The sequence below is a fragment of the Nonomuraea polychroma genome (assembly GCF_004011505.1).
GTDB lineage: Bacteria > Actinomycetota > Actinomycetes > Streptosporangiales > Streptosporangiaceae > Nonomuraea > Nonomuraea polychroma.
Genome location: NZ_SAUN01000001.1, coordinates 7,462,065 through 7,517,781, shown reverse-complemented (window position 1 = coordinate 7,517,781; position 55,717 = coordinate 7,462,065). Strand labels below are relative to the sequence as shown.

Annotated in this window: 55 protein-coding genes and 3 tRNA genes (2 of these 58 only partly in view); 37 read left to right on the top strand and 21 right to left on the bottom strand. The window is 70.1% G+C overall.

Features of this window, described 5'->3' with window-relative positions:
- Positions 1-43 carry the 5' portion of a DUF1707 and FHA domain-containing protein gene (locus EDD27_RS34290; RefSeq protein WP_127936074.1) on the bottom strand. It extends 512 nt beyond the left edge of the window, so only the first 43 of its 555 coding nucleotides appear in the window; it begins with the start codon at positions 41-43; its stop codon lies off the left edge, out of view.
- Between the two features lie 88 nt (positions 44-131).
- Between EDD27_RS34290 and EDD27_RS34285 the strand changes: the two genes are divergently transcribed.
- The 3 genes from EDD27_RS34285 to EDD27_RS34275 are packed head-to-tail and all read left to right on the top strand — an operon-like array spanning position 132 to position 3,912.
- Positions 132-647 carry a PadR family transcriptional regulator gene (locus EDD27_RS34285; protein ID WP_127936073.1) on the top strand — a complete coding sequence of 172 codons (516 nt, stop codon included), beginning with the start codon at positions 132-134 and terminating at the stop codon, positions 645-647.
- A complete protein-coding gene (locus EDD27_RS34280) occupies positions 644-1,327 on the top strand; it encodes an ABC transporter ATP-binding protein (RefSeq protein ID WP_127936072.1) in 684 nt (227 codons plus the stop codon). The genes EDD27_RS34285 and EDD27_RS34280 overlap by 4 nt, the downstream gene beginning before the upstream one ends.
- Positions 1,324-3,912 carry an ABC transporter permease gene (locus tag EDD27_RS34275; protein ID WP_127936071.1) on the top strand — a complete coding sequence of 863 codons (2,589 nt, stop codon included), beginning with the start codon at positions 1,324-1,326 and terminating at the stop codon, positions 3,910-3,912. The genes EDD27_RS34280 and EDD27_RS34275 overlap by 4 nt, the downstream gene beginning before the upstream one ends.
- Here the strand turns inward: EDD27_RS34275 and EDD27_RS34270 are convergent.
- Together EDD27_RS34270 and EDD27_RS34265 are read right to left on the bottom strand one after the other, a co-directional pair.
- Entirely contained in the window at positions 3,872-5,233 is a 1,362-nt protein-coding gene (locus EDD27_RS34270) for an MFS transporter (RefSeq protein ID WP_127936070.1), read from the bottom strand. The two genes, EDD27_RS34275 and EDD27_RS34270, sit on opposite strands and share 41 nt — an antisense overlap.
- A gap of 98 nt (positions 5,234-5,331) precedes the next feature.
- A complete protein-coding gene (locus EDD27_RS34265) occupies positions 5,332-6,186 on the bottom strand; it encodes a hypothetical protein (protein WP_127936069.1) in 855 nt (284 codons plus the stop codon).
- Between the two features lie 243 nt (positions 6,187-6,429).
- Between EDD27_RS34265 and serA the strand changes: the two genes are divergently transcribed.
- Positions 6,430-8,019, top strand: a complete 1,590-nt coding sequence (serA, locus tag EDD27_RS34260; protein WP_127936068.1) for a phosphoglycerate dehydrogenase — start codon at positions 6,430-6,432, stop codon at positions 8,017-8,019.
- Positions 8,020-8,433: 414 nt separating this feature from the next.
- Here serA and EDD27_RS34255 read toward each other — a convergent pair whose 3' ends face one another.
- Complete coding sequence (locus EDD27_RS34255) at positions 8,434-9,165, bottom strand: class I SAM-dependent methyltransferase (protein WP_277750847.1); 732 nt, start codon at positions 9,163-9,165, stop codon at positions 8,434-8,436.
- A 241-nt stretch (positions 9,166-9,406) separates the two neighbouring features.
- Here EDD27_RS34255 and EDD27_RS34250 point away from each other — a divergent pair, with 241 nt between their 5' ends.
- Together EDD27_RS34250 and EDD27_RS34245 are read left to right on the top strand one after the other, a co-directional pair.
- Entirely contained in the window at positions 9,407-10,453 is a 1,047-nt protein-coding gene (locus tag EDD27_RS34250) for a 3-isopropylmalate dehydrogenase (RefSeq protein WP_127936067.1), read from the top strand.
- Positions 10,454-10,674: 221 nt separating this feature from the next.
- Entirely contained in the window at positions 10,675-11,772 is a 1,098-nt protein-coding gene (locus tag EDD27_RS34245) for a branched-chain amino acid aminotransferase (RefSeq protein ID WP_127936066.1), read from the top strand.
- Between the two features lie 4 nt (positions 11,773-11,776).
- Here EDD27_RS34245 and EDD27_RS34240 read toward each other — a convergent pair whose 3' ends face one another.
- Positions 11,777-12,421: an O-methyltransferase gene (locus tag EDD27_RS34240; RefSeq protein ID WP_127936065.1), complete on the bottom strand. Its 645-nt coding sequence runs from the start codon at positions 12,419-12,421 to the stop codon at positions 11,777-11,779.
- 26 nt (positions 12,422-12,447) lie between these two features.
- On the opposite strand from EDD27_RS34240, the gene EDD27_RS34235 reads away from it, so the two are divergent.
- The gene (locus tag EDD27_RS34235) at positions 12,448-13,080 is read left to right on the top strand and encodes a DsbA family protein (RefSeq protein WP_241564874.1); all 633 of its coding nucleotides are present in this window, start codon (positions 12,448-12,450) and stop codon (positions 13,078-13,080) included.
- Positions 13,081-13,265: 185 nt separating this feature from the next.
- Positions 13,266-14,840, top strand: coding sequence for a citramalate synthase (cimA, locus tag EDD27_RS34230; protein WP_127936063.1), 1,575 nt, complete (start codon positions 13,266-13,268; stop codon positions 14,838-14,840).
- Between the two features lie 64 nt (positions 14,841-14,904).
- Here cimA and EDD27_RS34225 read toward each other — a convergent pair whose 3' ends face one another.
- Complete coding sequence (locus tag EDD27_RS34225; protein ID WP_241564410.1) at positions 14,905-16,536, bottom strand: heparinase II/III domain-containing protein; 1,632 nt, start codon at positions 16,534-16,536, stop codon at positions 14,905-14,907.
- Positions 16,537-16,676: 140 nt separating this feature from the next.
- Between EDD27_RS34225 and EDD27_RS34220 the strand changes: the two genes are divergently transcribed.
- Complete coding sequence (locus tag EDD27_RS34220; RefSeq protein WP_241564409.1) at positions 16,677-17,285, top strand: HD domain-containing protein; 609 nt, start codon at positions 16,677-16,679, stop codon at positions 17,283-17,285.
- A gap of 4 nt (positions 17,286-17,289) precedes the next feature.
- Here the strand turns inward: EDD27_RS34220 and EDD27_RS34215 are convergent, their stop codons facing one another.
- Together EDD27_RS34215 and EDD27_RS34210 are read right to left on the bottom strand one after the other, a co-directional pair.
- On the bottom strand, positions 17,290-17,673 hold the full coding sequence (locus EDD27_RS34215) for an antibiotic biosynthesis monooxygenase family protein (protein ID WP_127936062.1): 384 nt from the start codon (positions 17,671-17,673) through the stop codon (positions 17,290-17,292).
- 86 nt (positions 17,674-17,759) lie between these two features.
- Positions 17,760-17,948, bottom strand: coding sequence for a hypothetical protein (locus EDD27_RS34210; RefSeq protein WP_127936061.1), 189 nt, complete (start codon positions 17,946-17,948; stop codon positions 17,760-17,762).
- 132 nt (positions 17,949-18,080) lie between these two features.
- Between EDD27_RS34210 and EDD27_RS34205 the strand changes: the two genes are divergently transcribed.
- The 3 genes from EDD27_RS34205 (at position 18,081) to EDD27_RS54735 (ending at position 20,572) form a co-directional block, all read left to right on the top strand.
- Positions 18,081-18,857: a fumarylacetoacetate hydrolase family protein gene (locus tag EDD27_RS34205; protein ID WP_127936060.1), complete on the top strand. Its 777-nt coding sequence runs from the start codon at positions 18,081-18,083 to the stop codon at positions 18,855-18,857.
- On the top strand, positions 18,850-20,229 hold the full coding sequence (gene gltX, locus EDD27_RS34200) for a glutamate--tRNA ligase (RefSeq protein WP_127936059.1): 1,380 nt from the start codon (positions 18,850-18,852) through the stop codon (positions 20,227-20,229). The genes EDD27_RS34205 and gltX overlap by 8 nt, the downstream gene beginning before the upstream one ends.
- A 118-nt stretch (positions 20,230-20,347) precedes the next feature.
- The gene (locus EDD27_RS54735; protein ID WP_164903912.1) at positions 20,348-20,572 is read left to right on the top strand and encodes a hypothetical protein; all 225 of its coding nucleotides are present in this window, start codon (positions 20,348-20,350) and stop codon (positions 20,570-20,572) included.
- Here EDD27_RS54735 and EDD27_RS34195 read toward each other — a convergent pair.
- The 4 genes from EDD27_RS34195 to EDD27_RS34180 all read right to left on the bottom strand — a co-directional run bounded on the left by EDD27_RS34195 (position 20,570) and on the right by EDD27_RS34180 (position 22,848).
- A tRNA-Glu gene (locus EDD27_RS34195) sits at positions 20,570-20,642 on the bottom strand. The two genes, EDD27_RS54735 and EDD27_RS34195, sit on opposite strands and share 3 nt — an antisense overlap.
- 21 nt (positions 20,643-20,663) lie before the next feature.
- Positions 20,664-20,739, bottom strand: a tRNA-Glu gene (locus tag EDD27_RS34190).
- Between the two features lie 160 nt (positions 20,740-20,899).
- Entirely contained in the window at positions 20,900-21,520 is a 621-nt protein-coding gene (locus EDD27_RS34185) for a response regulator transcription factor (protein ID WP_127936058.1), read from the bottom strand.
- Positions 21,517-22,848, bottom strand: coding sequence for a sensor histidine kinase (locus tag EDD27_RS34180; protein ID WP_164903911.1), 1,332 nt, complete (start codon positions 22,846-22,848; stop codon positions 21,517-21,519). The genes EDD27_RS34185 and EDD27_RS34180 overlap by 4 nt, the downstream gene beginning before the upstream one ends.
- Before the next feature lie 108 nt (positions 22,849-22,956).
- Here EDD27_RS34180 and EDD27_RS34175 point away from each other — a divergent pair, with 108 nt between their 5' ends.
- Positions 22,957-23,880: an alpha/beta hydrolase gene (locus EDD27_RS34175; RefSeq protein ID WP_241564408.1), complete on the top strand. Its 924-nt coding sequence runs from the start codon at positions 22,957-22,959 to the stop codon at positions 23,878-23,880.
- A gap of 36 nt (positions 23,881-23,916) precedes the next feature.
- Here the strand turns inward: EDD27_RS34175 and EDD27_RS34170 are convergent.
- A tRNA-Gln gene (locus EDD27_RS34170) sits at positions 23,917-23,988 on the bottom strand.
- A 164-nt stretch (positions 23,989-24,152) separates the two neighbouring features.
- Between EDD27_RS34170 and EDD27_RS34165 the strand changes: the two genes are divergently transcribed.
- Complete coding sequence (locus EDD27_RS34165; RefSeq protein ID WP_127936056.1) at positions 24,153-26,138, top strand: M3 family metallopeptidase; 1,986 nt, start codon at positions 24,153-24,155, stop codon at positions 26,136-26,138.
- Positions 26,139-26,205: 67 nt separating this feature from the next.
- Here EDD27_RS34165 and EDD27_RS34160 read toward each other — a convergent pair whose 3' ends face one another.
- Complete coding sequence (locus EDD27_RS34160; protein WP_127936055.1) at positions 26,206-27,930, bottom strand: hypothetical protein; 1,725 nt, start codon at positions 27,928-27,930, stop codon at positions 26,206-26,208.
- A gap of 58 nt (positions 27,931-27,988) precedes the next feature.
- On the bottom strand, positions 27,989-28,705 hold the full coding sequence (locus EDD27_RS34155) for an IclR family transcriptional regulator (protein WP_043618626.1): 717 nt from the start codon (positions 28,703-28,705) through the stop codon (positions 27,989-27,991).
- Positions 28,706-28,772: 67 nt separating this feature from the next.
- Here EDD27_RS34155 and leuC point away from each other — a divergent pair, with 67 nt between their 5' ends.
- From leuC to EDD27_RS34135, 4 genes are all read left to right on the top strand, one after another.
- Positions 28,773-30,158, top strand: coding sequence for a 3-isopropylmalate dehydratase large subunit (gene leuC, locus EDD27_RS34150; RefSeq protein WP_127936054.1), 1,386 nt, complete (start codon positions 28,773-28,775; stop codon positions 30,156-30,158).
- 12 nt (positions 30,159-30,170) lie between these two features.
- Positions 30,171-30,758 (top strand): 3-isopropylmalate dehydratase small subunit, encoded by a 588-nt coding sequence (gene leuD / locus EDD27_RS34145; protein WP_127936053.1) that lies wholly within the window; start codon positions 30,171-30,173, stop codon positions 30,756-30,758.
- Positions 30,737-30,964: an SCO5555 family protein gene (locus EDD27_RS34140; RefSeq protein ID WP_127936052.1), complete on the top strand. Its 228-nt coding sequence runs from the start codon at positions 30,737-30,739 to the stop codon at positions 30,962-30,964. Before leuD ends, EDD27_RS34140 begins: the two co-directional genes overlap by 22 nt.
- A 99-nt stretch (positions 30,965-31,063) precedes the next feature.
- On the top strand, positions 31,064-31,363 hold the full coding sequence (locus tag EDD27_RS34135; RefSeq protein WP_127936051.1) for an HU family DNA-binding protein: 300 nt from the start codon (positions 31,064-31,066) through the stop codon (positions 31,361-31,363).
- Between the two features lie 112 nt (positions 31,364-31,475).
- Here EDD27_RS34135 and EDD27_RS34130 read toward each other — a convergent pair whose 3' ends face one another.
- Both EDD27_RS34130 and cofC read right to left on the bottom strand, forming a co-directional pair.
- Positions 31,476-31,682 (bottom strand): hypothetical protein, encoded by a 207-nt coding sequence (locus EDD27_RS34130; protein WP_127936050.1) that lies wholly within the window; start codon positions 31,680-31,682, stop codon positions 31,476-31,478.
- A 47-nt stretch (positions 31,683-31,729) separates the two neighbouring features.
- Positions 31,730-32,371, bottom strand: a complete 642-nt coding sequence (gene cofC, locus EDD27_RS34125) for a 2-phospho-L-lactate guanylyltransferase (protein WP_127936049.1) — start codon at positions 32,369-32,371, stop codon at positions 31,730-31,732.
- A 74-nt stretch (positions 32,372-32,445) separates the two neighbouring features.
- On the opposite strand from cofC, the gene EDD27_RS34120 reads away from it, so the two are divergent.
- The 3 genes from EDD27_RS34120 to EDD27_RS34110 are packed head-to-tail and all read left to right on the top strand — an operon-like array spanning position 32,446 to position 35,326.
- Positions 32,446-33,156, top strand: coding sequence for a lysophospholipid acyltransferase family protein (locus EDD27_RS34120; protein WP_127936048.1), 711 nt, complete (start codon positions 32,446-32,448; stop codon positions 33,154-33,156).
- A gap of 4 nt (positions 33,157-33,160) precedes the next feature.
- Positions 33,161-34,171, top strand: a complete 1,011-nt coding sequence (locus EDD27_RS34115; RefSeq protein ID WP_127936047.1) for an NAD(P)H-dependent glycerol-3-phosphate dehydrogenase — start codon at positions 33,161-33,163, stop codon at positions 34,169-34,171.
- A 60-nt stretch (positions 34,172-34,231) separates the two neighbouring features.
- On the top strand, positions 34,232-35,326 hold the full coding sequence (locus EDD27_RS34110) for a D-alanine--D-alanine ligase family protein (protein WP_127936046.1): 1,095 nt from the start codon (positions 34,232-34,234) through the stop codon (positions 35,324-35,326).
- Here EDD27_RS34110 and EDD27_RS34105 read toward each other — a convergent pair.
- The gene (locus EDD27_RS34105; RefSeq protein ID WP_127936045.1) at positions 35,309-35,740 is read right to left on the bottom strand and encodes a DUF3515 family protein; all 432 of its coding nucleotides are present in this window, start codon (positions 35,738-35,740) and stop codon (positions 35,309-35,311) included. The two genes, EDD27_RS34110 and EDD27_RS34105, sit on opposite strands and share 18 nt — an antisense overlap.
- Positions 35,741-35,753: 13 nt before the next feature.
- Positions 35,754-35,987, bottom strand: a complete 234-nt coding sequence (locus EDD27_RS34100) for an Lrp/AsnC family transcriptional regulator (protein WP_127936044.1) — start codon at positions 35,985-35,987, stop codon at positions 35,754-35,756.
- A gap of 68 nt (positions 35,988-36,055) precedes the next feature.
- Here EDD27_RS34100 and EDD27_RS34095 point away from each other — a divergent pair, with 68 nt between their 5' ends.
- The 3 genes from EDD27_RS34095 to thiD all read left to right on the top strand — a co-directional run bounded on the left by EDD27_RS34095 (position 36,056) and on the right by thiD (position 39,977).
- Positions 36,056-37,003, top strand: coding sequence for a thiamine-phosphate kinase (locus tag EDD27_RS34095; RefSeq protein WP_127941143.1), 948 nt, complete (start codon positions 36,056-36,058; stop codon positions 37,001-37,003).
- Between the two features lie 125 nt (positions 37,004-37,128).
- A complete protein-coding gene (locus tag EDD27_RS34090) occupies positions 37,129-39,165 on the top strand; it encodes a hypothetical protein (protein WP_127936043.1) in 2,037 nt (678 codons plus the stop codon).
- Positions 39,166-39,173: 8 nt separating this feature from the next.
- On the top strand, positions 39,174-39,977 hold the full coding sequence (gene thiD / locus EDD27_RS34085; protein ID WP_127936042.1) for a bifunctional hydroxymethylpyrimidine kinase/phosphomethylpyrimidine kinase: 804 nt from the start codon (positions 39,174-39,176) through the stop codon (positions 39,975-39,977).
- Between the two features lie 228 nt (positions 39,978-40,205).
- On the opposite strand, the gene rpmB is transcribed toward thiD, so the two are convergent.
- A complete protein-coding gene (gene rpmB, locus EDD27_RS34080) occupies positions 40,206-40,391 on the bottom strand; it encodes a 50S ribosomal protein L28 (protein WP_049556934.1) in 186 nt (61 codons plus the stop codon).
- Between the two features lie 275 nt (positions 40,392-40,666).
- Here rpmB and EDD27_RS34075 point away from each other — a divergent pair, with 275 nt between their 5' ends.
- From EDD27_RS34075 to mutM, 8 genes are all read left to right on the top strand, one after another.
- On the top strand, positions 40,667-42,211 hold the full coding sequence (locus EDD27_RS34075; protein ID WP_127936041.1) for a DAK2 domain-containing protein: 1,545 nt from the start codon (positions 40,667-40,669) through the stop codon (positions 42,209-42,211).
- Positions 42,212-42,260: 49 nt separating this feature from the next.
- On the top strand, positions 42,261-44,453 hold the full coding sequence (gene recG, locus EDD27_RS34070) for an ATP-dependent DNA helicase RecG (RefSeq protein ID WP_127936040.1): 2,193 nt from the start codon (positions 42,261-42,263) through the stop codon (positions 44,451-44,453).
- A gap of 755 nt (positions 44,454-45,208) precedes the next feature.
- The gene (rsmD, locus tag EDD27_RS34065) at positions 45,209-45,775 is read left to right on the top strand and encodes a 16S rRNA (guanine(966)-N(2))-methyltransferase RsmD (protein ID WP_127936039.1); all 567 of its coding nucleotides are present in this window, start codon (positions 45,209-45,211) and stop codon (positions 45,773-45,775) included.
- Between the two features lie 14 nt (positions 45,776-45,789).
- A complete protein-coding gene (coaD, locus tag EDD27_RS34060) occupies positions 45,790-46,266 on the top strand; it encodes a pantetheine-phosphate adenylyltransferase (RefSeq protein ID WP_127936038.1) in 477 nt (158 codons plus the stop codon).
- 72 nt (positions 46,267-46,338) lie between these two features.
- Entirely contained in the window at positions 46,339-46,890 is a 552-nt protein-coding gene (locus EDD27_RS34055) for a YceD family protein (RefSeq protein ID WP_127936037.1), read from the top strand.
- 1 nt (position 46,891) lies between these two features.
- The gene (gene rpmF, locus EDD27_RS34050; protein ID WP_082535183.1) at positions 46,892-47,071 is read left to right on the top strand and encodes a 50S ribosomal protein L32; all 180 of its coding nucleotides are present in this window, start codon (positions 46,892-46,894) and stop codon (positions 47,069-47,071) included.
- A 214-nt stretch (positions 47,072-47,285) separates the two neighbouring features.
- Positions 47,286-48,005, top strand: coding sequence for a ribonuclease III (gene rnc, locus EDD27_RS34045; protein ID WP_127941142.1), 720 nt, complete (start codon positions 47,286-47,288; stop codon positions 48,003-48,005).
- An 83-nt stretch (positions 48,006-48,088) separates the two neighbouring features.
- Positions 48,089-48,943, top strand: a complete 855-nt coding sequence (gene mutM, locus EDD27_RS34040; RefSeq protein ID WP_127936036.1) for a bifunctional DNA-formamidopyrimidine glycosylase/DNA-(apurinic or apyrimidinic site) lyase — start codon at positions 48,089-48,091, stop codon at positions 48,941-48,943.
- Here the strand turns inward: mutM and EDD27_RS34035 are convergent.
- Positions 48,882-50,033 carry an MFS transporter gene (locus EDD27_RS34035; protein WP_127936035.1) on the bottom strand — a complete coding sequence of 384 codons (1,152 nt, stop codon included), beginning with the start codon at positions 50,031-50,033 and terminating at the stop codon, positions 48,882-48,884. The genes mutM and EDD27_RS34035 overlap by 62 nt on opposite strands.
- A 91-nt stretch (positions 50,034-50,124) precedes the next feature.
- Between EDD27_RS34035 and EDD27_RS34030 the strand changes: the two genes are divergently transcribed.
- The 5 genes from EDD27_RS34030 to ftsY form a co-directional block, all read left to right on the top strand.
- The gene (locus EDD27_RS34030; RefSeq protein WP_127936034.1) at positions 50,125-51,027 is read left to right on the top strand and encodes a LysR family transcriptional regulator; all 903 of its coding nucleotides are present in this window, start codon (positions 50,125-50,127) and stop codon (positions 51,025-51,027) included.
- A gap of 18 nt (positions 51,028-51,045) precedes the next feature.
- Positions 51,046-51,333, top strand: coding sequence for an acylphosphatase (locus EDD27_RS34025; protein WP_127936033.1), 288 nt, complete (start codon positions 51,046-51,048; stop codon positions 51,331-51,333).
- Between the two features lie 190 nt (positions 51,334-51,523).
- Positions 51,524-51,718, top strand: coding sequence for a hypothetical protein (locus tag EDD27_RS57085; protein WP_090938435.1), 195 nt, complete (start codon positions 51,524-51,526; stop codon positions 51,716-51,718).
- Between the two features lie 159 nt (positions 51,719-51,877).
- Positions 51,878-55,561 (top strand): chromosome segregation protein SMC, encoded by a 3,684-nt coding sequence (smc, locus tag EDD27_RS34015; protein ID WP_127936032.1) that lies wholly within the window; start codon positions 51,878-51,880, stop codon positions 55,559-55,561.
- Between the two features lie 103 nt (positions 55,562-55,664).
- Positions 55,665-55,717: the start of a signal recognition particle-docking protein FtsY gene (gene ftsY / locus EDD27_RS34010; RefSeq protein ID WP_127941141.1), read on the top strand. 1,150 nt of this gene lie beyond the right edge of the window; the window shows 53 of its 1,203 coding nt (coding positions 1-53); it begins with the start codon at positions 55,665-55,667; the stop codon falls past the right edge of the window.

Genomic DNA, 55,717 nt, shown 5'->3' with positions numbered 1-55,717 from the left:
GTTCCCCGTCGGATGCGCGAAAGGGTGGGTGCGTCGAGCTCATGTAGCGAGTATCGGCCTGAACCTCGCCCCCTGTCCAGAAAACGCGGATCAGTTGCGGTGGGCATACTCAGTATGCATACTCAGTATCCATGTCGATCAGACACGGGCTGCTCGCGTTGCTGAGCAGAGGACCGCGTTACGGCTACCAGCTGCGGGTGGAGTTCGAGGCGTCGACGGGGGCGACCTGGCCGCTCAACATCGGCCAGGTCTACACGACGCTCTCGCGGCTGGAACGTGACGGCCTGGTCGCGCCAGGCGGCGCCGACGAGCAGGGGCGAGCGGTCTACACGATCACCGAGGCCGGTCGTACGGAGCTGGAGCGATGGTTCAGCACCCCCGTCGCCCAGGACGACCGGCCTCGGGACGAACTGGCGATCAAAATCGCGATGGCCGTGGCCGGCGGCGACGTCGACGTGGCCGAGGTCATCCTGACCCAGCGCATGGCCACCATGCGCGCCTTGCAGGAGTTCACCCAGGCCAAACGGGCCGCCACCGGAGGGCTCGCGCAGCGGCTGGTCCTCGATTCGCTGATTTTCAAGGCCGAGGCGGAGCAGCGCTGGCTGGACCACTGCGAGGCCGTGTCCAAGGAGAAGAAGAACGCATGACTGTGGTGAGTAGTTTGCGCGACGTGACCCGCGAGCACGGCCCGGTGCACGCACTGAGGGACGTGAGCCTGGAGGTGTCGAGCGGCGAGCTGGTCGCGGTCATGGGCCCGTCGGGCTCGGGCAAGTCGACCCTGCTCAACCTGGCCGGCGGGCTGGACCGGCCCACGTCCGGCATCGTGACGATCGAGGGCCGCGACCTCGCCCGGGTGAAGGACCTGGCGGCGCTGAGACGCCGCAGCGTCGGCTACGTCTTCCAGGACCTCAACCTGATCCCGTCCCTGACGGCCGCCGAGAACGTGATGTTACCCAGGGAGCTCGACGGCGTACGTTCGGGCCGGGCCCGCGCCGAGGCGCTGGCCGCGCTGGCCGACGTGGGAGCCGAGGAGGTCGCCGACCGTTTCCCCGAGGAGCTGTCCGGCGGCCAGCGCCAGCGCGTGGCCATCGCCAGGGCGTTGACGGGTGAGCGGCGGTTGCTGCTGGCCGACGAGCCGACCGGCGCGCTGGACACCGCGACCGGTGACGAGATCCTGCAACTGCTGCGTTCCCGCTGCGACGAGGGAGTGGCGGTGCTGCTCGTCACGCACGAGCCGCGCTACGCGGCCTGGGCCGACCGCGTGGTCTACCTGCGTGACGGCCTGATCGCCGAGGCGAACGCCGTGCGGCTGGAGAGCGCACGATGAGCGCGTTCCGGGCCGCGCTGCGGATCTCGCGCAGGGACGCGCTGCGCTTCAAGGGCCGCACCGCGCTCATCATGGTGATGATCGGCCTGCCCGTGCTGGTCATCACGGCGGCGCTCACCTCCATCGCCACGACGCAGCTCACCCCGCAGGAGAAGGTGCCCTCCCTGCTGGGCTCGGCGGACGCACGACTGATCACGCTCCCTTTCCGCACGCCCGTCAAGCAGAATTACACCGGCGAGGCACACGAGCAGCGGCAGGCGCGGCGCTCCGACCGGGCCTGGACGCCCGCGGAGATCAACACGCTGCTCCCTGGCCGCCTGCTCCGCTACCAGAGCAGCGTCGTGGAGGCGCGGCTGGCGGACGGCTATGACCGGGTGGACGTGTTGGAGGTCGACCTGCGCGACCCGCTGACGAACGGTATGCGCCACCTCGTCGAAGGAAGGTTGCCGGCCGCGCCGGGCGAGGTCGCGGTCTCTCCCGAGATGATCGATCGGGGCGTGCGGATCGGCGGCACGGTACAGGTATGGCGGCCGGATCGCGCCGTGCGCGTGGTCGGCGTCGTCCAGCACCCGAACCGTCCCGGCCTGCGGGAGATGGTCGCTCTGCCGGAGGGCCTGCTCCAGCACCAGAACGACGGCAACAGCAGCGGCTGGCTTGCCGACACCTCCGGCCCCGTCCAGCGGGCGGACATCCGGCGCCTGAACCAGGCGGGTCTGGCGGTCAGCTCCCGCGCCGTGATCGAGAACCCCACGCAGGCTGAGCTGAGGCGTAAGAGCTTCGACCCGGAAGGGCCCGTACGCGGGCTGGTCTCGCTCGGCATCGCGGTCGTGCTCATCGTCATGGAGACCGCGCTGCTCGCCGGGCCATCCTTCGCGGTCGGGCTGCGGCGCAGGCGCAGGGAACTGGCGGTGATCGCCGCCCAGGGCGCCTCCGGCCCGCACCTCCGGACCATCGTGCTGGCCGACGGGCTCGTGCTGGGCGGCGCGGCCGTGCTGCTCGGCGCCGCCTTCGGCATCGGGGCGGGCGTGCTGGTGGAGTCGGTTTCGGCCCGCACGCTGGACTGGACGCACGGTCCCGTGGACGTCCCGTGGTTGCAGGTGGCGGGCGTGGCCTTGCTCGGCGTGGTGAGCGGGCTGACCGCGGCATTGGTGCCGGCGGTGCAGGGGAGCCGGCAGAGTCCTGTCCACGTGCTGGCCGGACGGGCCGCCGTGGACACGCACGGGCGCACGGGCCGCCCCCTCCTCGGGTCCGCGCTCGTGGCTCTGGGCATCGGTGGGAGCTTCGTCGCCGTGCGCCACGGCGTGCTCTCCGTCGCGGCCTCCGCGGCGATCCTCGTGCTCGGCCTCGTCGCGCTGATGCCGTGGCTGGTGCGGAGCACGGGACTGCTCGCCGCGCGGCTGCCGCTCCCGCTGCGGCTCTCCGTACGCGACGGCTCCCGCCACCGGGTCCGTACGGCCTCCGCCGCCGCGGCCGTCATGGCGGCCACCATGGCCGCGGTCACCGTCGGCATCGGTCTCAGCAGCTCCTACGCCCAGCGGGAGGAGATGAGGGCCACCGTGGTGCCTGCGGGAACCGTGACCATCGGCAGGTACGACGTGGACGATCAGCAATGGTCCACCATCCGGACGGCGGTCACCCAGGCGCTGCCCGGCGTGGAGCTGGTCCCCGGGCAGACGGCCATGAACCAGCACGAGAGCACGAACCTGAGGGTCACGTGGGATCCCCAAGCCTGTGGGAAGAAGAGGTGCGCCCCGCCCGACGCCCACTCCATGCCCCTGCCGATCGGGGACGAGCGCTTGCTCGCGCTCCTCCAGGGACGCCATGACCCGCAGGCCGCCGCCGCGTTGAAGGCGGGCAAGGCCGTGGTGTTCGACGCCGAACTGGTGCGAGACGGGACGCTCGAGCTGGTGGCCGAGTCGTCGGATCTGAACGGGGCCACGCGCAACAAGAAGTTCAAGGTGCCGGCGGTCGTGTCGAGGGCGGCCGAGCCCGCGCAGACCGGTGCGCTGCTCCCGGCTTCGGCCGCGACGGCCGCCGGGTTCACGGTGGCCGAGCGCCTCCTCTACGCCTCTTATGTGCCCGACGACGAGGAACGCCTGGACCGTGACCTCAGCGTGGTGGGCGGAGGCGTCTTCGTCAGCGTGGAGAAGCGGTTCGACGACTTCCTCCCCACCGTGCTCCTGATGCTGCTCGGCGCGGCGCTCGTCCTTGTGCTCGGTGGCACGTTCGCGGCCACCGGCCTGGCCGCGGCGGACATGCGCCAGGATCTCGACACCATGTCGGCGGTCGGCGGGGCGCCAGTGGTGCGCAGGCTCGTGGTGGCGGCCCAGGCCGCGTACATCTCGGGCCTCGGCGCCCTGACGGGGCTCGCCGGAGGCCTGGTCAGCGGCGTCGCGCTCACCTGGCCGATGACCCGGACCGGCTACCGGGAGCCGGGGGCCGCCTTCTTCGACCCCGGGCCCACCACCATCGACATCCCGTGGTGGTTCCTGGCCGGGATCGTGGTCGGGCTGCCGCTGCTGGCGGCCTTGGTGGCCGGGGCGTTCACGCGGACGCGTCTGGTGCTGGCGCGACGGGTGGCGTGAGGCGGTATTTCAGCACCATCAGCACCGACGTGAAGATGATCACAGCGGGGACCGTGGTCTGACCTATGAGGACCGCGGTCACCGCGCTCTCCGGCTGCTGGACCGGGTTGCTCGGCTCGGACTCGATGAAGCCGCCGATCGACAGGATCACGCCGAAGATCAGCGCGCCGAACGAGCTGACCCCACTCTCGATGGCCGTCCACAACCCGGTCAGCACGCCCGCCCGGCGCTTGCCGGTCCGCGCCGCGTCCGCCGCGATCACGTCGGCCAGCATCGAGAACTGCAGCAGTTGCAGCCCCGCGTACCCGACGCCCACGAGCGCGACCATCACATGCGCCCACACCGCGCCGAACAGCGGCGTCGCCATGGTGGCCGTGGTGCCGCCTGCGAACAGCAGCGTGCCCATGAGCATCGCGCCGCGTTTGTCGAACCGCTTGGACAGCCGCACCCACAGCGGCATCGTCAGCAACATCGGGCCCACCAGCGCGGCGAAGAGCGTCTGCGTGGCCTTGGGAGAGCCGATCGTGTAGGTCGCGAAGTACGGCGCCCCGGCCAGCATCATGCTCACGGCCAGCATTTGCGTGCAGGACAGCACGGTCAGCCAGAGGAACGCCGAGTTGCCCTTGATCGCGGCGAACTGCTCGCGCCATCCGCCATGATCCGCATCGGGGGCGCCGGCCATGGGGGCGCGGGCGGTGCCGAAGAAGGAGCCCAGCATGGCGGCGAGCATGATGACCGCGATCGTGGCCGCCATCAGCCGGTAGCTGCCCAGGGTGCCGTTCCCGCCCTCGCTGGTGGCGATGGCCGGCGCCAGCACGCCGCTGATCGCGGTGGCCGCGCCGATGAACACCATCCGCCACTGCAGCAGCGACGTGCGCTCGTGGTAGTCGTGGGTCATCTCGCCGGGCATCGCCTTGTACGGGACCTCGAACAACGCGTACGCCGTCGCGGTCGCAAGGAAGCACACGCCCACGTACGCGGCGGCCGGCACCCCGGTCAGCGGCGGCCCCGCGAACACCAGGAAGAACGCGATCGGCAGCGTGCATGCCCCGGCCAGCAGCCACGGCCGCCGCGGGCCCCATCGCGAGGCGGTGCGGTCCGACCAGCGCCCGACCAGCGGGTTGAGCACGAGGTCCCAGACCTTGGGCGCGGTGACCACCACACCGGCCAGCCATGCGGGCACGGCCAGGAAATTGGTCATGTAGTAGAGCAGGAGCAGCCCCGGCACGGCGTTGACCGTGGCCGTGCAGAAGGAGCCCACCCCGTAGCCGAGGCGCACGCCCCTGGGGACCGTGGGCGTGCTCACCATCGGTGCGATCATGAGCCCATTGAAGCCGAGCGAGAGCTTGTTTGGGGAGGCCTAGTTTCCGCGCACGCGGCGAGGGGCCCGGTCGCCCGGGCCCTCGGCCGTATCGTCCGTCAGTCGCTCACGTCCGCGCACACCACGTGCGCGCCGATCTCGATCATCCGGCGCTCGCTGCGCGCGTCCGCCACCCTCGCCATGAGGATCGGCGCGCCGCTGGCCGCGAACTGCGGCAGCCGCGCGCGCACCAGGCGGTGCAGGTCGCGTACGACGTCCTCGGCGGCCGACATGTGCACCTTCACGTGCAGCATGATCCCCGGCACCCCGGACGCCGTGCGTGCCTCCGAGATCCAGACGTGGTGCACGAGCGGGAAGTCCATGAGCAACTGCCCGATCGCCTTGCGCAGGGCGGGCAGGATCGGGTGCGTGCACCGCCGGTACCCCGGATCCACCTGCTGCATCGGCCCCGACAGGTGCGGCCGCGGCGCGGGCACCCACGGGATGGCCGGCGCCTGCGGAGCCGGGGCGGCCACCTGGGCCAGCGCGGCACCGCGCGACACGGTGGCCATCGCGCCCGTCGCGTAGGCGGCGGGCACCGCCCCCGACAGGACGGGCGTGGGCCCCGTGCGCGTCGTGGTGAGGAAGCGCTGGAGATCGTCGATGGGCACGGCCGCGGCGGCTGGTCCGGCCGCGTCGATCACGATCTCCCGCACGCCGGTGACGCGCTGGATGTCCAGGATGGTGTCGGCGTCGCAGGCCGACAGGGAATGGCTGCCACGGTGCCTGGCGTAGGTTGTCGGGCTGGTGTAGCCCAGCAACACGCGGTCACCGGCTTGAGTCGTCCCGAGGACGACTGAACGATCTGGTCGCACTGCCACCAGGACACCGCCGTCGGCGAGAGCGCTCAGCAGACGGTGGGGCGTGCCATGCTGGGCGAGCACGTCGGCAAGCGCAGGATTCCCGATGCTCATATGACGAACCATAGGTAGTTGGCCACGGCTTATCAGGCTAATGGGCAAGAAATCTTCCGATCAAGACAAAGATGGGCGCGAAGTGGATGAGTTTGCGGCCAGCTGGGTACGGCGGAGGCTGTCTCACATCGTGGGTCCCTCGTGAACACGTTCACAAGCGGCGGATAGACTCGGTGGGACAACGGGGGATCCATGGACGTGTCCCCCGAAGACCCGTCGCAAAGCCCCTAAGGATCCACACCCGTGAACAAGCCCGTCGTTCTGGTCGCAGAGGAGCTGTCCGAGGCTGGCCTCGCCGTGCTCGGTGCTGATTTCGAGGTCCGCCACACCGACGGCGCCGACCGTTCCCAGTTGCTGCCCGCCCTCGCCGACGTTGACGCGCTGATCGTCCGCTCCGCCACGCAGGTGGACGCCGAGGCCATCGCCGCGGCGCCCAAGCTGCGCGTGGTGGCCCGAGCCGGCGTCGGACTCGACAACGTCGACGTCGAGGCCGCCACCAAGGCCGGTGTCATGGTGGTCAACGCGCCGACCTCCAACATCACCAGCGCCGCCGAGCAGACCGTCGCTCTCATCCTGGCCAGCGCGCGCAACACGGCCCAGGCCCACGCCGCGCTGAAGAACGGGGAGTGGAAGCGATCCAAGTACACCGGCGTCGAGCTCGACGAGAAGGTCATCGGCATCCTGGGCCTGGGCAAGATCGGCCAGCTCGTGGCGCAGCGGCTGCAGCCGTTCGGCGTCGAGCTGATCGCCTATGACCCCTACCTGCCGCCGGCCCGCGCCGCGCAGATGGGCGTCAAGCTGCTCAGCCTCGAGGAGGTGCTCAAGCAGGCCGACTTCATCACCGTGCATCTGCCCAAGTCCAAGGAGACGCTCGGGCTGATCGGCGACGCGGAGCTGCACAAGGTCAAGCCGAGCGTCCGGATCATCAACGTCGCCCGTGGCGGCATCGTGGACGAGGCCGCGCTCTACTCGGCCATCAAGGAGGGCCGCGTCGCGGGCGCGGGTCTCGACGTGTTCTCCAAGGAGCCGTGCACCGACAGCCCGCTGTTCGAGCTCGACCAGGTCGTCGTCACGCCGCACCTGGGCGCCTCCACGCACGAGGCGCAGGAGAAGGCCGGCACCCAGGTCGCGCGGAGCGTGAAGCTGGCGCTGGCCGGCGAGTTCGTGCCGGACGCGGTCAACGTCCAGGGCGGCGCGGTGGCCGAGGAGGTCAAGCCGGGCCTGCCGCTGGCGGAGAAGCTGGGCCGGGTGTTCACCGCGCTGGCCGGCGAGGTCGCCACCAAGCTCGACGTCGAGGTACGCGGCGAGATCGCCTCCCAGGACGTGCGGGTGATCGAGCTGGCCGCGCTCAAGGGCGTGTTCGCCGACGTGATCGAGGAGCAGGTCACCTACGTCAACGCGCCGCTGCTGGCCAAGGACCGCGGCATCGCCGTCGAGCTGGTGACCAGCTCGGAGAGCCCTGACTGGCGCAACGTGGTGACCGTGCGCGGGGTGCTCGCCGACGGCCGTCAGGTCTCGGTCTCGGGCACGCTGTCCGGCCCCCGCCAGATCACGAAGATCGTCGAGGTCAACGGCTACGAGATGGAGATCGAGCCGACGGCCCACCTGGCGTTCTTCACCTACACCGACCGGCCCGGCATCGTCGGCGTGGTCGGCCGCCTGCTCGGCGAGCACGGCGTCAACATCGCCTCGATGCAGGTGGCCCGCGCCACCAAGGGCGGCACGGCGCTCATCGCGCTGACGGTCGACTCGGCGATCCCGGCCGACGTGGTCGAGCAGATCGTGGCCGAGATCGGCGCGGAGAGCGGCCGCTCGGTGGACCTGGAGGACTGAGCCACATCGTCCGGCGAAGGCCGCCGCCCGTACGGGTGGCGGCCTTTGTTGTCTCAGCATGCGAGATACTAGGACATCCAACGAGATGCGTCGGGTATCGTAACGACAAATGCGCCAGGTGCTCGTACTCATTACCTGCCGCGGCGAGGCCTGTTAGGGCAGGTCGACGACTCGCCGCGGTGAGCGGCGTTGTGTCGGCCGATAAGTCCCTTCCACCGGTTCGTGATCCGGACCGACGAGATCAGGCCCGGTCGGGTTCGCGACCGGAATCCGAAGTCCTTTTGGAACGCGCCCGCGAAACGAGATGAGAGACATGTACGAGATGGATGCCTGGAACCGTGCCGAGGAATACACCGACGAGGCCGCGGAGGCCGTGCAGACCGCCCTGGACCGCAGGGACAACGGCGGCGCCCCTCAGAACTCCAGCCGGTAGAACACCGCTGTCCGCTTCATCCCCGGCATGAGCTCGACGATCCGGGCCACGATGCGATGGGGCGTCGACAGGCGGTCGAAGCCGTCGATGTCGAACGCGCTCGTCGCGTCCCGGCAGCGCAGTCTAGGGTGGAGCGCCTCCAGATCGGCCGGGCCCTCGACGCTCCAGTGGAGCGTGGCTTTGGCCTTCTGGACGGGCCTGTTGAGCTTCTGCATGCGCAGCCCTCGGCGGTTCATGGCGTCGAACACGAACTGGCCGCCGGGAAAACGCTCCACGATCGCCCGCAGCAACGCGGGGGCCTCATTCGGGTCGAGGAGCGGCGAGTAGGCCCCGGAAGCGGCAGCCTGCGTAACCAAGACGGGGCCGTTGGGAGCGCGACCATAGGCACAGTAGTAGAGCAGTCCTTCGGCGACGACCAGCACAGGCCGGTCGGCGGGGACCTGGTCGAGCCACGTCAGCTCGGTGACCGACGAGCCGATCATGGTGTAGCCCGGCCGCTCGGGGAACAGCCGCCCGCGCAGCTCGACGACCTCCGGGTAGTCGACGTCATACCAGCGCACGGTCGGCGGCGGGGCAAGCCTGTGGAAGCGGGTGTCGAGCCCGCAGCCCAGGTGCAGCACCGTGGCGTCGGGATGCGTGGCCAGGAACTCGGCGGCCCACCGGTCGATGAAGCGGGCCCTGAGCGCCACGGCCGGCGCGGTGCGCGCGGTGATGCCGGTTTTTACGGAAATCGTGGTCGATCCGCCCGACCACCTCGGCGGCGAGCTCGTCGCCGAGTATCGGGCTCGGCGACCTGGCGTCGAGCGCCCTGCCGTACAGGGTGGCGAGGAGAGTGGCCTTCTCCTCGGTGAGGTGCACCTTCTCGGGTGACATGCATCTCACGGTACGCCACAGTTTGTCCAAATCATGAGATCATGTGTTCGTCAGTCGAGACGAGCCGGTAAGGTACCGCCCATGGAGTCGCGTAACATCCGCTTGGCCGTCATCCCCGGGGATGGCATCGGCATCGAGGTCGTGGCCGAAGGACTCAAGGTCCTGGAGGCCGTCGGCACGAAGATCGAGCAAACCCACTACGACCTGGGGGCAGCACGCTACCACCGCACCGGTGAGACGCTGCCGGACTCGGTGCTCGAGGAGCTGCGCGGCTACGACGCGATCCTGCTCGGCGCCATCGGCGACCCCAGCGTGCCGCCCGGCATTCTCGAGCGCGACCTGCTGCTCCGCCTCCGGTTCGAGTTCGACCACTACGTCAACCTGCGGCCGGTCAAGCTGTTCCCCGGCGTCGCGACCCCGCTGGCCGACACGCCGGCCGAGGACATCGACATGATCGTCGTCCGCGAGGGCACCGAAGGCCTCTACGCGGGCACCGGCGGCACCATGCGGCGCGGCACGCCCCACGAGATCGCCACCCAGGAGTCGCTCAACACCGCCTACGGCGTCGAGCGCGTGGTGCGTTACGCGTTCGAGAAGGCCAAGACGCGGCCGCGCAAGAAGCTCACGCTCGTTCACAAGACCAACGTCCTCACCTACGCGGGCGACCTGTGGCAGCGCACGGTCAACCGGCTGGCGGAGGAATACCCCGAGGTCACGACCGACTACTGCCACATCGACGCGGCCTCGATGTTCTTCGTGACCCAGCCGGAGCGGTTCGACGTGGTCGTCACCGACAACCTGTTCGGCGACATCATCACCGACCTCGGCGCGGCCATCGCCGGCGGCATCGGCCTGGCCGCGAGCGGCAACATCAACCCTGAGCGCACCACGCCCAGCATGTTCGAGCCGGTGCACGGCAGCGCGCCCGACATCGCCGGGCAGGGCAAGGCCGACCCGACCGCGACCATCCTGTCGGTCGCCATGCTCCTCGACCACCTCGGCCTGCACGAGCAGGCGGCGAAGGTCGAGCAGGCGGTCGCCGACGACATCGTGGAGCGCCTGGCCGGCTGGGCGGGCCGCACCACCCAGGAGATCGGTGACGACATCACCGCGCGAGTATCCGGCTAGGGCCGCCTAGTTCGAACGCGCCTGGCGGTCCGAGAAGGGCTGCCAGGCGCTTTTTCATGTCCAAGTGGGATGAAACACCCCATCAGCCGCTTGCCATCCCATATAGCGAGACAATAGGAAGTACGGACTGCCTGCGGGCAGTGCTGCCACCACCCTCGCGGATCCGCAGGTCCGCAGGATTCGGTAGATTTCGCAGAATCGCAGAGAGAAGGACCGACGTCATGACCATCGCTCAGAAGCTCAGCTTCGACGTGCAGCTATCCGACCACGCTCGCACCGCGGCGGAGCGCGAGCAGGTACTGGCGAACCCCGGTTTCGGTCAGGTCTTCACGGACCACATGATCTCGATCGACTACACCGAGGGCCAGGGGTGGCACGATGCCAGGCTCATGCCGTACGGACCGCTCTCTCTCGACCCCGCCACCTCGGTCTTCCACTACGCGCAGGAGCTGTTCGAGGGGCTGAAGGCCTATCGCCAGGTCACGGGCTCGATCGTGATGTTCCGCCCGTACGCGAACGCCGCCAGGTTCAACCGCTCGGCCGCCCGCATGGCCATGCCGGAGCTGCCCGAGGAGACGTTCGTCGAGTCGCTCGAGCTGCTCGTCGAGACCGACAGGGAGTGGGTGCCCACCACCGAGGGGCACAGCCTCTACCTGCGGCCCTTCATGATCGCCACGCAGGCCGGGCTCGGGGTCAACTATCCGTCGAAGACGTACAAGTACATGGCGATCGCCTCGCCGGCGGCCTCGTACTTCACGGGCGGCATCAAGCCCGTCTCGGTTTGGCTGTCCACCGAATACACCCGCGCCGCCCCCGGCGGCACCGGCTTCGCCAAGTGCGGCGGCAACTACGCGGCGGCGTTCGTCGCGCAGCGGCAGGCGGTCGAGCAGGGCTGCGACCAAGTGGTGTGGCTGGACTCGGGCGCGCACCAGTACGTCGAGGAGATGGGGGGCATGAACCTGTTCTTCGTCTTCGGCAACAAGCTCGTCACCCCCGCGCTGACCGGCACCCTGCTGCCCGGCATCACCCGGGAGTCCATCCTGGAGCTGGCCGGTGACCTCGGCCTGGAGACCGAGGAGCGGCTCATCTCGGTCGACGAATGGCAGTCCGGCTGCGAGTCTGGCGAGCTGACGGAGGTCTTCGCCTGCGGGACGGCGGCTGTGGTGACCCCGGTGGGATCGGTGAAGGGCGCCGACCGCGCCTGGACCATCGCCGACGGCACCCCCGGCCCGGTGACGATGCGGGTGCGCGAGGAACTGGTCGGCATCCAGTACGGCGCCCGCCCCGACGCCCACAACTGGATCCACAAGATCGCCTAGTCCGTCACTTCTTCCTGATCAGCGTCATCCCGTCCGCGACCGGCAGCATGAGCACGGTGACCCGGGGGTCCTCGATCACCAGGTCGTTGAACTCCCGGATCTCCACGGTCGTGACCTCGTCGTGGGCGGGATCGGCCACGTGTCCGCGGCGCAGCGTGTTGTCCGCGATCAGCAGCCCGCCGGGCCGCATACGGTCGATCAGCAACTCGTAGTAGCCGGGGTAGTTGCCCTTGTCGGCGTCCAGGAAGGCCAGGTCGATGGTCTGGTCGAAGGCGGCCAGCGTCTCCATGGCCGGTCCCAGCGTGAGCGTCACCCGGTCGGCCACGCCGCCCTCCGCCCAGTAGCGGCGCGCGATCGAGGTCCACTTCTCGCTCACGTCGAAGCAGTGCAGCCGGCCGCCCGACAGCCCACGGGCGATGCACAGGGACGAATAGCCGGTGAACGTCCCCACCTCCACGGCCACGTCCGGCGACATCAGCTGGGTGATCATCGTGAGGAAGAGGCCCTGGTCGGGGGAGATCTGCATGCCCGCGAAGTCGCCCGCGGCCTCCATGGTCTCCTTGGCCAGTTCCTCCAGCAGAGAGTCGGGCCGGGTGGAGTGCTCAAGGACGTACTGCGCGACGGCGGGAGTGATGAGGTCTGCCTTCATAGGGCCACGATAGGGTCTCGCAAGTGATGAAGCGGTTTGCGGCCGTTGTGGTTGCGTGCGTGGTTCTGTCCGCGTTGTGGTTCGCCCAGCCGGGCAAATCATCCAATGGGGTACAGCTGAGCCGGCAGGCGGACGGCTCGATGGTGCTGGCGGACCTGTCGAGCGACGCCCCCGTGCTGGACGTCTTCGAGGACTACGACTGCCCGGTCTGCAAGGACATGCATGCCAAGGTCGACTCCACGATCCAGCGGCTGGCCCGCGAGGGCAAGGTCAAGGTCGTCTTCCACCCGGTGACGATCTTCCAGGACGAGCCCATGCGTTCCAACTCCATCCGCGCCGCCGCGGCCGCCCGGTGCGTTCCCGAGGCGAACTGGCTGGCCTTCCGCGACGAGCTGTACGCCATCCAGCCCGCGCCGCACGGCGTGGCGTCCGGGTTCACCGTCGAGGAGCTGGTCAAGGCGGCCAGGAAGGCGGGGGCGGAGGTCGACGACTGCGTGACGTCGCAGTCGTACGCGAAGGCCCACCTGGAGCAGAGCGCCAAGATCCAGCTGGAAGGCACGCCGACCCTGGTCCTGGACGGGCAGCTGCTCGGCAACGAGGCGTTCGACGCCGCCGCGCTCGAACGGGCCATCACCGGGGGCACAGGAGTCGTGGTGTGACACGGAAATCCCAGAGGGTGAGACCGGTGTGCTGAATGGTGAATCCCTATGGCAGACTGGTGAGCACCATGTTCTACGGTCTGCTCATTATCGGCAGGCGCGCTGGCTGACATAGGGACACCGCCAGCGCGCAGACCTCTCACGTCCGTGAGGGGTCTTTTTGTTTTCACGGAAAAGAGAGGCTCATGGCCGACGACCGCTTCCACGTATACGACACGACCCTGCGAGACGGCGCACAGCAGGAAGGGCTCAACCTGACCGTCGCCGACAAGCTCGCCGTCGCGCGTCACCTGGACGGGCTGGGCGTCGGCTTCATCGAGGGGGGCTGGCCCGGCGCCAACCCCAAGGACACAGAGTTCTTCAGGCGCGCTCAAACAGAGCTGGACCTGAAGCACGCGCAACTCGCCGCGTTCGGTGCGACCCGCCGGGCCGGTGTGAAGGCAGCCGACGACCCTTTGGTAGCCGCTTTGCGCGAATCCGGCGCGCCGGTCGTGACCCTTGTCGCCAAGAGCCACGACCGGCACGTGGAGCTGGCCCTCCGCACGACTCTCCAGGAGAACCTCGCGATGATCCGCGACACGGTCTCCCACCTCCGTGCGGAGGGACAGCGGGTCTTCCTCGACGCCGAGCACTTCTTCGACGGCTACAAGTCCAATCCAGCCTACGCGCTGGAGGTCCTCAGGACCGCCGCCGAGGCCGGGGCCGACGTCATCGCCCTGTGCGACACCAACGGTGGCATGCTCCCCGACGAGCTGGCCGACATCGTCCACGAGGCCGTCCAGGCCGGCGCCCGCGTCGGCATCCACTGCCACGACGACACCGGCTGCGCGGTCGCCAACACGCTGGCCGCCGTCAAGGCGGGCGCCACCCACGTGCAGGGCTGCGCCAACGGCTACGGCGAGCGCTCCGGCAACGCCAACCTCTTCACCGTCGTCGCCAACCTCCAGCTCAAGCGGGGCTTCGACCTGGTGCCGCAGGCCGCGCTCGCCGACATGACGCGCATCGCGCACGCCATCACCGAGGTCACCAACGTCACCCCAAACTCCCACGCGCCCTACGTCGGCATGTCCGCCTTCGCCCACAAGGCCGGGCTGCACGCCAGCGCGATCAAGGTCGACCCCAACCTCTACCAGCACATCGACCCGGCCGCCGTCGGCAACGACATGCGCATGCTGGTCTCCGACATGGCGGGCCGCGCCTCGGTCGAGCTCAAGGGCCGCGAGATGGGCTACGAGCTGACGCCCGAGCACACCAAGACGCTGGTCGAGCGGGTCAAGGACCTGGAGTCCAAGGGCTTCACGTTCGAGGCCGCGGACGCCTCCTTCGAGCTGCTGCTGCGTGACACCGTGGCCGGGGAGCGCAAGCGGCACTTCGAGGTGGAGTCCTGGCGGGTCATCGTCGAGCGGACGAAGGGCGGCGAGCTCGTCAGCGAGGCCACCGTCAAGGTGCACGCCAAGGGCGAGCGCATCGTGGCCACCGGCGAGGGCAACGGCCCCGTCAATGCTCTGGACAAGGCCGTGCGGCTGGCGCTGGAGCAGCTCTACCCCGAGCTGGCCAAGCTGGAGCTGGTCGATTTCAAGGTCCGCATACTGGAGGACACGCACGGCACCGACGCCATCACCCGCGTCCTGATCACCTCCAGCGACGACACCGGCGAATGGGCCACCGTCGGCGTCGCGGAGAACATCATCGACGCCTCCTGGCAGGCACTGGAGCAGGCGGTCACCTACGGCCTGCTGCGCGCCGGCCGCGACTGCTGACAATCGGTCGTCGAGGCGGCCGGCACGCGGCCGCCTCTAGAACAGGCCGGTCAGAACAGGCCGGTCAGAACAGGCCGGCCGGGAACGAGACGCCGTCGACCGTGACCTTCCCGCTCGAGCACGACACCTTCGGCGACTCCGCGCCCGGCACGATCACGGTCAGCAGCGACTTCGCCGCCGGTGACACGACCACGTTGGTCGGCTTCTTCGACAGGTACGTCGGCGACACCCAGCCGAGCTTCCCGCCGCGCTCCACCTTCTGCCCGCCGACCCGGTCGCACGAGGCGGAGAACTGCACCAGCGTGACCTTGAACTTGCCGTCCTCCAGCACCACCTTGCCGCCGTCGTTGGAGACGACCTTGAGCGAGGGGGCGAACCGCCACACGTTCCTGATCTTCTTGCCGCCCGAGGCCGTGTCCAGCACGGCCATCACGTCCTCGCCGTGGTTCACCAGCACGGACCGGGTCCGGCTCACGCCGTACGCCTTGTCGGTCAGCCGGAACGACTGCCGGTCCGAGCCGTACTTCGCCTCCGTGAGCTGGGAGGACGTGCGCGGCCTGAACCGTGCCCCGACCACCGTCGGGACGTTGTGCGCCTCCGGGGACATCGTCCAGTAGCGGTAGGAGCTCTTCTCATAGGAGTGGAAGCCGCCGTCGACGAGGATGTCGCGGCCCTGCGCGTAGTACGTGACGCCCAGGTGATCCTCATGCCCGTGGAACTTCATGCCAGGGCCGTATCTGATCGAGTAGTACGCCGAGTCGGACTTGCCCCAGGCGGTCCGGCCGAACACGTAGCCCGCCCGGTAGGCCTTGACCTTCTGCTTCGGCGTGCCGGTCTCCATCTTGGGCTCAGTCTCGGCGCTCCCGTCCCCGAGGGGCACCATGTAGCCGTTCGGCATCGTCGCGTGGGCGATGAAATCCTTCAGCGCCTCGGCCCGCGAGGCGATCGTGCCCGGCACCTTGCGGTCGCAGGACCTCATCGTGGTCATCGCGAACTGCAGCCGGCTGTAGACGTAGACCGCGTACCGCGGCGCCTGCTCCATCAGCGCGCCCTGGGCGTCCACGTCGATCGCCACCGTGCCCGTGAGGCGCCTGGAGGCGAGGTCCGCCCAATCCTTGCGGCCGTACCTGCAGCCGATGCCCATGAGCGCGATGTCCTGGTCGATGCCGTGGTTGTGGCCCTTCTTGTACAGGCGCGAGTCCGACAGGAGCCTGGCGTGGACGGCCAGGCTGTCCTTCAGCCAGCTCTCCTTGACGTGCATGCTCAGGCACAGCAGCGGCTGGGTGCGCAGCGAGACCGGGTGGTCCTTCCACACGTACGGCTGGGTGCCGCGGGCGCCGTACTTGTTGTTCGCCACCCAGTCCTTGGCGATCTCCTCGGCGCGGTTGAGGTAGCTGCGCTCGCCGGTGTTCTCGTACTCGACGACCAGCGTGCCCATCCAGCGCAGCGACTGGAAGACGAACTCCCACGAGCGGTTCTTGTACGGGCTCGCGTCCCAGTTGATCTTCTTGCCGAGCTTGTAGGCGGGCAGGCCCACCAGTGAGATCTCGCCCCGCATGACGTCGTCGGCCGTCGGCGTGCCGGGTAACCAGTCGCCCTGGCACTGCGCTGTACGCGCCACTTTGTCGGCTTGAGCGGGGCTCACGAGCCCGCCGAGGGCGAGCATGAGGGCAAGAGGTATCGCGAGCCGGCGCACGCCAGTTCCTTTCGGGACAAAAAGATGGATAAGGGAGCGGAGCTCCCGAGCAAATAAGAGCGGCGGAACATGCTGTCCGAATCACGATCAAGTGGTCAAGTCAAGTGCCCGATTCGTTAACCGTGCGATGCTCCACTGGCATGCTGGTGTTCGTGAAACTCGACGACCTCGTGATCCCGGACACCCCCGCCTGCCGCGGCGCGCTCGAACTGGCCGGCCGCTACCACTCGCCGTCGCTGCTCAACCACTCGATCCGCGCCTACCTGTGGGCGGCCGCGTACGCGCAGGTCAACGGCATCGCGTTCGACGCCGAGCTGCTCTACGTGTCGGCCATGCTGCACGACATCGGACTGGTCGCCGAGTTCGACAGCCATACGGTGCCGTACGAGGAGGCGGGCGGGCACGTGGCCTGGGCCTTCGCCGCCGGGGCCGGGTGGTCGCCGGAGCGCAGGTCACGCGCGGCCGAGGTGATCGTCCGGCACATGTGGGACGAGGTGCCGGTGGCGGAGGACCCCGAGGGGCATCTGCTGGAGCTGTCCACGGGCATGGACATCTCCGGCCGCCGTACCGAGGAGATCCCCGCAGAGGTGCGGCGGGAGGTGCTGGAGCGTCATCCGCGGCTGGCGATCGCCAAGGAGTTCGCCGTGTGCATCTCCGAGCAGGGCGCGCGCAAGCCCGAGAGCTTCGCCGGCCGGTTCGTGGCGGGCGGCATCCTCGACCGCATCGCGCGCAACCCGCTGGACGCGTAGAGCTCTACTCCTTGGGTCCCGCGGTCTCGGCGACTTCGAAGGTCCACACCTCGGAGCCCGTCGCCGCGGGGCCCTGCCCGTGCCCGTGCCCGTGCCCGTGGCCCTGGCGCTGGCCCTGGCGCTGGCCCTGGCCCTGGGCGGCGGACGCGGCCGCCTGTGCGTGCCCTCGGGCGAACGCCTGGCTCGACTGCCACTTCTGGAAGTCCTCTTCGCTGCGCCAGCGCGTATAGACGAGGTACTGCTCTGTCCCCTCGACGGGCCTGAGCAGCTCGAACCACTCGAACCCGTCGGCCGACTCCACCATCCCGGCCCGGTTGGAGAAACGCTTTTCGAGCTCCTCCCGCATGTCGGCGGGAACGGTGAGCACGTTGATCTTCACCACGGACAACGGGAACCCCTCTCATACGGCGCAGCTGAGGACACGCACCGTCCTCGACCACCGGCAGGTGCCGCAAACCATCAGGGTAACGCGGGTCACTTGCGCCTGAGAGACAGGCCCAACACGTTCACCTCGCCGGTCTCGGCGATCCGCCCGGCCAGGAAGCCGACCACGCCGAGCGCGAGCACCAGCAGGAACGCGCCGAAGCCGCCGAACGCGCCGACCACCCCGAGAACGATGCCGACGGCCATGCCGGCCATCGGCGTCCACTGGACGTTGTTCATGCCGCCACAGCTAACCGCAGCAACGCGGGTAATGCGCTGCAACACAGACTTCAGCCGCATTAATGGACGGTTCATGACTTCACGGATGTCGCGATGGGCGGACCCCTGTGGCGGCGGCGATAGCCTTGTCGGGTGCGTATTGCGAGGTTCTCCACAGGCGACGGAGTGACGTTCGGCGTGGTCGAAGGCGGCCCGGGCGAGGAGGTCGTGTCCACGATCGCCGGCCACCCCTTCAGCCAGGTGCAGTTCACCGGTGATCGGTTCCCGCTCAGCCAGGTGAAGCTGCTGGCCCCGATGTTGCCGAGCAAGGTGATCGCCATCGGCAGAAACTACGCCGAGCACGCGCGCGAGATGGGCAACGAGGTGCCCGACGAGCCGCTCATTTTCATGAAGCCGTCCACCTCGGTGATCGGCCACGGCGAGAACATCGCCTATCCCACGTCGCTGTCCGACCGCGTCGACTTCGAGGGCGAGCTGGCCGTGGTGATCGGCAGGCTCTGCCGCGAGGTTCCGGTCGAGCGGGTCAAGGACGTGATCTTCGGCTACACCTGTGCCAATGACGTCACCGCCCGCGACCTGCAGAAGAAGGACGTGCAGTTCACCCGGGCCAAGGGGTTCGACACGTTCTGCCCGCTCGGGCCGTGGATCCAGACCGACGTGGACGCGAGCGACCTGGCGCTGACGACCACGGTCAACGGCGAGGTGCGCCAGAGCGGCCGCACCAGCCAGCTCATCCACGACATCCCCGCGCTGGTGGCCTACGTCAGCGCGGTCATGACGCTGATCCCCGGCGACGTCATCCTGACCGGCACCCCGGCAGGCGTCGGCCCGCTCCAGATCGGTGACGAGGTCAGCGTCGGCATCGAAGGCATCGGCACACTCACGAACAAGGTGGTCTCCCGTGACTGATCTACGGGTGCGTTTCGCCCCGTCCCCAACCGGCATGTTCCACGTCGGCGGCGCCCGTACGGCGCTGTTCAACTGGGCGCTGGCCGAGCAGTCCGGCGGCCGCTTCGTGCTGCGCATCGAGGACACCGACGCGTCGCGCAACCGCCCGGAGTGGACCGAGGGCATCATCTCCGCTCTCGACTGGATCGGCATCAACGGCTCCAACCCGGTGTTCGAGGGCCCCTACTTCCAGTCGGCGTACGAGCCGCAGCACCGTGAGGCGGTGGCGAAGCTGCTGGCCGACGGCCGGGCTTACTACTGCGACTGCACGCGAGACGCGCTCGTCGCCCGCACCGGCTCCGAGCACAAGGGCTACGACGGTTACTGCCGCGATCGCGGCTTGACCGAGGGGGCGGCGCGCTTCCGCACCCCCGATGAGGGCGTGACGGTGGTGGAGGACCTGGTCCGCGGCAACGTGGAGTTCCCCAATGAGGCGCAGGAGGACTTCGTCATCGCCCGCTCCGACGGCTCGCCGCTCTACGTGCTGGCCAACGCGGTCGACGACATCACCCAGAACATCACCCACGTCGTCCGTGGCGAGGAGCACCTCGGCAACGCGGCCAAGCAGATGCTGCTCTGGCCCGCGCTGGGCGCGACGCCGCCGGTCTGGGCGCACCTGCCGGTGATCGTCAATGAGCAGCGCAAGAAGTTGTCCAAGCGCCGCGACAAGGTGGCGCTGGAGGACTACCGCGCGGAGGGTTACCTGGCCGAGGCCATGGTCAACTACCTGATGTTGCTCGGCTGGGGCCCCGGCGAGGACCGCGAGATCATGCCGTGGTCGGAGATGGTGCCGCTGTTCCGGCTGGAGGACGTCAACGCCGCCAGCGCGTTCTTCGACGAGAAGAAGCTGCGCGCGTTCAACGGCGAGTACATCCGGGCGCTGCCGCTGGAGACGTTCGAGGAGCGCTGCGCGCCCTTCCTCGGCCCGTCCTGGGACCGCGAGCTGTTCAGCAAGGTCGCCGCGCTGGCCCAGACCCGCATCGCGGTGTTGTCGGAGATCCGGCAGAACGTCGACTTCCTCTTCCTCGAGGAGCCGGTGTTCGACCAGGCGTCGTGGGACAAGGCGATGAAGAACTCCCCGGTGGAGATCATCACGGGCTACCTCGAGCGGCTGGAGGCGGTGAGCTGGGATCCCGAGTCCCTCAAGGAGGCTCTGGAGGAGGTTGGCGCCGCCCACGGGCTCAAGCTCGGCAAGGCCCAGGCGCCGGTGCGCGTGGCGGTCACCGGCCGCACGGTGGGTCTGCCGCTGTTCGAGTCGATCGAGGTGCTCGGTCGCGGGCAGACCATGGAGCGGCTGCGCGCCGCCCTGACGCGCCTCAATTCAGGAACGTAATCTGCCGCGACGGCTGTCGAGGGCGTGCACCTCATCGACGTCGGCGGGCCCGGCCAGGCGCCTCTGCCCTGCGGCCAGTAGATCGTCGAACTGATCGGCGGAGGCCGGTGTGTGCCGGGTGACGTTGCTCAGCGGCTGGTCGCAGGGCACGCTGGAGCCCGCCGTGACGGCGAGCGATCTCGCGTGGACCTACGCCCAGCCGACCGGGCTCATGGCGAACGCCCACGGGGCGGCCGCCGCGGACGTTCGCGCAGTGGGCCGCCGTGCACGCCGCGGCGTTCAGGCCCGGCGGAAAAACAAAACGCTCCGGGCCATAGGCGCCGGAGCGGTGATGCAGACGTAGTCCCGACCGGATTCGAACCGGCGCTACCGCCTTGAGAGGGCGGCGTCCTGGGCCACTAGACGACGGGACCTTCTGGGGGGCTTGTGACAAGTGGTAGTCCCGACCGGATTCGAACCGGCGCTACCGCCTTGAGAGGGCGGCGTCCTGGGCCACTAGACGACGGGACCCTGTCCACAAGCTATGTGCCGGGGTCTCCCCCGGCGACGCAGGTAACTCTACCGCACCCCGCAGACCACAACCAAACCGCTTATCCGGCCACCAGATCCGGTCTGTGGCGGCGGATCCAGTCCTCCCGCCGGTCCGCTTTGCCAGTGGGGGCCCCGGAACTCAGCCATGTGCGGTGAGCAGTCCCCGGCGGTAGGCCTCGCTCACGGCGGCGGCGCGGTCGCGCACGTCGAGCTTGGCGTAGACGTGCAGCAGGTGGGTCTTGACGCTGGCCTCGCTGATGAACAGCCGGGCCGCCGCCTCCTTGTTGGTCGCGCCCCCGGCCACCAGGCGCAGCACCTCCAGCTCGCGGGCGCTCAGCGTGCCCCTGGAGGGCTTGCGCACCTGCGCGGCCAGGCGGCCGGCCGCGGCGGGCGCCAGCACGGTCTCGCCCCGGTGGGTGGCCAGCACCGCGCGCTCCAGCTCTTCCGGCGGGGCGTCCTTGAGCAGGTAGCCGCTGGCCCCCGCCTCCAGCGCGGGCAGGACGTCGGTGTCGAACGTGGTCAGCACCAGCACGCGCGGGCCGGTGCCGTGGAGCCGGCGGATGGCGGCAACCCCGTCCATGCCCGGCATGCGCAGGTCCATGAGGACGACATCCGGCCGGAGCTCGGCGGAAAGGCGCACGGCCTGCTCCCCGTCGGCCGCCTCGCCGACGATCTCGAGGCCGGGCCGGCTCCCGAGGGCCGCGCGCAGGCCGTCGCGCACGATCGGGTGGTCGTCGGCGATCAGCAGCCGCACCGTCATCCGTTCTCCTTCCCGGAGGCCATGGTCTCACTGATCATGCTGACCGGTTCTGCCGCGGGGATGGCGGGGACGGCGGCGGCGATTGCCGTGCCGTGGCCGGGCTCGGACTCGATCTCCACGGTGCCCCCGGCGCCGCGGACGCGTTGCCGCATTCCGTCGAGGCCGAAGCCGTCAGCTGGCTTCTGCGGGTCGAAGCCGGCGCCGTCGTCTCTGATGTCGAGAAGGAGGAGTTCGTCGGTGTACGAGAGGGTGAGGGCCGTTCTGGAGGCCCTGGCGTGCTTGGCGACGTTCGCGAGTGCCTCCTGGGCGACGCGGAACAGCGTCGTCTCCACGTCGGGGGACAGGGCGACGGGTGTGCCGGTGACCTCGAAGGCGAGGTGCACACCGGACACCCGCGACCAGGATGCGGCCATGCGTTCGAGCGCATCCGGCAGCCGCGCGTGCTCCAGCGGCTCGGGGCGGAGGGCCTGAACGGACCTGCGTGCCTCGGCCAGGCCGCGGCGGGCCAGGTGCGCCGCCTGGTCGAGGTGGCGGCTGCGGGCCGTGTCCTGGGTGGCGCGGCCGGCGGCGTCGATCTGCCCGATGAGGGCGACGAGGTCCTGCGCCACCGTGTCGTGGATCTCGCCGGCCAGGCGGTGCCGCTCATCGAGTACGCCCGCCCGCCTGGCCTGGTCGAGCAGCCTGGCGTGCAGGTCGGCGTTCTCGGCCATGGACGCACGCAGTCGCTCGACGAGGCGGCGGCGCTTGTCGTGCTCGGCGGAGACGTACCAGCCGGCCAGGACGAGCGGCACGGCGACGCCGGCGATCACGGTGAGCAAGGTGGTGTGGTCCCCGGGGCCCGCCTGGGCCGCCACGGTGACGACGGCGGTGAGGGTCACCCCGGCCATGACCAGCCGGGCGGGGAGCAGGGCGATGGCGAGCGGGTAGCCGGTCGAGGCGAACACGACGAAGGCGGGGTTCGTGGCCGCCAGCGCGCCGGCGAGGAGGATGAGGACGAGGTAGTGGGCCACGACGAGCCCGCGGCGGGCTTCGCGCCGCGGGTGGAGCCAGGCGATGGGCGCGAGCCAGACGGCGGCGACAATGGCGAGAGCGGGCCACGGCGGCAGGACCACGACCCCGGCGGAGGACCCGCCCGCCCCGGGATCACCCGGTCCGGTCGCCGCGGGATCGCCCAGGCCTGCCAGCCAGGCGGCGATCGGCTCGGCCAGGCGGCTCAGTGCGGACCGGCCGCCCCCGTCCATGAAGGCGGCCGCGATCGCGGAGGCCGCCAGCAGCATGTAGGCGAGTCCCAGATATGCCCAGCGCTCGCGGCCGTCGAGGCGGCTCATGAGGTCCAGACTCGCACGTATCCACCGATCGGTGGATACGTGGCATCCACCGCACGTCGCGCCGCATGGGCGATGTGGACCGCGGCTGAGCTGGGCGAACATCTCCTCATGAGCGATGTGACACGGAGAACCATGTTCCAGCTGACCGCCGGCGCGGGCGCGGCCGCCGCCGTCCCGGCCGTCGCCAGACGGAAGGACGTGACCACGTACGTCTTCGTCACAGGTTCGAACGGTGTGGCCACCGGCGACAACGAGCTGACGCTGCGCGGCCACCGGACCGTGGGGGTGAACCTGCCGGGGCACGGCCCCGAGGAGCAGTTCCACCACGCCTATCAGGCGCCGCAGGACCTGGAGAAGCTGGCCACGATCCCCTCGCCCATGGCGGGCGTGACGCTGGACGACTACGTGGAGGCCACGGTGGACGTCGTGCGCCGGGTATCCCGGTACGGCCCGGTCATCCTGGTGGGCGGCAGCCTGGGCGGCTCGACGATCACCAAGGTGGCCGACGAGGTGCCCGACCTGCTCGACCGGCTGGTGTACGTCTCGGCGTACTGCTGTACGAATCTGCGCTCACCGGCGGAGTATCTGGAGACGCCGGAGGGGAGGACCACCTTGGGGGGCGCGATTCTGCCCGGCGTCGTCGGCGACCCGCGCGTGCTGAAGGCGGTCCGTATCAACTGGCGGACGAACGACAGGAATTTCCTGGACGCGGCCAAGGCGGCGTTCATGGCCGAGGGAACCGACGGCGAGTTCCTGGCCATGCTCAACTCGTCTCTGCCGGACGAGAGCCTCCAGGTATCGAGCGCCGACGCGCGGGGCCGCAAGAGCGCCTGGGGGCGGGTGCCCAGGGTGTACATCAGGCACAGCAAGGACCGGGTGATCCCGATCGCGCTCCAGGACCGGATGATCAAGGAGGCGGACGCGGCGACGCCGGGCAACCGGTTCAAGGTCTTCACGGTGGACGCGTCACATGCGCCGACGCCCAAGGCCTATCGGAAGATCACCGATATCCTCGATGGGCTCGCACAATAAAAAACGGACGTCTCATATGAGACATCCGTTTCCCTGCTGGGGTACCAGGACTCGAACCTAGACTAACTGAACCAGAATCAGTCGTGCTGCCAATTACACCATACCCCACCGTTGCGAACCCCTAGGGACGCGCTTGGGCGACGTCCGAAAGAATAGCCCAGCTAGGCGGGTAAGACCAAAACGATTCGCCGACGGGTCTTCGGCCGCGCGCGGGACCGGTCCTGGCGTGCCAAGCTGAGGGGGACAAAACACCACGTGGAGGAGCCCGAGCGTTGGCCGAGAATCCGTTCTTCGCCCCTAGCACCCTGCCGTACGAGTTGCCGCCTTTCGCCGACATCCGTGAGGAGCACTATCTACCGGCGTTCCGGCGCGGCATGGCCGAGCAGCTGGCCGAGGTCGACGCGATCGCAGGCAGCACAGAGCCGCCGGCCTTCGACAACACGATCGCCGCGCTCGAGCGGTCGGGGAGGATCCTCGACCGCACGGCCACGGTGTTCTTCAGCATCGCCGCCTCCAACACCAGCGACGGGATCATGGAGATCGAGAAGGAGATCTCGCCGGAGCTGACCAGGCACGCCGACGCGATCCACCTCAACCGGCCGCTGTGGGCCCGCATCAAGCAGGTGACCACGGAGGACCCGGAGGAGGCCTGGCTGCTGGAGAAGTATCGCGACGACTTCATCAGGGCCGGCGCCGACCTTTCCGAGTCGGAGCAGGACCGCCTGCGCGAGCTCAACGAGGAGCTGTCGACGCTCTCGACCGAGTTCGCGCAGAGCCTGCTGAAGGCGTCGACGGAGTCGGCGCTGGTGGTCGATGACCCCAAGGAACTCGACGGGTTCGACGAGGCCAGGATCGAGTCGCTGCGTAAGGACGACGGCACGTACGTCCTCCCGCTGCTCAACTTCACCGCCCAGCCAGGCCTGGCCTCGCTGACCAACCGGGACGTGCGCCGCAGGCTTTACGAGCTGAGCGTCGGGCGGGCGCCGGGCAACTTCGAGCTCGCCACCAGGATGGCGGCGTTGCGGGCCGAGCGGGCGGTGCTGCTCGGGTTCCCCAGCCATGCGGCGTACTCGGTGGCCGACCAGACGGCCAAGACCGTGGAGGCGGTCGAGGAGATGCTCGGCCAGCTCGTCGGGCCGGCGGTGCGTAACGCCAAGCGGGAGGCCGAGGAGCTGACGGAGCAGGCCGGGTTCGACATCGAGCCGTGGGACTGGCCCTACTACTCCGAGAAGGTGCGCGAGGCGCGCTACGACTTCGACGCCGACACGATGCGGCCGTACTTCGAGCTCAACCGCGTCTACCGGGACGGGATCTTCTTCGCCGCGACCGAGCTGTACGGGATCACCTTCACCGAACGGCCCGATCTGCATGGATATCACCCGGACGTGACGGTGTTCGAGGTGTTCGAGGAGGACGGGAGCCGGCTGGGTTTGTTCCTGCTGGACCCGTACGCCAGGTCGACCAAGCGCGGCGGGGCGTGGATGAACAACCTGGTCGACCAGTCCTTCCTGTTCGGGCTGCGGCCTGTGGTGATGAACAACCTCAACGTCACCAAGCCGCTCTCCGGGCCGACGTTGCTGACGTACGACGAGGTGAACACGGCCTTCCACGAGTTCGGGCACGCGTTGCACGGGCTGTTCTCGGGGGTGCGCTTCCCCCGCGTCTCCGGCACCAGAGTGCCGCGGGACTTCGTCGAGTACCCGTCGCAGGTCAACGAGATGTGGGTGACCTGGCCGGAGGTGCTGGCCAACTACGCCAGGCACCACGAGACGGGCGAGCCGATGCCGGCCGAGCTGGTGGAGAAGCTGCAGGCTGCCGAGAAGTTCAACCAGGGCTTCAAGACCGTCGAATACCTGGCCGCCACGTTGCTCGACTGGGCCTGGCACAAGCTGGCCCCGGGCGAGACGGTGGCCGACGCCGAGGCGTTCGAGGCGGCGGCGCTGGAGGCGGCCCAGATCGCCGTGCCGCAGGTCAGGCCGCGCTATCGGACCAACTACTTCGCGCACATCTTCGCCGGCGGCTATGCCGCCGGCTACTACTCCTACATCTGGAGTGAGGTGCTGGACGCGGAGAGCGTGGAGTGGTTCAAGGAGAACGGCGGCCTGACCAGGGCGAACGGCGACCACTTCCGCCGTGAGCTGCTCTCTCGCGGCGGGAGCCTTGATCCGCTGACGGCCTTCCGCAACTTCAGGGGGCGCGAGCCCAGCATCGAGCCGCTGCTCAGGCGCCGCGGCCTGGAGTCAACGACCCAGGATTGACGCGTTGGGTTCGCGACTCGTCCGTTGTGCCGGCACCAGGTGCGGGCACAACGGGCGAGCGCTCCGTTCACTCAGCAGACGTCAGGGATCGGGCCTTGTACAACGCCCGCCGGGCCGTCTTCGCCACCTGCTTGTCCGGGTGCACCTGTGAGATCAGCTCCAGCAGCTCCTCCACATGCCCGTGCGGGATCTTCCAGATCACGTCCAGCAGGTCGTTGACCATGTCCGGCCCGATGTCCTGCAGGCTGCTCACGAACTCCGACCGTCCCAGCCCGGCCGAGATCGTCCACATGTCCAGGATCAGCCAGTGCGTGTCGTCCTGCGTCGGCTCCGGCGCCCCCTCGACCTCCAGCTGGCTCAGATGGGTGGCCGCGTAGGGCCGCAGCGAGGGCTGCTTGAGCGCCGCCTGCCAGGCCGGGATCGCGTCCTGGCCCAGCGTGCCGACCACGCTGGCCGCCTGCACCCTGATCAGCGCGTCGTTCTCGTCCTCCGCGGCGGCTTCGAGCAGCTCCTCGGCCGCCTTGCCCGGCTCGCGCAGCCGCATCCAGGCGGCGAACTCCGCGTCGGCCTCGTCCTCGGGCAGCTCCGCGCTGAGCGCGAGCAGCTCGTGGGCGCTCATGGACTCGATCGAGGGCCGCGCGTCCACCTCGATGTCGGCGTCGTCCACCAGGTGGACGACCCCTTCGGTGCCGAGCGGCGTGAGGCTGAGCGTCCGGCCCTGGACCTCGACCATGCCGTAACCCACCAGCCAGTCGATCGCGGGCGCCAGCGGGTCGCCCGCCGCCTCCCATGCGTCGGCGCCCAGCTCCTCGTCCAGGTCGGCGGCCGCCTCGGACAGCTCCTGCGCCAGCTCGTCGATGTCGCGCGAGCCGCCCGCCAGCAGCAGCCTGACCAGCACGCCGCGGGTCAGGCCCGCCAGGGCCATGGTGAGGTCCTCGTCATCGAGCTCCGGGTCGCCGTAGTCGACCGAGTGCAGCCCGAGCATCCACGCGTCGAGGACGTCCTCGTCGTCGTCGAACGGCCACTCCGAGGTGTCGTCCTGCACCCCGACCGTGTTGCCCTCGCCCGGCTCCAGGAACTCCAGGTCGACGGCGAGGTTCCAGATGTTCCACAGCTGTGGGACGGCCTCGGAGATCGGGCCGTCGGTCTCCGGCCTGGGCAGCCCGACGACCGTCAGCGCCTCCTCCACCTCGGCGTCGCTGAGCAGCGTGTCCTCGCCGACCCGGCGCCCCGGCCCGACCCACACGGCCAGGTCGCGGGCCTTGGCGATCAGCGGCGCCTGGCGGGCGGCCGCGGCCAGCTCCGAGTCGGGCCGCAGCCTGATCGTGGCGAGCTCGGCCAGCTCGTCGGCGAACACCTCGAAGTCGCCGAGGTCGCCGGTCTCCTCTTCCTCGTCGTCGCCCTCGGCGTCCTCGATCAGCTCATCCATGAGATCGACGAACTCGTCTTCGACGTCGTCGAGCTCGGCCTGCAGATCGGCGAGGGAGTCCGAGCGCTTGGTCAGCCTGCCGGTCTGGGAGAGGAACGTCAGGTACGCGTCCACGGCCGGGAGCATCCCGTCCGCGGCGGCGTCGGGATCCTCCACGACCTTGGGCATGCGGTCGAGCAGCAGGTTGCGCAGGTCGGCACGCTTCCACGTGCCGAGATCCTGCGAGAAGGCGAGACGGTGCCACAGTGCGGCCGGCCCGACGAGCTCGGGATCGCTGTCGGGCGCGTTGGCCCGCGCCCACATGATGAACTCTTCGAGCAGGGGTCGCAGCTCAGTGGCGGCTACCTCGATGCGATCTGTCACGCACTCAGGCTAGTGCGCTCTCGAGGCTGTCGGCTCCCTAAATACCTGCTTTTGCTGATCATGACGTGCGGCGCATCGCCTCCGTGATGCGTTCGGCGGCCGCCATGACGGGCACCGCGTGCAGCCGTCCAGGGGCCCGCGTCAGTCGTTCGATGGGGCCGGAGACGGAAACCGCGGCGATCACCTTCCCGCCGCTGCCCCTTATCGGCGCGGAGACGCTGGCCACACCCTGCTCGCGCTCACCGACGCTGTGGGCCCACCCGCGGCGGCGTACGGAAGCCAGCGTGGCGGCGGTGAACTTGGCGCCGCGCAGGCCGCGGTGCAACCGGTCGGGCTCCTCCCACGCCAGCAGAATCTGCGCCGCCGAGCCGGCGGTCATGGGCAGCGCCGAGCCCACGGGAACCGTGTCACGCAGGCCGCTGGCCCGCTCCGCGGCCGCCACGCAGACCCGCTCATCGCCCTGGCGGCGGTAAAGTTGCGCGCTCTCCCCGGTCAGGTCCCTCAACTGCATCAGCACGGGTGCGGCCACCGCCAGCAGCCGGTCCTCGCCGGCCGCGGTGGACAACTCCGACAGCCGCGGGCCGAGCACGAATCGGCCCTGTGTGTCACGACTCACAATGCGGTGGTGCTCAAGTGCGACGGCCAGCCGGTGGGCGGTGGGACGGGCCAGGCCGGTGGCCTGGACGAGCTGCGCCAGTGAAGCGGGCCCCGCTTCGAGGGCATTGAGTACAAGAACCGCCTTGTCGAGTACTCCGACTCCGCTAGAGTTGTCCATACACCGATACTGCAGTCTCGACATATGAGAAAGCAAGTCGGAGGGAAGTTCTCAAGGAGGAGAGATCATGGGCCGCACACTGGCCGAGAAGGTCTGGGAGCAACACGTCGTCCGGCGTGCCGAGGGCGAACCTGACCTGCTCTACATCGACCTGCACCTCATTCACGAGGTGACCAGTCCGCAGGCGTTCGACGGGCTCCGTCTCGCCGGCCGGAAGGTGCGAAGGCCCGATCTCACCATCGCCACCGAGGACCACAACGTGCCGACCGTGCTCGGCCCGATCTCCGACCCCGTGTCCAAGACCCAGGTCGAGACGCTGCGGAAGAACGCCGCCGAGTTCGGCATCAGGCTCCATCCGATGGGCGACGCCGGTCAGGGCGTGGTGCACATCATCGGCCCGCAGTTCGGCCTGACCCAGCCGGGCATGACCATCGTGTGTGGCGACTCTCACACCTCGACCCACGGCGCGTTCGGCGGCATCGCGTTCGGCATCGGGACCTCCGAGGTCGAGCACGTGCTCGCCACGCAGACGCTGCCCGCCTACCGGCCCAAGACGATGGCCATCGAGGTCTCCGGCGAGCTGCCTGTCGGCGTCACCGCCAAGGACCTGATCCTCGCCATCATCGCCAAGATCGGCACCGGCGGCGGGCAGGGCTACATCGTCGAGTACCGCGGCGAGGCCGTGCGCAAGCTCTCCATGGAGGGCCGCATGACGGTCTGCAACATGTCGATCGAGGCCGGCGCCCGGGCCGGGATGATCGCGCCGGACGAGACCACGTTCGCCTACCTCAAAGGCCGCCCGCACGCGCCCGAGGGCGAGGCGTGGGACCAGGCCGTCGAATACTGGAAGACGCTGCGCACCGACGACGACGCCGTGTTCGACAAGGTCGTGGAGATCGACGCCTCGACGCTGACCCCGTTCGTCACGTGGGGCACCAACCCGGGCCAGGGCCTGCCGCTGGGCGAGTCCGTCCCGAACCCCGAGTCCTTCACCGACCCGGTCGAGCGCTCGGCCGCCGAGCGGGCTCTGGAGTACATGGGCCTGACCGCCGGCACGCCGCTGCGCCAGATCGAGGTCGACACGGTGTTCGTCGGCTCGTGCACCAACGGCCGCATCGAGGACCTGCGCTCGGCCGCCGAGATCCTGCGCGGCCGCCAGGTCAAGACCCGCACGCTGATCGTGCCCGGCTCGATGATGGTCAAGAAGCAGGCCGAGGAGGAAGGCCTGCACGAGGTGTTCAAGGCCGCGGGCGCCGAGTGGCGCGAGGCCGGCTGCTCGATGTGCCTGGGCATGAACCCCGACACGCTCAAGCCCGGTGAGCGCAGCGCCTCCACCTCCAACCGCAACTTCGAGGGCCGCCAGGGCAAGGGTGGCCGTACCCACCTGGTGTCGCCGCAGGTCGCCGCCGCGACCGCTGTCACCGGCCGCCTCACCGCCCCCGCCGACCTCTAGGAGATTCGGGACATGGACGCTTTCACCACCCACACCGGTACGGCGGTGCCGCTGCGCCGCAGCAACGTCGACACCGACCAGATCATCCCGGCCGTCTGGCTCAAGCAGGTCAGCCGCACCGGCTTCGAGAAGGGCCTGTTCGCGGCCTGGCGCGAGGACCCCACGTTCGTCCTGAACGACCCCTCCTACGAGGGCGGCACGATCCTCGTCTCCGGCCCCGACTTCGGCACCGGCTCCTCCCGCGAGCACGCGGTCTGGGCGCTGCAGCAGTACGGCTTCCGCGTCGTGATCGCCGCCCGCTTCGGCGACATCTTCCGCAACAACTCCACCAAGATGGGCCTGCTGCCGGTCGTCCTGCCCGGCGACAAGGTCGAGGCCCTGCAGTCGGCCGTCGAGGCGGACCCCAAGCTGGAGATCACCGTCGACCTGGCCGAACGCCAGGTGCGCTGGGCGGACGAGGTCGTGCCCTTCGAGATCGACGACTACACCCGCTGGCGGCTCATGGAGGGCCTCGACGACATCGGGCTGACCCTGCGTCACGCCGACGATGTCGCGGCGTACGAGAATGGTCGGCAGCCATGGCTGCCGACGACCGTCTAGAAGACGACGAACTGGCGCGGCGGTTGCGCGAAGCGCACCGCCGCGTCCGCATGCTGCCCGCCAGCGAGAAGGAACGGCTGGCCCGCCGCTACCTCGCCATCTGCGATCTGGCCAAGCGTGATCCGGAAAGAGCGTCCGCCCGGCTCGAGGCCTTCCTGAGCATGCTCGACACGCCACGCAATGACGAAAACACGCTAGGTGATTGAGTTCCCCCGCGATCCCGCCTACTTTCAAGCGCGTAAGGGGTTTCTACGTTGAACTCGTGAGCTGGAACCCCGAGCCGTAACTGGGGGAGCAGGACTTTCATGAACAAGCGAGAACTCGTCGAGGCCATCGCGGATCGGGTGGGCGACAGGAAGACGGCCACCGAGGCCGTGAACGCGGTCATCGACGCCGTCCAGAAGGCCGTGGCGAGCGGCGACAAGGTCTCGATCACGGGCTTCGGCGCGTTCGAGATGGTGCACAAGCCCGCCCGCACGGCCAGGAACCCGTCCACCGGAGCGGAAATCAATGTCGCGGAGAGCTGGGCGCCCAAGTTCCGGCCCGGGTCCGATTTCAAGGAACTGGTGAACGCGGGCGGGAAGAAAGTCGGTAAGAAGAAGTAATCCAGCGGACCGTCACGCCCGGACCCCACGGTCCGGGCGTCCGCATTTTCCGGCACCGCCTCCGGCCCGCTCCTCCTGAGGGATCCGCGCCGAAACGACGTCAGGCGAGGCGCTAGGAGCTCGGGACCGGGAAGGTCGAGAGCGTGATGTAGGTGATCTCGTCGCCGGACATCGCGAGGTTCACCCGCTGGCCCGAGCGCAGCAGCCGCAGCGGGCCGGCGTCGAAGGCGGACGTGCCGAACTCCAGCACGGTCCCGTCGTCCAGGAAGACCGTGCCCGATCGAGTGGCCTCGTCGAAGCTGCGTACCGTCGCCTGCACGCGGTCCAGCCTAAAGGGTTCGACGCCGCCCGGCGAGCACGCGAGGATCAACGCTCCGCGGCCGGCCACAATTCGGCGACCACCGCCGCCGTGCGCGGCCCCAGCCCGAGCGCGACGGCCGCGCGCAGGTCGTCTGGAGTGTCCACGTCACGCCTGACCGAGTCGATGCCCGGCACGCACAACTCCTTCGCCCCGCCGGCCAGGTGCTTGGCCCGCGACTCCCCGCCGAACCTCGGCGTGAACGCCACGCCGGGACGTACCCCGTAGAACGTCGTGCCCACGTCGAGCGCGTCCGGCACGAAGGACTGGTCGAACTCGGCCGCCGCCGACAGCGCCACCGCCAGCTCGGCCGGTCGCAGGGCGGGCAGGTCCGCCTGGAGCGCGCCCACCGCGTCGCCGGGCGCCACGCGCACGGCGTGGGCGGCGCCCGTGCGCAGCGCGGTGTTCAGGCCGCGATCGGGATCGGGCACCACGTCGGCGCCCAGAGCCGCCAGCGGCCCGGCCGCGGCGGGATCGGCCGTCACCACAATCACCCGCGCCACCGGCGGGCAGGCCAGCGCCGCCGCCACGGTGTCGCCGGCCACGGCCACGGCGAACTTGGTGCGATGCGGCCCCGTCGCCGCGGCCAGCCGAGTCTTCGCCGCGACCAGGGTTTTCACCGGGATCACAAGCGACCAGCGGATGCTCATACGCTTAAGCATCGCGCCTCGACATCCCTTGCGGCGAACCGGGACACTTGGGGCGCATACCCGAGGAGGAGATCATGAGCCGCCCCACGCGACCGTCGCGTTTCTGGGAAACCCTGGCAGTGATCGTCGTGAAGCCGCTGTCCCGGCTCCTGGTCAAGAAGGACTGGCGGCACGGCGAGCGCATCCCCCGCACCGGTGGCGTGATCATCGCGACGAACCACCTCTCCTGGACGGACCCGGTCCTGCTGTCCCACTTCCTCTACAACAACGGGCGCTGGCCGGTCATCCTCGCCAAGTCGGCCCTGTTCAAGGTGCCGTTCCTGGGCAAGGCCGTGACGGCGCTGCTGGCCATCCCGGTCGATCGCGGCAGCAGCGAGGCCGCCAGATCGCTCCATGCGTCGGCCCAGCGGCTCGAGGACGGGTGCGCGATCCTGTTCTACCCCGAGGGCACCTGCACCCGAGACCCCAACCTGTGGCCCATGGTGGGCAAGACGGGCGCGGCCCGGCTGGCGTTGGAGAGCGGCGCCCCGGTCATCCCGGTGGCCCACTGGGGGGCGCAGGAGCTGCTGCCGTACGGGGAGAAGAAGCCGAGGTTGTTCCCGCGCAAGACGTTCCACGTGTCGGTGGGCCCGCCGGTGGACCTGTCGAAGTACGCAGGTCAGCCGCTGCACGCCAGCGTGCTGCGCGAGGCCACGGCCGACATCATGGCGGCGATCACCCAGCAGCTGGCGGAGTTGCGTGGCGAGAAGGGCCCCGAGACCCCGTATGATCCGGCCGGGCGGTGATGGCATGACAAAGGTGGCCGTGTTCGGCACGGGCTCGTGGGGCACCACGTTCGCCATGATCCTGGCGGAGGCCGGTAACGAGGTCACGCTGTGGGGGCGCAGGCAGGAACTGGTCGAGGCGATCGACCGTACTCACATGAATCCCGACTACCTGCCCGGCATCCCCCTGCCCGAGTCGTTGCGGGCCACCACCGATCCGGCGCGGGCGCTGGACGGGGCGGAGTTCGTGGTGCTGGCCGTGCCCTCGCAGCAGCTGCGGCCCAACCTGGCCCGCTGGCGTGAGCACATCCCGCCGGGCGCGGTCCTGGTCAGCCTGATGAAGGGCATCGAGCTGGGCACGACCAAGCGGATGAGCGAGGTGATCCGCGAGGTCGCCGAGGTGCCGGAGGAGCGGGTCGCGGTGATCTCGGGTCCCAACCTCGCCAAGGAGATCGCCCAGCGCCAGCCCGCCGCGACGGTCGTGGCCTGCACGGACCTGTCCGTGGCCGAGCGGCTGCAGGCGATCTGCCACCTGCCGCCGTGGTTCCGCCCTTACACCAACCCCGACGTGGTCGGCGTCGAGCTCGGCGGCGCGGTGAAGAACGTCATCGCGCTGGCCGTGGGCGTCTCCGCCGGCATGGGCATGGGCGACAACGTCAGCGCCATGCTCATCACCCGAGGACTGGCCGAGATCTCCCGCCTGGGCGCCGCGCTGGGGGCCGACCCGCACACGTTCTCGGGCCTCGCCGGGATGGGCGACCTGGTCGCCACGTGCACGTCGCCGCTGTCGCGCAACCGCACGTTCGGCGAGAACCTGGGCCGCGGCATGACGCTGGCGGAGGTGATCGCCGCCACCAAGCAGACCGCCGAGGGCGTCAAGTCGTGCGAGTCGGTGCTGGCGCTGGCCAGGAAACACGACGTGGAGATGCCGATCACCGAGGTCGTCGTCGGCGTCGTGCACGACGGCATGTCCCCGGCCGAGGCGGGGATGCTGCTCATGTCACGATCGCCCAAGCCGGAGCGATATGGCGTCTGACTTGCGCTTGCGGCGTGCTCGGCTCGCTGTCCTGGGGACACCCCGGTAGATTCGGACACCATGAGCAAGCCACGCGTCGCCGTCGTTTTCGGAGGTCGCAATTCCGAGCATGCCGTGTCCCTGATGGGCGCGGGCAGTGTCCTGGATGCGATCGACAGGAGCAAATACGAGGTGATCCCGATCGGGATCGCCCAGGACGGCAGGTGGGTGCTGGCCACGTCCGACCAGCGGTTCGCCATCGAGGGCGGGGAGTTGCCGGTCGTCGACAGCACGGGCGCGGCGCTGGCGCTGCCGTCCGGCGGCTCTTCGCTGGTGGCGTACGACCCGGGCAGCATTCCCGTGGAGCTCGGCTCGGTCGACGTGGTGTTCCCCATAATGCACGGGCCGTTCGCCGAGGACGGCACCATCCAGGGGTTGCTGGAGATGGCCGGGGTCCGCTACGTCGGCTCCGGTGTGCTGGCCAGCGCGGTCGGCATGGACAAGGCCCACATGAAGACCGTGATGGCCGCCGCGGGGCTGCCGACCGGCCGCTACGTGGTCGTGCGTGACCGGGACTGGCGGCTCAACCGCGAGCTCGTGATCAAGGAGGCGGAGGAGCTGGGCTGGCCGGTGTTCGTCAAGCCCGCCAGGGCCGGGTCCTCGCAGGGCATCTCCAAGGCGCACGACCGGGGGGAGCTGGAGGAGGCCGTCGAGTTCGCCAGGCAGCACGACCCCAAGGTGCTCATCGAGGCCGCGATCGAGGGGCGCGAGATCGAGTGCGCGGTGCTGGAGTCGTTCGGCGACGAGCCGGCCGCGGCGTCGTTGCCCGGCGAGGTGAAGATCGAGGGCGGGCAGGAGTTCTTCGACTTCGAGGCGAAGTACTACCCCGACCAGATGTCGCTGACCGTGCCCGCCGACATCCCGGCGGAGACGGCCGAGGAGTTGCGGGCCATGGCCGTGCGGGCGTTCGAGGCGCTCGACTGCGAAGGGCTCGCGCGGGTGGACTTCTTCTACACCCCCGAGGGCAAGCTGATCTTCAACGAGATCAACACGATGCCGGGGTTCACGTCGCTGTCGGTGGCGCCGCAGCTGTGGGCCGCGACGGGTCTGCCGTACCCGGCGCTGGTGGACCGGCTCATCCAGCTCGCGCTGAACCGGTCAGCGGGTCTGCGGTGAGATCTGGCCGACCGGCTTCGACAGGTCGGCGAGGACCTCGGCGGCGGTGTGCTCGCCGCCGACCGTGACCTCCACGTAGGCGGCGTCGGTCACGGCGGTGAACAGCGCGGGCTTCTCGGGGTCGGGGAACCAGCCGACGCCGTTGATCTCCTGCAGCTGGTCGGTCGGCGCCATCCTGGCCGGCCGGGGCACGCCGCAGCGCAGCGCGATGACGCCGTCGCCCCAGACGGCCACGTACGGCGACTCGGGCGTGGACGTGCCGCGCGGCGCCCCGTCGAGCGTCTGGGGCAACAGCGTCGCCAGCTTGTCGCAGGCGGCCACCGCCGGGCCCTGCGGCACGGGCGGCTCCACCTGCACGGTGCCGCCGCACCCGGCGAGCGCGAGGAGAACGAGCAGGACGGCGGCGGCACGCATGCGACGACTACCCTCAAATGTGAACGATCGGACACGTAAGAGTACGCGTGATCCCCTCCACCGCCTGAATCTGGGCGACGACGAGCTTGCCCAGTTCATCGACGTTACGGGCCTCGGCGCGGACGATCACGTCGTAGGGGCCCGTCACGTCCTCCGCCTGAGTGACCCCGGAGATCCCGGAAATCTCGTGGGCCACGGCAGCGGCCTTGCCGACCTCGGTCTGAATAAGGATGTAGGCCTGCACCATTGCGTCCTCCCAGGCGATTGGATCACGCCGAAGGGCCACCGTACCCTGTGTGCGTCAGGAGGTGCGTCATCACAGTCGGAGATCTCGGCGAATTCGGAGCGATAAATCGTATTACGGGACGTCTGCCCCAGGGCGCGGCGGTGATGCTGGGCCCGGGTGACGACGCCGCGGTGATCGGCGCGCCCGACGGGCGGGTCGCGGTGTCCACGGATTTGCTGATCGAGGGTAGACATTTCCGCCGGGACTGGTCCAGCGGTTATGACGTGGGCCGCAAGGCCGCCGCGCAGAACCTCGCGGACGTGGCCGCCATGGGCGCGACGCCCACGTGCATCGTGGTCGGGCTCGGGATCCCGGCCGACCTGCCGGTGACGTGGCTGGACGCGCTGACCGAAGGGTTCCGCGACGAGTGCGCCGTGGTCGGCGCGAGCGTGGCCGGCGGTGACATCACCCGGTGCGACCTGGTGGTCCTCGGGGTCACCGCGCTGGGCGATCTGGGCGGGCGGCCGCCCGTCACCCGTGCCGGGGCGGCGCCGGGGCAGGTGGTGGCGGTGGCGGGGCGGCTCGGGTACGCCGCCGCCGGGTGGGCGCTGCTCGAGGCGGGTGCGCCGGTGGACTCCTCCGTGCTCCAGGAGGCCGTGGCCGCGCACCGGCGGCCGTGTCCCCCGTACGCGGAGGGCCCGCGCGCGGCCGAGCTGGGCGCGACCGCGATGCTCGATGTCAGCGACGGGCTGCTGCAGGATCTGGGCCACGTCGCGAAGGCCAGCGGAGTGCGGATCGAGCTGGATCCACAGGCGTTTCCCATTGGGGAGCCGGTGGCGGTGGCGGCCAAGGAACTGGGGGTCGATCCGCTGGAATGGGTGCTGGCGGGTGGCGAGGATCATGCTCTCGCCGCGGTATTTCCCAAAGATGTACGTTTGCCGGCGTCGTGGCAGGTCGTGGGCCGGGTGATCGAGGGCGACGGGGTACTGGTGTATGGGCGTGAGATTGGCCACAGCGGGTGGGATCACTTTCGGTGATGATCTGTCCCGATTTAAGTGATAATTTCCCGATTTGGGGTATGACTAGTGGGATTGTTGTGACAACGGCGTAGCAAAGGTGTTATGAAGATTGGCGGCCACTGTAACCGGCAGAAAGGGCAGCCATGGGCCGCCACGGCACAGGTGGATCCGACGACGGGGATGAATGGGGGAGCGGCAGCGCATTCTGGGGTCCTGACGAGCAGGACGACCAGCCGGGCTGGCCGTCGCTGCCGGACCGGCCCGAGGTGACGGGGCAGTGGGCCCCGATGCCGCGGCGAGAGAGCCAGCCGCCGTCGCACGGGCCGCAGTTCGAGCCGTTCGAGACCACTGGGGCGTTCGCGCTGCCCAACGACCCCGCCGGCGGCATCTCACCGGCCAACGGCCCTGCGGGCGCCTTCCCGCCGCCGCCGAGCCCGTTCGGCGAGCAGGCCGGGCCTTTCGAGACGACGGGCGCGTTCACGCGCCCTCCGGAGTGGGACTCGCCCCCCGACCCTCTCGGCCCCGGCCCCCGGAACCAGCCAAGCTTCCCTGACGCCCCAGGCCCTTCTAACGCTCCAAACCCCTTCGGCGAACCAAGACCCGGCGGCGGGTTCGACACCTCCCGCGGCCCCGACGTCTTCGGCGGTCCCGCCACCGGCGCCTTCGACCGACCGGGCGCCTTTGACCAGCCGGGCGCGTTCGATCGCCCCGCCACGCCCCACGGACCCGGCGCGTCCATGTCCGGCGAGGGCTCTGGTGCCTTCGGAGGGCCGATGCCTGCCGAGGGCCGGGACGCGTTCGGATGGCCGACGTCCGGCGAGGGCGCGGCCGGCGGCTTCGACCCGTCGGGACCTGGACGTCCGGGCGCCTTCGACCGCCCGGCAGCCTTCAACGCGCCCGCAGGCGGAAGCGGCCCCTTCGACAGGCCGGGGGACGGAACCGGCCCCTTCGGCGGTCCAGGGCCCTTCGGCGGTCCAGGACCCTTTGACGGTCCAGGGCCCTTTGACGGTCCAGGACCCTTTGACGGCCCCGAGGGGCGCGACGGAGCAGGCGACCGGGACGGCGCCTTCGGCGGGCCAGCGGACCGTACGGCCAGGTTCGACCAGGTCCCTGGCCTGGGCGCGGCGTCTAGCGGCCCGCCCGAGCCGGGTGACATCAAGGTGGCCGGCGAGCCGACGGCCGTGCAGGCGCCAGTATGGGCGGAGACCGAGACCGGGTTCCTGGGCTCCGGCTGGTCGGACGACTCCGGCCTGGACGAGCCGGACGATCGCAAGGGCCGGCGCGGCCGCCGCAAGGCCGGAGGCGGCAGCGGCGGTCGGCGCGGCGGAGGTGGCGGCCGGGATGGCGACGAGGTGTTCGCGACCCCGTCCGGGCCGGGCAAGGCCCGGGTGGCCCTGCTGTCGGTGGCGGCCGTGGCCGTCGTGCTCGGCGGCACCGTGGCCGGAGTCAAGCTCATGAGCTCCTCCGGCGCCCCCGCCACATGCGAGGGCACCGCGTGCGCGGCCGCGCCGGCCACGAACGGCCAGCCAGGCCCTGCGGTCTCCGACCCCGCCCCCGAGGAGAGCGAGACCGAGCCCGAGGAGGAGCCGGTCGAGGAGGAAGAGACCACTCCGTCCGAGACCCCGACGCCGACGGCCTCGTACGCCCCCCGCACGCCCCGGCGCACCACCTCGGCCACGCCCACGCCGACCAAGACCAAGGTGAAGAAGTCCACGACTCCGACGCCGGCGCCCACGCGCTCGTCGGAGGCGCCCGTCGAGGACGGCGTGACCCTCTCGCCGAGCGACGACCCGTCGGCGCTGGACGAGCCCGACACGCCGACCGCCAGTGCGACGCCGGACCCCACCATCGACGCGGGGACGCTCAACTCCGGTGCCAGCGGTGCCTCGGTGAACATCAGGCAGAAGATCACCCAGCGCCTGACCACCTACAAATCCGACATGACGCTCTCGAACACCTCGCAAGAGCAACTGGACACCCCCACGGTCTCCATGCCCGTCGAGGGCCGGGTGCTGAGCGTGAGCGGCGCCGAGTGGACGCAGGACGGCGACCTGCTGATCCTGGATCTGTCGCGATCGCTGGCAGCGGGCGACTCGGCCGAGGTCTCGTTCACCGCCACCGGCCGCGGCCTGGAAGCCCAGACCTGCGGCATGGTCAGCGGGGAGTGTGCCGTCAGCTGAATGGTTGGATGGGGGACATGACGGTTTCGATCCCTCCACGTGTGCTGACCGTCGCCGGCTCCGACTCAGGAGGCGGCGCGGGCATCCAGGCCGATCTGAAGACCATGCTGGCCATGGGCGTCCACGGCATGAGCGTCATCGCGGCGGTGACCGCGCAGAACTCGCTCGGCGTCCAGGGCTACTGGGAGCTGCCGCCCGAGGCCGTACGGGCGCAGCTCGACTCCGTGCTCGGCGACATCGGCGCCCAGGCCGTCAAGACGGGCATGCTGGCCTCTCCGGCGCTGGTCGAGCTCGTGGCGGATGTGCTGGGCGGCTATGCCGCGCCCGTCGTGGTCGATCCCGTCGGGGTGTCCAAGCACGGCGACCCGCTGCTGGCGCCCGAGGCCGTCGAGACGGTGCGGACCCGGCTGCTGCCCGTGGCCACCGTGGCCACGCCGAACCTGTGGGAGGTGGAGCAGCTCACCTCGGTCAAGGTCGAGGACGAGGACGGGCTGCGGCGGGCGGCGGACGCCGTACTGGAGCTGGGGCCCAGGTGGGCGCTCATCAAGGGCGGCCATCTGCCTGGCGCGCCCGTGGACCTGCTCACGGACGGGACCAGCGAATACCGCTTCGCCGCCGAACGCCTCGACAACCGCCACACCCACGGCACGGGGTGCACGCTGGCCTCGGCGATCGCCTCACGGCTCGCGCTGGGCGATGATGTGCCGGCGGCGGTGGGCAAGGCGAAGGAGTATGTGACGGGCGCGATCGCCCGGGGCTTCCCCTTGGGCGCCGGCATCGGCCCAGTGGACCATGCCTGGCCGTGGCGATGACCTTTTTCTATCTTTCTTTACGAGTTGCCGGGGTTTGCCACTGCCTTACTTCGGCTGATGGCCCTCCAGGAAACGGCCTCTGATCCCTTCACCGGCTGAGCGCCGTTACGCGAGCCCCGACTTGACCGGCTTCCCTGGTGCGCGTCCCGCGCGGCCGCCCTGTCGGAGGGTGAAAACGCGCAAGCCCGCGGCTCCGTCAGGAGCAGCGGGCTTGCGCGAAAAGTGTGGTTAGCGGGTGACCTTGCCCGCCTTGATGCACGAGGTGCACACGTTCAGCTTCTTCGGCGTGCCGCCGATGACCGCGCGAACCGTCTGGATGTTGGGGTTCCAACGACGACGGGTGCGGCGGTGCGAGTGGGACACGTTGTTGCCGAAGGTCGGCCCCTTGCGGCAGACATCGCAGACGGAAGCCACGGTATCGCTCCTTAAAACAGTCGATGTAGCCCTGTCCGCTGATGCTTTCCGGGCGGAGGGCATGCCGGGACAACCGGCCAGCCAGACGAGAATATCCGATCCACACCGTTGGGCGCGAACCGGGACGCTGGACCGAGCAGTGGTGAGCACTCCATTTGGCCCGGCGCAGAGATATTCTCCTCCAACAACGGTAGCGCATCCGGGCGGGCCCGGATGCCGGTCGGGGATGCAGCCGGTCGGGATCGGTTGGCTGGGGACGGAGTCGCAGAGCGCAGATGAAGATCCTCGATCCGCCCGCGGTGCGCCGCTGGGCCCGCTTGGCGGCCGACGCGCTCGGCCGGGCCAGGACCGAGATCGACGCGCTCAACGTGTTCCCGGTCGCCGACGGCGACACCGGTACGAACCTGCACCTGACCATGCTGTCCGCGGCCGAGGCCGTCGAGTCGTTGCCCGACGACGTGGACGCGGCCGTGGTGTGGCAGACGCTCTCGTACGGTGCCCTCGTCGGGGCCCGCGGCAACTCCGGCGTGATCGTCAGCCAGGCGCTGCGCGGCCTCGCCGAGGTGCTGAAGGACGGCCACGACCTGCGGGCCGGGCTGCTCAGGGCCGCCGTGCTCGCCAGGGAGGCGGTGGCCAGGCCGGTCGAGGGCACGGTGCTGAGCGTGCTGGAATCCGCCGCGCGGGCCGTACAGGAGGTGGACGGGGACCTGCACGAGGTGGCCCGGCAGGCGGCGGGGGAGGCGCGGGCGGCGCTGCGGCGTACCCCCGACCAGCTCGACGTGCTCGCCCGCAGCGGTGTCGTGGACGCGGGGGGCGCCGGCGCGGCGATCGTGCTGGAGACGCTGGCCGCGGTGATCACCGACTCGTACGCCGACCACTACGACGTGCCGTCGCCGACGGCGCCGGTGGCGCCCATGACCGAGGTCGGCGCGGGATACGAGGTGATGTACCTGCTGGACGCCGACGACCGGGCGGTGGCCGGGCTGCGCGAGGAGCTCGACGCCATGGGGGACTCGCTCGTCGTGGTCGGCGGCGAAGGGCTGTGGAACGTGCACGTCCACGTGGCCGAGGCAGGTCCCGCCGTCGAGGCCGGGCTGCGGGCGGGGCGGCCGCACCGGATCAAGATCACTTACCTGGCCGAGCGAACCCACCGCGGCAACGCGGGCAGGGGAGTGGTGGCGGTCGCCGCAGGGGACGGGATCGCGGCGTTGTTCGAGGAGTGCGGGGCCGTCGTGGTACGCCGCACGCCCGGCGCCCGCCCCGCGCTCCCCGCCCTCCTGGCCGCGATCAGGCAGGCCGGCAGCGAGGTCGCTGTCCTGCCGAACGACGATGGCGTCGGCGCCGTCGCCGCGGCGGCGGCCGAGATCGCCCGCGAGCACGGCGTCGTGGTCAGCGTGCTGCCCACGAAGGCGACCGTGCAGGGGCTGGCGGCGCTGGCCGTACACGATCCGCTGCGCCGCTTCGACGACGACGTGGTGGCGATGACCGACGCGGCCAGCCAGACCAGGTACGGGCACGTGACGGTGGCCGACAGGGAGGCGTTCACGAGCGCCGGGGTGTGCCGTCCCGGTGACGTGCTGGGCATGATCGAGGGCGACGTGGCGGTGATCGGCGGCACGCTGGAGCGGGTGGCCACGGTGATCGTGGGCAGGATGGTGGCCGGCGGCGGCGAGCTGGTGACACTGGTCACGGGCGCCGAGGCGCCCGCCGGTCTCGCCGCCTGCGTCGAGGAGCACCTGCGACGTACCCGACCGGACGTGGACTTAGTGGTCTACGACGGCGAGCAGGGCGGCTACCCGCTGCTGATCGGTGTGGAGTAGACGGCGTGTACGGGATTCCTGTCGGCCGCAGGCGGTAGAACTTAATGCCGTGAGCCGTTTCGACGAGCCTCTGACGAAGGCGCTCGACCCGAAGACCGCCAAGCTGCTGCACAGCGTGCTCGGCCTGGAGACGGTCGGCGACCTGCTGCGCCACTACCCGCGACGTTACGCCGAGCGCGGGGAGCTGACCTCGCTGGACGCGCTGGAGGTGGACGAGCACGTCACCGTGGTCGGCGAGGTGACCAGGCTCATGCGCAAACCCATGCGCAACCGCGGCGGCACCTGGCTGGAGGTCGAGGTCGTCGACGGCAACGGCAACAAGATCTACCTGTCGTTCTTCGGCAAGGGGTCCCATGTGGCCGAGTCGCGGCTGAAGCCGGGGCGGCGCGGCATGTTCGCGGGCAAGGTGGGGTTGTTCGGGGCGCGGGGCAGGCCGCGCTGGCAGCTCGCCCACCCCGAGTTCGAGCTGTTCGAGGAGAGCGAGGGGAGCGCGGAGGAGTTCGCGGCGGCCCCGGTGCCGATCTACCCGGCGGGGAAAGACCTGACGCCGTGGGCGATCAGGCGCGCCGTCGGCATCGTGCTCGACACGCTCGGCCCGCTGGACGACCCGCTGCCCGCCGAGCTTCGGGTGCGCCACGGCCTGCAGCCGCTGGCCGACGCGCTGGAAGCCATCCACCGGCCGAAGGACTTCGCCGAGGTGGGGCGGGCGCGCAAACGGCTGAAGTTCGACGAGGCGTTCGTGCTGCAGGCCGTGCTGCTGCAGCGCCGCCAGGCGGCCACCGCCTGGCCCGCCAAGCCGCGGCCCAGGCGTGCGGACGGGCTGCTGGCGGCGTTCGACGAGCGGCTGCCGTTCTCGTTGACGGAGGGGCAGGCGCAGGTGGGCGAGGAGATCGCCGCCGACCTCGCGTGCGAGCACCCGATGCACCGGCTGCTGCAGGGCGAGGTCGGCGCGGGCAAGACGGTGGTGGCGCTGCGGGCGATGTTGCAGGTGGTCGACGCGGGCGGCCAGGCCGCGCTCCTGGCCCCGACGGAGGTGCTCGCCCAGCAGCACCACCGCTCGATCACGAGCATGCTGGGCGACCTGGCGCAGGGCGGCATGTTCGGCGGCACGGCGGTCACGCTGCTGACCGGCTCGATGGGCGCGGCCGCCCGGCGCTCCGCCCTGCTCGACGCCGCCTCCGGCAACGCCGGGATCGTCGTCGGCACGCACGCACTGCTGCAGGAGCACGTGCAGTTCGCCGACCTGGGGCTGGTCGTGGTCGACGAGCAGCACCGCTTCGGGGTCGAGCAGCGCGACGCGTTGCGCGAGAAAGCGGGGGACGGCCGCCCGCACGTCCTGGTCATGACCGCCACTCCGATCCCGCGCACGGTCGCCATGACGGTCTTCGGAGACCTGGAGGTCTCGACCCTGTCCCAGCTCCCGTCGGGCCGGGCCCCCATCACCACGCATGTCGTGCCGGCCGCGGAGAAGCCCCACTACCTGGAGCGCACCTGGGAGCGGGTGCGGGAGGAGGTGGCGCTGGGGCGGCAGGCCTACATCGTGTGCCCGCGCATCGGCGACCTGGAAGGCGACGAGGGCGACATGGGGGTCGTCGCGTCGGGAGGCGCTTCCGGGGACGACGAGCGCCGCCCGCCGCTGGCCGTCCTGGACGTGGCCGAGCTGCTGACGGAGGGACCCTTCCACGATCTGCGCGTCGGCACCCTGCACGGCAAGCTGCCGCCGGAGGAGAAGGACGCGATCATGCGCTCCTTCACGCGTGGCGAGCTCGACGTCCTGGTCGCCACGACCGTCATCGAGGTGGGCGTGGACGTGCCCAATTCCTCCGTCATGATCATCATGGACGCCGACCGCTTCGGCGTCTCCCAGCTCCACCAGCTGCGCGGCCGCGTGGGCCGTGGCGGCCTTCCCGGCCTGTGCCTCCTGGTCTCCGACTTCCCCGAGGGCACCCCGGCCCGCCTCCGCCTGGACGCGGTGGCCGCCACCCTGGACGGCTTCGAGCTGTCGCGGGTGGACCTGGAGCAGCGGCGTGAGGGCGATGTCCTGGGCGCCGCCCAGTCGGGCAAGCGCTCGTCGCTGAAGCTGCTGCAACTCCTGCGCGACGAGGACGTCATCGCCACGGCCAGGGAGGAGGCAGCCGCCCTCCTGACCGAGGACCCGGACCTGACGACCCACGAGGGCCTGAGAGCCGAGATCGACCGGCTCCTGGCAGACGAACGAGCGGAGTACCTGGAGAAGGCCTGACCCCCGCCCAGGGGGCCCCGCCGCCGGCACGGACGTCGGCCGGGGCGTGGGCAAGATGGGCCGCGCCTGGCCCGGGCGGATGGGGCGCTGTGGGGCCCGGGCGGGACGGGGCGCTGCTGGCGCGGGTGGGACGGCGCGACTGGCAGGCCGTGGCGGGACCGAGCAGCGGGGGCGGGGCAGGACGGGGCGCGCGGTCTGTGGGGGCGGGAGGACCGCCTGGGGCGCGCGGAGGACCCCCGTGGGGGCGGGCAGGATGGCGCACGTGGGTGCGGGGCGGGATCGGGCGTGTGAGGTGCGGGTCTTTGGGCGCCGGTGCGGCGGGGAGGTGTGCGGCGGAGCCCGGCGCAAGTCGTGCGGCGCTCGGATGGGAACCACGGACCCCGGTCAACATGGGCTCGCGTAACGGCGGGCCACCACTGAAGGGTTCAGAGGCCGTTTCCTGGAGGGCCATCAGCCGAAGTAAGGCGAGTGGCGAACCACGGCACCGCGTAAAAGAAGAAAACAAAAAGGCCCCAGCCGCGGGGACGGCCTCCCCCCGAATGCCGTCCCCGGCTGGGCCCACCCTCGGGTCAGGTGCCGAGGGAACCGGCGTGCGGAAGGGCTCACGATCACGCCGGTCGGCCTTCATGTGGGTCACCTCGAAGGCCGCAGACTCATCATGCGGGCCCACCGCACCGATGTGAATCACCCTTGCGCACTCGAGGCAGACACTTGTCCACTCTTGACCTGCGTGAACATGCGAAAGAATGGGGCACATGACTCGGATCATCGCGGGCAGCGCGGGTGGGCGGCGGCTGGCGGTCCCGCCGGGGCGCGGGACGAGACCGACCAGTGACAGGGCACGAGAAGGGATCTTCTTGACGCTCGATTCACTGTACGGCCTCCACGACGCCCGGATCATGGACCTCTACGCCGGCTCGGGTGCGATCGGCCTGGAGGCGCTGTCGCGCGGGGCCGCCGAGGCGGTGCTGGTGGAGTCCGACCCGAAAGCCGTCCGCACGATCAAGGCGAACGTCCAGTCCCTGGGCCTCGAAGGCGCCCGAGTGGTGGCCGACAAGGTGGCGCGGGTCCTGGCCAAGACGCCGGACGCACCGTACGACATCGTCTTCGCCGACCCGCCATACGCCGTTCCCGAGGCCGAGATCCTCACGGTCCTGGAGCTGCTGCGTGACAACGGCTGGCTGGTCCAGGAGGGGTTGGTGGCGTTCGAGAGGGAAAGCAGGGGAAAGGCCCTGGTATGGCCGGAAGGGTACGTTGAGGAGAGGGTCCGTCGCTATGGCGAAGCGTCCGTTTGGTACGGTCGCGCCGCCGGGAACCCGTAGACCTGGGAGGCGTCTTGCGCCGCGTAGTCTGCCCGGGGTCGTTCGACCCCATCACCAATGGCCACCTCGACATCATCGGCCGTTCGGCCCGCCTGTATGACGAGGTGACCGTAGCAGTGCTCATCAACGTCGAGAAGAGCAGCCTGTTCACTGTCGATGAACGCATCGAGATCCTGCAGACCGTGACGAAGGAATTCGACAACGTCAAGGTGCGGAAGTTCCACGGCCTGCTGGTGGACTTCTGCAAGCAGAACGACATCCCCGCCATCGTCAAGGGCATCAGGGTGGTCAGCGACTTCGACTACGAGCTGCAGATGGCGCAGCTCAACTACCGCCTGTCGGGGGTGGAGACGCTGTTCATGCCCACGAACCCCGAATACTCGTTCCTGTCCTCCAGCCGGGTGAAAGAGATCGCCCGATATGGTGGGGACGTCTCCGGCCTGGTGCCGGATCTCGTCCACAAGCTGCTCATCGAGCGGCTCAGGGGCTGACTTCGACCTGCTATCCTTTCATTTCGGCCTTGTACGACGGCGATTCTTTTCGCCACGCCTAGCGAGAGCAGGATGACTCAGCACCTCGACCCCCGCTCCCCGTGGGTGATCTCCACTCATGACCTGGGTAAGCGGCCGGGCACGATGCGGCAGATGACCCTGACCCTCCCGGCACCGGCGGATCTCGGCGTCGACATGATCGGTGTCCCCAAGGACGCCGAAGTCGAGCTGGATCTCCGGTTCGAAGCAGTGATGGAAGGCGTGCTCGTGTCCGGCACGGCGCAGGCCCCGCTCGCCGGGGAGTGCGCTCGCTGCCTGGATCCGGTCTCCTCGGACATCGAGGTGGACCTGCAGGAGCTGTTCTTCTACTCCGACGAGGACGCCTCGGAGGATGACTCGCTGCTCGACGGTGAGCTGCTCGACCTCGAGCCGACGTTCCGCGACGCGGTGGTGCTCGCACTGCCGCTGAGCCCGGTGTGCCGCGAGGATTGCGAGGGGCTCTGCGTGGAGTGCGGGGTCAAGCTGGCCGAGGCCGGCGAGGATCACCGGCACGAGAAGATCGACGCCCGCTGGGCGTCGTTGCAAGGTCTGATTTCCGACAAAGATAACGATCAGGAGAAGTGACGTGGCCGTCCCGAAGCGAAAGATGTCGCGGAGCAACACCCGCGCCCGTCGCTCCCAGTGGAAGACGACTGCTGTCGCCCTGGTGAGCTGCCCGCAGTGCCGTTCGCCGAAGCAGCCGCACATCGCGTGCCCCACCTGCGGCACCTACAACCGTCGTCAGGTCGTCGAGCCGTCCGCCTGATCCGCAGCAGTTGACGTGATGCCGACCGGGTGCCATTGTGCCTCGGTCGGCGTTAACGTCTCAGATGCGTGCGGCGGCGGTTCGCCCGCGGCCGTGGTGGACGCCGGGGCTACGCGTTACCCCGACGCCCACCACGTTTTCGGGCATCTTCCGCAGTCGGCGCGCCGTGTGAAGATGTCCGAGGAGGAAGCACGTGGGCGCAGGGCCTAAGCCGGTGGCCGTGGAGGTCGCCAGAGACGAGCTGGAGCGGGTTCTGTCGGTCGGTCTCGACCCTGACATTCTGGAGCGGGCGCTGACGCACCGCTCGTACGCGTACGAGAACGGCGGTCTCCCCACCAACGAGCGCCTGGAGTTCCTGGGCGACTCGGTGCTGGGCCTGGTCGTCACCGACACCCTCTACCGCAACCACCCCGACCTGCCCGAGGGCCAGCTGGCGAAGCTGCGGGCCGCGGTGGTCAACATGCGCGCGCTCGCCGACGTGGCCCGAGGCCTGGGCCTGGGCAGGTTCCTGCGCCTCGGCAGGGGCGAGGAGGGCACGGGCGGCCGCGACAAGTCGTCGATCCTTGCCGACACGCTGGAGGCCCTGATCGGCGCCATCTACGTCGACAAGGGGCTGGACGAGGCGTTCCGGGTGGTGCACGTGCTGTTCGACCCGCTGATCGTGCGTTCGGCCTCGCTCGGCGCCGGGCTTGACTGGAAGACCTCGCTGCAGGAGCTCACCGCCTCCGAGGCGCTCGGCGTGCCCGAATACCACGTCGAGGAGAGCGGCCCCGACCACGCCAAGTCGTTCACCGCCATGGTGCGGGTCGGCGGCGAGTCCTACGGCTCGGGCACCGGGCGCAGCAAAAAGGAGGCCGAGCAGCAGGCGGCCGAGGCGGCGTGGACCCGCATCAGGGCCCGTCGCGAGCAGCGGGAGAGCCAGCCGGCCCGCTGACCCGATCAGCTGCCGGCCGCGGGTGCCCGACACTGGTCCCAGCGCTACTCCCGAGGACCATCTGACAGAGGGCGAGGTGCGGGTTGCCGGAGTTGCCGGAAGTCGAGGTCGTCAGGCGCGGCCTCGCGCAGTGGGTCACCGGCCGTGAGATCGCCGCGGCTGAGGTGTTCCATCCGCGCGCCATCAGGCGTCACGTGCCCGGGGCCGACGAGTTCGCCGCCCGGCTCAAGAGCCGTACGGTGCTGTCCGCCGAGCGCCGCGGCAAATACCTGTGGCTGCCGCTGTCCGGGACGGACGAGGCCCTCATGGCCCACTTGGGGATGAGCGGTCAACTGCTCGTCGTGGACAAGGACACGCCGCTGGAGAAGCACCTGCGGGTCCGCCTGCGCTTCGAGGACGGCGGCCCGGACCTGCGCTTCGTCGACCAGCGGACGTTCGGCCATGTCATGGTCACCGCCCTGGTGGGCGGCGTCCCCGAGCCGATCTCTCACATCGCGCCCGACCCGTTCGAGCCGGCCTTCGACGAGGCGGAGTTCGCCCGCAGGCTGCGGGCCCGGCACACCGAGATCAAACGGGCGCTGCTCGACCAGTCCCTGATCAGCGGGGTGGGCAACATCTACGCCGACGAGGCGCTGTGGATCGCCAGGCTGCATTGGGCCCGTCCCACGCACACGCTCACCCGGCCCAAGATCGCCGAGCTGGTCGCCGCCGTCCGCACGGTCATGGCCGCCGCGCTCCACCAGGGCGGCACGTCGTTCGACAGCCTCTACGTCAACGTCAACGGCGAGAGCGGCTACTTCGACCGCTCCCTGGAGGTGTACGGGCGGCGCGACCTGCCGTGCTCCCGCTGCGGCACCCCGATCAGGCGGGAGGCGTTCATGAACCGGTCGTCCTACTCCTGCCCCACATGCCAGCGACGACCGCGGCCAGCACGCTGAGAGCGGCTCCCAGCCACATCACCGCCGAGATCGACACACCGTCCACGATCCGGCCGCCGGCCAGCGCGCCGAGCGCGATGGAGAGGTTGAAGGCGGCGACGAAGAGCGCCGTGCCCAGTTCGCCGCCGCCCTCCCGCATGATCCACAGCTGCAGCGTCACGCCCACGCCGCCGTAGCCGAGCCCCCACACCACGAGCGCGGCCAGCGGCAGGCCGAGCAGCGGCAGCGCCGCCGTGGCCAGGGCCATGAGGGCGGCCAGCATGATCAGGACCGGCTGGGGGTTCCTGGCCGCCCGGGCCCCGGCGGCGAAGTTGCCCAGCACGCCCGCGGCGCCGTACACGAGCAACGCCGTGCTCACCAGCGCGGGACCGGCGTGCGCCACCTGCTCCAGGAACGGACGGACGTAGGTGTAGGCCGCGAAGTGGCCGGACACGATCAGGACCGTCAGGACCAGGGCGACCTTCAGCGGCCCTGAGAGCTGTCCGGCACGGGCGCCGCGGGCCTCGCCGGGCAGCGGTGGCACCGTCGCGGCCAGCAGCGCGAGCAGGGCCAGGGCGAGCACCCCCATCGCCGCGAACGCCGTGCGCCAGCCCGCGAACGACGAGACGAACGTCGCCGCCGGCACTCCCAGCACAGACGCCACCGACACTCCGGACAAGATGATCGACGTGGCCCGCCCGACGTGCCGCTCCGGCGCCAGCCGCGTCCCGAGCCCGGCCGCGAACGCCCAGAAGCCGCCGATGCTCACCCCGGTGATCACCCGGGCCACCAGCATGACCGGATAGGTGGGCGCCAGCGCGCCCGCCAGGTTGGCCACCGCCAGCAGCGCCATCAGCCCGAGCAGCACGGTACGGCGGTCCAACCGGCGGGTGGCGACCGCCAGCGCGGGGGCGGAGAGCGCGGCGACCAGCCCGGGCGCCGACATCGTCAGCCCGGCAGTGCCGGCGGACACGCCGAGGTCGGCGGCGATCGAGGTCAACAGGCCGACAGGCAGCATCTCGCTGGTCACGAGCGTGAAGGTGCCCACCGCGAGCGAGGACACGGCGAGCCAGCGCGCCCGCACGGGGGCGGGGACAAGGGTTGTGGTCATGCGCCCCAGCCTTCTGCTGTGCCCCTGCGGGAACAATGACGAAGGCCGAAGGCTTGGTTTAGGCAGGCTAAGCGATCGTCCGGAGGTGGGGATGGACTTCAGGGAGTTGGAGTGCTTCGTGGTGCTCAGCGAGGAGCTCCATTTCGCGCGTACGGCCGAACGCCTCTACCTGTCGCCGGGCCGGGTGAGCCAGCTCATGCGCTCGCTGGAGACCAGGATCGGCGGCAGGCTCTTCGACCGCACCAGCCGGCGCGTCCGCCTGACACCCCTCGGTGAACGTTTCCTGATCGATCTGAGGCCCTCCTACGACGGTTTGGCGAACGCCCTGAGCAGCGCCAAGGCGGCCGCCCGCGAGGTGACGGGCGTGCTGCGGGTCGGCTTCCTGGCCACGCCCACGGACGCCGTCACGGGCAGCGTACGGGCCTTCGAGGGCCGCCATCCGGAGTGCGAGGCGGAGCTGGTCGAGATCCCGCTCTCCGACCCTTTCAGCAAGTTGCGCGCCGGGCAGGTCGACATCGCGTTCACGCTGCTGCCGGTGGACGAGCCCGACCTGGCCACGGGCGCGGTGCTCAACCGGGTCTCCTACCGGCTCGGCCTCTCCACCCGCCACCCGCTGGCGGCCCGCGCGCGTATCGACGCCGAGGACCTGGCCTCCGTGCCGTTGATCGGTGTGGAGGGCCCGGCCCCCCGCTGGTGGCGCGAGCGGGTCGCACCCTCCGTGACCCCTTCCGGACGTCCGATTCCGCGTGCCGGCACGGTCGCCACCACCCAGGAGGGCCTCACCCAGGTGGCGCTGGACCGGGGCGGCATGCTCTTCTGCACGCCCACAGCGGCCCACCACGAGGGTCCCGACATAAGCTTCGTCCCCGTCACAGGACTGCCTCCGTCGATCTTGGGGCTGGCTTGGGTGAAGGCGGCGGAGACGGCCGCGGTCAGGGCGTTCGACGAGGCGGCGGCGGGGCACGCGCTCGGGGTGGAGGCTCTGGTGGCCTGAGACCTCAGAGGAGGAAAAATGCGGGAAAATTCGGAAAACGTCAGGCTGACGGCTTGGGTACGGGGGAGGGTTCAGGGTGTGGGGTTCCGGTGGTGGACCCGCGCCAGGGCCCTGGAGCTGGGTCTGACGGGATGGGCACGCAACACCGAGGACGGCCGGGTGGAGGTCGTCGCGGAGGGGCCCCGCGCCGGCTGCGTCAAGCTGCTGGAGCTGCTCAGAGGTTGCGACACGCCGGGCAGGGTCGATGGAGTAGTGGAACGCTGGAGCGAATCCCGAGGTAGTTTGGGCGGTTTTGTGGAGCGGTAGTGCCTTCCGATAAACCGGCCAAATAGGGTATAGTTGTATGTCGGGAGTGCCCATCAGTAGGGCGCAGCGGTTTGTTCGACTTGACCGCCCACACTGCCGGTGCGACTCTTGTTAGGTACCACGCGCACCCCTCCCGCGGAATAGAAGTGCGCGAACCAGTCTGGTCACTCAGCGTGGAGGACCCTTTACCATGGCGAAGGCTCTACTCGGCCACGTCGGCGGTCCTGACCCTCGGATGGTCTCGGAGATGCGCCGCCTGCAGCAGCGTATCCGTGACCTAGAGGCAGAACTTATCCGACTTCAGGCCACGAATGACGCTCTTGCGGCGCAAACCCGCGACGAGGCGCTAAGCCGCATGCAAGAGCGCGAGCCGGCACTCACCTGAGAGTGATCGGAGCGCAAGACCCAGGGACGTCTCAACGAGGCGTCCCTTGCTATTTCCCCGAACTCCCTGGTCAACGCGGTCTCGGACTGTACATGCCCACGTAGGGCAGTCAGGACCAGTAGGCTTTCCCGAAGTCGTACCAGGGAGAAGGAGGGTCTCTTGTATTTGAAGACCCTCACCCTGCGTGGCTTCAAATCCTTCGCCTCCGCCACCGCCCTGCGGTTCGAGCCCGGCATCACCTGTGTGGTGGGCCCCAACGGCTCCGGCAAGTCCAATGTCGTCGACGCCCTGGCCTGGGTCATGGGTGAGCACAGTGCCAAGTCGCTGCGCGGCGGCAAGATGGAGGACGTGATCTTCGCCGGCACCTCGTCCCGCCCGCCGCTCGGGCGCGCCGAGGTGACGCTGACCATCGACAACTCCGACGGCGCGCTGCCGATCGACTACACCGAGGTCACGATCAGCCGGCTGATGTTCAGGTCGGGGCAGAGCGAATACGCGATCAACGGTGACACCTGCCGCCTGCTCGACATCCAGGAGCTGCTCTCCGACTCGGGCATCGGCCGCGAGATGCACGTGATCGTCGGGCAGGGCCAGCTCGACACCGTCCTGCACGCGGGACCCGAGGACCGGCGCTCGTTCATCGAAGAGGCCGCCGGCGTGCTCAAGCACCGCAAGCGCAAGGAAAAGGCGCTGCGCAAGCTGGACGCCATGCAGGCCAACCTGACGCGCGTCCAGGACCTCGCCACCGAGCTGCGCCGCCAGCTCAAGCCGCTGGGCCGCCAGGCGGAGATCGCCCGCAAGGCCGCCGTGATCCAGGCCGACCTGCGCGACGCCCGGTTGCGGCTGCTGGCCGACGACGTGGGCATCCTGCGCACCACGCTGGAGCGCGAGGCCGCCGACGAGGCCGCGATCACGGCCCGGCGCAACCAGGTGGAAGCCGAGCTGGCCGAGGGCCAGCAGCGCGAGGGAGCACTGGAGACCGCCGAGGCGGAGGCTCAGCCCCGGCTGGCGGCCGCGCAGGAGACCTACTTCAGGCTCTCGTCGTTGCGCGAGCGCATCACCGGCCTGGAGCAGCTCGCCGCCGAGCGTCACCGGCACGCGCTGGACGCCGCCGCCATCGAACGCCGCGGCCGCGACCCCGAGGACCTCGAACGCGAGGCGGCCGACGTGCGCGAGCAGGAGCTTGTGCTCAAGGCCGAGCTGGAGCACGCGCAGGAGCTGCTGGAGGAGGCCGTCCAGCGGCGGGCCGCCGCCGAGGCCGAACTGAGCGCCGAGGAGCAGCGGCTCGCGCTGGCCGCCAGGGCCGCCGCCGACCGCCGCGAGGGACTGGCCAAGCTGCGCGGCCAGGTCGATTCCGTGCGGAGCCGGGCCCGCGCCGCCGAGGAGGAGATCGGGCGGCTCCAGCAGGCCGTGGCCGACGCGGCCGAGCGGGAGCGGCAGGCCAGGGAAGATCTCGAGGCCCAGCGGGAGGAGGAGCCGGCGGTCGATCCGGCCCTCGCCGAGGAGCTGGCCACGGCGCAGGCCGTGGTCGAGGAGGCAAAGGCGGTGGCCGACGAGGCCAGGGTCGCGCTGGAGGAGGCCAAGTCCGCGCTGGACGCCCCGCGTGCCGCACTCCAGGCCGCCAAGTCGGGGGTGACGACGGCGCGGGCCGCCGACCAGGAGGCGCAGCGCTCGGTGGCCGCCCTGGCCGCCCGCCGGGACGCCTTGGAGCTGGGCCTGGCCAAGGGCGACGGCGGCACGGCCCTGCTGGATGCGGACCTCGCCGGGGTGCTCGGCCCGCTGGCCGCCTCGATGCAGGTCACACCCGGGGCCGAGCTGGCGGTGGCCGCGGTCCTGGGGCCGGTCGCCGAGGCCATCGCCGTGAAGACTCTGGACACGGCGGTCGAGGCGCTGGAATTGCTCCGCACGCGGGACGTGGGCCAGGCGACGCTGCTGGTGGCGCAGGACGGCGACGACGCGCCCTCCGGCGCACGCACGGCGGCGCCCGAGGGGGGCCAATGGGCCGCCGACCTGGTCACCGTGCCCGACCATCTGCGCCCTGCCCTGGACCACGTGCTCAAGGACGTCGTGGTCGTGGACGGCCTGGAGGCCGCGCGGGCGCTCGTCGAGGGGCACCCCGGACTCCGAGCCGTCACCAGGTCGGGCGACGTGGTCGGGGCGCACCTGGCAAGCGGTGGATCGGAGGGCGGCACCTCCGTGCTCCAGGTGCGGGCCGCGCTCGACGAGGCCGTCAGAGACCTGGAGGAGGCGGAGTCCAGGGCCGAGGAGACCGCGGTGGCCCTGGACGTGGCGATCGAGCAGGAACAGCGCGCTCAGGCGGCGCTGGAGGCCGCCCAGGCGCAGGTGAGCGAGGCCCAGACCGCCGTCACCACCGCCCAGGCCGGCGTGAGCGCCGCCCAGGGCACGCTGGACCAGGTCAGGGCCCGCCAGCGGGAGGCGGACCAGCGCACCGCCGCGGCCGCCAAGCGCCTGGCCCAGCTCGAGGCCGCCGCCAACGCCGCACGCGCCGAGGCCGAGCGGCTGGCAGGCAGCGTCACCAAGGCCGAGGAGGCCCGCGCCGAGGGCCAGGAGGAGCTGGCCGAGCTGGAGATCCGCCTGGCCGAGGCCGAATACGCCCAGGAGCTGGAGTCCGAGCCGACCACCGACCTGCGTGACGAGCTTGCGAGCACCTGCGAGACCGCCCGGCAGCGCGAGATGGACACCCGGCTCCAGGTACGCACCGCCGAGGAACGCGTCAAGGGCATCGAGGGCCGTGCCGACGGCCTGGTCCGGGCCGCACAGCGCGAACGCCACGAACGCGCTCAGGCGGCCGCTCAGCGCGCCAGGCGCAGGCGCCAGGCGGCGGTGGCCGAGTCGGTCAGCAAGGGCGCCAAGCAGGTGCTCAGGGCGCTGGCCGAGTCCATCAGGCTCGCCGCCAAGGAGCGCGACGAGGCCGACCTCGCCAGGGTGGCCGTCGACGCCGAGCTCAAGCAGGTGCGCCTGCGTGTCCGTGAGCTCGGCCAGGAGCTCGACAAGCTGGTCAACCGCGTGCACGGCAGCGAGGTCGCCCGCACCGAGCAGCGCCTGCGGCTGGAGCAGCTGGAGCAGCGGGCGATGGAGGAGTTCGGCGTCGAGATCGAGGCCCTGATCTCCGAGTACGGCCCCGAGGTTCCGGTCCCTGGCGACCCGCCCATCCCGTACGTGCGCGAGGAGCAGGAGAAGCGGGCCAAGGCCGCCGAGCGGCAGATGAACCAGCTGGGCAAGGTCAACCCGCTCGCGCTGGAGGAGTTCGCGGCGCTGGAGGAGCGGCACGCGTTCCTCACCTCGCAGCTGGAGGACCTCAAGAAGACCAGGCGCGACCTGCTGACCGTGGTCAAGGAGGTCGACGACCGGGTCGAGCAGATGTTCGCCTCCGCGTACGAGGACGTGGCCCGCGAGTTCGAGCAGATCTTCACCAGGGTGTTCCCCGGCGGCGAGGGGCGGCTGGTGCTGACCGACCCCAACGACATGCTGACCACCGGCATCGAGGTGGAGGCCAGGCCGCCGGGCAAGAAGGTCAAGCGGCTGTCGCTGCTGTCCGGCGGCGAGCGCTCGCTCACGGCGGTGGCGTTCCTGATCTCGATCTTCAAGGCGCGGCCGTCGCCGTTCTACGTGATGGACGAGGTCGAGGCCGCGCTCGACGACACGAACACGCAGCGGCTGCTGACGTTGTTCGAGGAGTTGCGGCAGAGCTCGCAGCTGATCGTCATCACCCACAACAAGCGCACGATGGAGATCGCCGACGCGCTCTACGGCGTGTCGATGCGGGGCGACGGTGTGACGCAGGTCGTCAGCCAGCGGCTTCGGGAGCGCGAGTCCGCCTGACACACCCGCCCGTCGGAAAAGAAAAACAGCGCGACGGCGGGTGGCCGGATGGTGGCTTGGGAGACACGAGCCAGACCTGATCGGTGTGGTCTTGTGCGTGACCATGCCGGACGATCTGGAAAACTGGCATCTTGTGGAAGGTTACCTCGCCGTCAT

Coding starts and splice junctions, on each gene's coding strand:
- EDD27_RS34285 (WP_127936073.1), top strand. CDS start 132: ATGTCGATCAGACACGGGCTGCTCGCGTTGCTGAGCAGAGGACCGCGT.
- EDD27_RS34280 (WP_127936072.1), top strand. CDS start 644: ATGACTGTGGTGAGTAGTTTGCGCGACGTGACCCGCGAGCACGGCCCG.
- EDD27_RS34275 (WP_127936071.1), top strand. CDS start 1,324: ATGAGCGCGTTCCGGGCCGCGCTGCGGATCTCGCGCAGGGACGCGCTG.
- EDD27_RS34270 (WP_127936070.1), bottom strand. CDS start 5,233: ATGATCGCACCGATGGTGAGCACGCCCACGGTCCCCAGGGGCGTGCGC.
- EDD27_RS34265 (WP_127936069.1), bottom strand. CDS start 6,186: ATGAGCATCGGGAATCCTGCGCTTGCCGACGTGCTCGCCCAGCATGGC.
- EDD27_RS34250 (WP_127936067.1), top strand. CDS start 9,407: ATGGAGTCGCGTAACATCCGCTTGGCCGTCATCCCCGGGGATGGCATC.
- EDD27_RS34245 (WP_127936066.1), top strand. CDS start 10,675: ATGACCATCGCTCAGAAGCTCAGCTTCGACGTGCAGCTATCCGACCAC.
- EDD27_RS34240 (WP_127936065.1), bottom strand. CDS start 12,421: ATGAAGGCAGACCTCATCACTCCCGCCGTCGCGCAGTACGTCCTTGAG.
- EDD27_RS34235 (WP_241564874.1), top strand. CDS start 12,448: ATGAAGCGGTTTGCGGCCGTTGTGGTTGCGTGCGTGGTTCTGTCCGCG.
- cimA (WP_127936063.1), top strand. CDS start 13,266: ATGGCCGACGACCGCTTCCACGTATACGACACGACCCTGCGAGACGGC.
- EDD27_RS34220 (WP_241564409.1), top strand. CDS start 16,677: ATGCTGGTGTTCGTGAAACTCGACGACCTCGTGATCCCGGACACCCCC.
- EDD27_RS34210 (WP_127936061.1), bottom strand. CDS start 17,948: ATGAACAACGTCCAGTGGACGCCGATGGCCGGCATGGCCGTCGGCATC.
- EDD27_RS34185 (WP_127936058.1), bottom strand. CDS start 21,520: ATGACGGTGCGGCTGCTGATCGCCGACGACCACCCGATCGTGCGCGAC.
- EDD27_RS34180 (WP_164903911.1), bottom strand. CDS start 22,848: ATGAGCCGCCTCGACGGCCGCGAGCGCTGGGCATATCTGGGACTCGCC.
- EDD27_RS34175 (WP_241564408.1), top strand. CDS start 22,957: ATGAGCGATGTGACACGGAGAACCATGTTCCAGCTGACCGCCGGCGCG.
- EDD27_RS34155 (WP_043618626.1), bottom strand. CDS start 28,705: ATGGACAACTCTAGCGGAGTCGGAGTACTCGACAAGGCGGTTCTTGTA.
- leuC (WP_127936054.1), top strand. CDS start 28,773: ATGGGCCGCACACTGGCCGAGAAGGTCTGGGAGCAACACGTCGTCCGG.
- leuD (WP_127936053.1), top strand. CDS start 30,171: ATGGACGCTTTCACCACCCACACCGGTACGGCGGTGCCGCTGCGCCGC.
- EDD27_RS34140 (WP_127936052.1), top strand. CDS start 30,737: ATGGCTGCCGACGACCGTCTAGAAGACGACGAACTGGCGCGGCGGTTG.
- EDD27_RS34135 (WP_127936051.1), top strand. CDS start 31,064: ATGAACAAGCGAGAACTCGTCGAGGCCATCGCGGATCGGGTGGGCGAC.
- cofC (WP_127936049.1), bottom strand. CDS start 32,371: ATGAGCATCCGCTGGTCGCTTGTGATCCCGGTGAAAACCCTGGTCGCG.
- EDD27_RS34120 (WP_127936048.1), top strand. CDS start 32,446: ATGAGCCGCCCCACGCGACCGTCGCGTTTCTGGGAAACCCTGGCAGTG.
- EDD27_RS34115 (WP_127936047.1), top strand. CDS start 33,161: ATGACAAAGGTGGCCGTGTTCGGCACGGGCTCGTGGGGCACCACGTTC.
- EDD27_RS34110 (WP_127936046.1), top strand. CDS start 34,232: ATGAGCAAGCCACGCGTCGCCGTCGTTTTCGGAGGTCGCAATTCCGAG.
- EDD27_RS34105 (WP_127936045.1), bottom strand. CDS start 35,740: ATGCGTGCCGCCGCCGTCCTGCTCGTTCTCCTCGCGCTCGCCGGGTGC.
- EDD27_RS34100 (WP_127936044.1), bottom strand. CDS start 35,987: ATGGTGCAGGCCTACATCCTTATTCAGACCGAGGTCGGCAAGGCCGCT.
- EDD27_RS34090 (WP_127936043.1), top strand. CDS start 37,129: ATGGGCCGCCACGGCACAGGTGGATCCGACGACGGGGATGAATGGGGG.
- thiD (WP_127936042.1), top strand. CDS start 39,174: ATGGGGGACATGACGGTTTCGATCCCTCCACGTGTGCTGACCGTCGCC.
- EDD27_RS34075 (WP_127936041.1), top strand. CDS start 40,667: ATGAAGATCCTCGATCCGCCCGCGGTGCGCCGCTGGGCCCGCTTGGCG.
- rsmD (WP_127936039.1), top strand. CDS start 45,209: ATGACTCGGATCATCGCGGGCAGCGCGGGTGGGCGGCGGCTGGCGGTC.
- EDD27_RS34055 (WP_127936037.1), top strand. CDS start 46,339: ATGACTCAGCACCTCGACCCCCGCTCCCCGTGGGTGATCTCCACTCAT.
- EDD27_RS34035 (WP_127936035.1), bottom strand. CDS start 50,033: ATGACCACAACCCTTGTCCCCGCCCCCGTGCGGGCGCGCTGGCTCGCC.
- EDD27_RS34030 (WP_127936034.1), top strand. CDS start 50,125: ATGGACTTCAGGGAGTTGGAGTGCTTCGTGGTGCTCAGCGAGGAGCTC.
- EDD27_RS34025 (WP_127936033.1), top strand. CDS start 51,046: ATGCGGGAAAATTCGGAAAACGTCAGGCTGACGGCTTGGGTACGGGGG.
- EDD27_RS57085 (WP_090938435.1), top strand. CDS start 51,524: ATGGCGAAGGCTCTACTCGGCCACGTCGGCGGTCCTGACCCTCGGATG.